Origin of the sequence: Bradyrhizobium sp. 132 (genome assembly GCF_023074185.1) — a bacterium.
Classification (GTDB): Bacteria; Pseudomonadota; Alphaproteobacteria; order Rhizobiales; family Xanthobacteraceae; genus Bradyrhizobium.
This window is the reverse complement of record NZ_JADPKY010000051.1, coordinates 1-54,714: the sequence shown is the minus strand read 5'-3', so window position 1 is coordinate 54,714 and position 54,714 is coordinate 1. Positions and strand designations below refer to the sequence as shown.

45 protein-coding genes, 1 other RNA gene and 2 pseudogenes are annotated in these 54,714 nt (G+C 63.7%); 23 read left to right on the top strand and 25 right to left on the bottom strand.

The features are described from left to right. Positions 1–126: 126 nt before the first annotated feature. Positions 127–3,003: an EAL domain-containing protein gene (locus IVA74_RS09030; protein WP_247341849.1), complete on the bottom strand. Its 2,877-nt coding sequence runs from the start codon at positions 3,001–3,003 to the stop codon at positions 127–129. Positions 3,004–3,156: 153 nt separating this feature from the next. Continuing rightward, entirely contained in the window at positions 3,157–4,155 is a 999-nt protein-coding gene (locus tag IVA74_RS09025) for an NAD(P)H-quinone oxidoreductase (RefSeq protein WP_247341846.1), read from the bottom strand. Between the two features lie 111 nt (positions 4,156–4,266). Here IVA74_RS09025 and IVA74_RS09020 point away from each other — a divergent pair, with 111 nt between their 5' ends. Continuing rightward, a complete protein-coding gene (locus tag IVA74_RS09020) occupies positions 4,267–4,458 on the top strand; it encodes a DUF1192 domain-containing protein (protein ID WP_247341843.1) in 192 nt (63 codons plus the stop codon). 587 nt (positions 4,459–5,045) lie between these two features. Beyond that, positions 5,046–5,555, top strand: a complete 510-nt coding sequence (locus IVA74_RS09015) for a DUF1465 family protein (protein ID WP_247341840.1) — start codon at positions 5,046–5,048, stop codon at positions 5,553–5,555. A gap of 92 nt (positions 5,556–5,647) precedes the next feature. Here the strand turns inward: IVA74_RS09015 and rpmE are convergent, their stop codons facing one another. Continuing rightward, positions 5,648–5,875, bottom strand: coding sequence for a 50S ribosomal protein L31 (gene rpmE / locus IVA74_RS09010; protein ID WP_247341837.1), 228 nt, complete (start codon positions 5,873–5,875; stop codon positions 5,648–5,650). A gap of 237 nt (positions 5,876–6,112) precedes the next feature. Here rpmE and IVA74_RS09005 point away from each other — a divergent pair, with 237 nt between their 5' ends. Further along, the gene (locus IVA74_RS09005) at positions 6,113–7,939 is read left to right on the top strand and encodes an ABC transporter ATP-binding protein/permease (RefSeq protein WP_247341834.1); all 1,827 of its coding nucleotides are present in this window, start codon (positions 6,113–6,115) and stop codon (positions 7,937–7,939) included. Positions 7,940–8,192: 253 nt separating this feature from the next. On the opposite strand, the gene IVA74_RS09000 is transcribed toward IVA74_RS09005, so the two are convergent. The 5 genes from IVA74_RS09000 to IVA74_RS08980 form a co-directional block, all read right to left on the bottom strand. After that, positions 8,193–8,774, bottom strand: coding sequence for a hypothetical protein (locus IVA74_RS09000; RefSeq protein WP_247341831.1), 582 nt, complete (start codon positions 8,772–8,774; stop codon positions 8,193–8,195). A gap of 208 nt (positions 8,775–8,982) precedes the next feature. Then, the gene (locus IVA74_RS08995) at positions 8,983–9,210 is read right to left on the bottom strand and encodes a hypothetical protein (protein WP_247341827.1); all 228 of its coding nucleotides are present in this window, start codon (positions 9,208–9,210) and stop codon (positions 8,983–8,985) included. An 80-nt stretch (positions 9,211–9,290) separates the two neighbouring features. After that, positions 9,291–9,737, bottom strand: a complete 447-nt coding sequence (locus IVA74_RS08990) for a GNAT family N-acetyltransferase (RefSeq protein WP_247341824.1) — start codon at positions 9,735–9,737, stop codon at positions 9,291–9,293. Then, positions 9,737–10,765 (bottom strand): peptidoglycan -binding protein, encoded by a 1,029-nt coding sequence (locus IVA74_RS08985; RefSeq protein WP_007599914.1) that lies wholly within the window; start codon positions 10,763–10,765, stop codon positions 9,737–9,739. The genes IVA74_RS08990 and IVA74_RS08985 overlap by 1 nt, the downstream gene beginning before the upstream one ends. 4 nt (positions 10,766–10,769) lie before the next feature. Further along, a complete protein-coding gene (locus IVA74_RS08980; RefSeq protein WP_247341821.1) occupies positions 10,770–11,789 on the bottom strand; it encodes a flagellar motor protein MotA in 1,020 nt (339 codons plus the stop codon). 209 nt (positions 11,790–11,998) lie between these two features. Between IVA74_RS08980 and IVA74_RS08975 the strand changes: the two genes are divergently transcribed. From IVA74_RS08975 to IVA74_RS08960, 4 genes are all read left to right on the top strand, one after another. Next, positions 11,999–13,018 carry a cyclopropane-fatty-acyl-phospholipid synthase family protein gene (locus IVA74_RS08975; protein WP_247341818.1) on the top strand — a complete coding sequence of 340 codons (1,020 nt, stop codon included), beginning with the start codon at positions 11,999–12,001 and terminating at the stop codon, positions 13,016–13,018. 228 nt (positions 13,019–13,246) lie between these two features. Continuing rightward, positions 13,247–14,440 (top strand): efflux RND transporter periplasmic adaptor subunit, encoded by a 1,194-nt coding sequence (locus tag IVA74_RS08970; protein WP_247341815.1) that lies wholly within the window; start codon positions 13,247–13,249, stop codon positions 14,438–14,440. A 6-nt stretch (positions 14,441–14,446) separates the two neighbouring features. Further along, the gene (locus IVA74_RS08965) at positions 14,447–17,605 is read left to right on the top strand and encodes a multidrug efflux RND transporter permease subunit (RefSeq protein WP_247341812.1); all 3,159 of its coding nucleotides are present in this window, start codon (positions 14,447–14,449) and stop codon (positions 17,603–17,605) included. A 128-nt stretch (positions 17,606–17,733) separates the two neighbouring features. Then, positions 17,734–18,858: an AAA family ATPase gene (locus tag IVA74_RS08960; RefSeq protein WP_247341809.1), complete on the top strand. Its 1,125-nt coding sequence runs from the start codon at positions 17,734–17,736 to the stop codon at positions 18,856–18,858. A gap of 447 nt (positions 18,859–19,305) precedes the next feature. On the opposite strand, the gene IVA74_RS08955 is transcribed toward IVA74_RS08960, so the two are convergent. From IVA74_RS08955 to tkt, 8 genes are all read right to left on the bottom strand, one after another. Beyond that, complete coding sequence (locus tag IVA74_RS08955; RefSeq protein WP_247341807.1) at positions 19,306–20,091, bottom strand: inositol monophosphatase family protein; 786 nt, start codon at positions 20,089–20,091, stop codon at positions 19,306–19,308. Positions 20,092–20,188: 97 nt separating this feature from the next. Beyond that, a complete protein-coding gene (locus IVA74_RS08950; protein WP_247341804.1) occupies positions 20,189–21,253 on the bottom strand; it encodes a tetratricopeptide repeat protein in 1,065 nt (354 codons plus the stop codon). A gap of 8 nt (positions 21,254–21,261) precedes the next feature. Next, positions 21,262–21,966: a thiamine phosphate synthase gene (locus IVA74_RS08945; RefSeq protein WP_247341800.1), complete on the bottom strand. Its 705-nt coding sequence runs from the start codon at positions 21,964–21,966 to the stop codon at positions 21,262–21,264. 3 nt (positions 21,967–21,969) lie between these two features. Then, positions 21,970–22,995, bottom strand: coding sequence for a class I fructose-bisphosphate aldolase (locus IVA74_RS08940; RefSeq protein WP_247341797.1), 1,026 nt, complete (start codon positions 22,993–22,995; stop codon positions 21,970–21,972). 198 nt (positions 22,996–23,193) lie between these two features. Continuing rightward, positions 23,194–24,261, bottom strand: coding sequence for a class II fructose-bisphosphate aldolase (gene fba, locus IVA74_RS08935; protein ID WP_247341794.1), 1,068 nt, complete (start codon positions 24,259–24,261; stop codon positions 23,194–23,196). 67 nt (positions 24,262–24,328) lie between these two features. Continuing rightward, entirely contained in the window at positions 24,329–25,525 is a 1,197-nt protein-coding gene (locus IVA74_RS08930) for a phosphoglycerate kinase (protein WP_247341790.1), read from the bottom strand. Positions 25,526–25,664: 139 nt separating this feature from the next. Then, positions 25,665–26,672: a type I glyceraldehyde-3-phosphate dehydrogenase gene (gap, locus tag IVA74_RS08925; RefSeq protein ID WP_247341786.1), complete on the bottom strand. Its 1,008-nt coding sequence runs from the start codon at positions 26,670–26,672 to the stop codon at positions 25,665–25,667. A gap of 171 nt (positions 26,673–26,843) precedes the next feature. Beyond that, a complete protein-coding gene (gene tkt, locus IVA74_RS08920; protein WP_247341783.1) occupies positions 26,844–28,829 on the bottom strand; it encodes a transketolase in 1,986 nt (661 codons plus the stop codon). 310 nt (positions 28,830–29,139) lie between these two features. On the opposite strand from tkt, the gene IVA74_RS08915 reads away from it, so the two are divergent. From IVA74_RS08915 to IVA74_RS08895, 5 genes are all read left to right on the top strand, one after another. After that, positions 29,140–29,460, top strand: a complete 321-nt coding sequence (locus IVA74_RS08915; RefSeq protein ID WP_247341857.1) for a DUF4164 domain-containing protein — start codon at positions 29,140–29,142, stop codon at positions 29,458–29,460. Then, a complete protein-coding gene (locus tag IVA74_RS08910) occupies positions 29,457–29,840 on the top strand; it encodes a cell division protein ZapA (RefSeq protein WP_247341779.1) in 384 nt (127 codons plus the stop codon). Before IVA74_RS08915 ends, IVA74_RS08910 begins: the two co-directional genes overlap by 4 nt. Before the next feature lie 48 nt (positions 29,841–29,888). Then, positions 29,889–30,048: non-coding RNA, 6S RNA (gene ssrS, locus IVA74_RS08905), on the top strand. Positions 30,049–30,232: 184 nt separating this feature from the next. Next, positions 30,233–30,829, top strand: coding sequence for a 5-formyltetrahydrofolate cyclo-ligase (locus tag IVA74_RS08900; protein WP_247341776.1), 597 nt, complete (start codon positions 30,233–30,235; stop codon positions 30,827–30,829). Then, the gene (locus IVA74_RS08895; RefSeq protein ID WP_247341773.1) at positions 30,807–31,631 is read left to right on the top strand and encodes a TIGR00282 family metallophosphoesterase; all 825 of its coding nucleotides are present in this window, start codon (positions 30,807–30,809) and stop codon (positions 31,629–31,631) included. Before IVA74_RS08900 ends, IVA74_RS08895 begins: the two co-directional genes overlap by 23 nt. A 167-nt stretch (positions 31,632–31,798) precedes the next feature. Here the strand turns inward: IVA74_RS08895 and IVA74_RS08890 are convergent, their stop codons facing one another. From IVA74_RS08890 to IVA74_RS08880, 3 genes are read right to left on the bottom strand one after another with little or no spacing between them, the layout of a single operon-like run. After that, positions 31,799–33,142 (bottom strand): cytochrome c, encoded by a 1,344-nt coding sequence (locus IVA74_RS08890; protein ID WP_247341770.1) that lies wholly within the window; start codon positions 33,140–33,142, stop codon positions 31,799–31,801. Continuing rightward, positions 33,139–35,307 (bottom strand): xanthine dehydrogenase family protein molybdopterin-binding subunit, encoded by a 2,169-nt coding sequence (locus IVA74_RS08885; protein ID WP_247341767.1) that lies wholly within the window; start codon positions 35,305–35,307, stop codon positions 33,139–33,141. Before IVA74_RS08885 ends, IVA74_RS08890 begins: the two co-directional genes overlap by 4 nt. 8 nt (positions 35,308–35,315) lie before the next feature. Further along, positions 35,316–35,780 carry a (2Fe-2S)-binding protein gene (locus IVA74_RS08880; protein WP_247341764.1) on the bottom strand — a complete coding sequence of 155 codons (465 nt, stop codon included), beginning with the start codon at positions 35,778–35,780 and terminating at the stop codon, positions 35,316–35,318. Between the two features lie 294 nt (positions 35,781–36,074). Between IVA74_RS08880 and IVA74_RS08875 the strand changes: the two genes are divergently transcribed. Beyond that, positions 36,075–36,233, top strand: coding sequence for a hypothetical protein (locus IVA74_RS08875; RefSeq protein ID WP_247341761.1), 159 nt, complete (start codon positions 36,075–36,077; stop codon positions 36,231–36,233). A 127-nt stretch (positions 36,234–36,360) separates the two neighbouring features. Here the strand turns inward: IVA74_RS08875 and IVA74_RS08870 are convergent, their stop codons facing one another. Further along, a complete protein-coding gene (locus IVA74_RS08870; protein ID WP_247341759.1) occupies positions 36,361–37,785 on the bottom strand; it encodes a methyl-accepting chemotaxis protein in 1,425 nt (474 codons plus the stop codon). Positions 37,786–37,894: 109 nt separating this feature from the next. Further along, a complete protein-coding gene (locus tag IVA74_RS08865; protein WP_247341756.1) occupies positions 37,895–39,640 on the bottom strand; it encodes a methyl-accepting chemotaxis protein in 1,746 nt (581 codons plus the stop codon). A 205-nt stretch (positions 39,641–39,845) separates the two neighbouring features. On the opposite strand from IVA74_RS08865, the gene IVA74_RS08860 reads away from it, so the two are divergent. The 6 genes and pseudogenes from IVA74_RS08860 to IVA74_RS08835 all read left to right on the top strand — a co-directional run. Then, the gene (locus IVA74_RS08860) at positions 39,846–40,592 is read left to right on the top strand and encodes a YebC/PmpR family DNA-binding transcriptional regulator (RefSeq protein ID WP_247341753.1); all 747 of its coding nucleotides are present in this window, start codon (positions 39,846–39,848) and stop codon (positions 40,590–40,592) included. A gap of 70 nt (positions 40,593–40,662) precedes the next feature. Continuing rightward, positions 40,663–41,190 carry a crossover junction endodeoxyribonuclease RuvC gene (ruvC, locus tag IVA74_RS08855; protein ID WP_247341750.1) on the top strand — a complete coding sequence of 176 codons (528 nt, stop codon included), beginning with the start codon at positions 40,663–40,665 and terminating at the stop codon, positions 41,188–41,190. Next, positions 41,187–41,804 (top strand): Holliday junction branch migration protein RuvA, encoded by a 618-nt coding sequence (ruvA, locus tag IVA74_RS08850; RefSeq protein ID WP_247341748.1) that lies wholly within the window; start codon positions 41,187–41,189, stop codon positions 41,802–41,804. The genes ruvC and ruvA overlap by 4 nt, the downstream gene beginning before the upstream one ends. Continuing rightward, positions 41,801–42,859 (top strand): Holliday junction branch migration DNA helicase RuvB, encoded by a 1,059-nt coding sequence (gene ruvB, locus IVA74_RS08845; RefSeq protein ID WP_247341745.1) that lies wholly within the window; start codon positions 41,801–41,803, stop codon positions 42,857–42,859. The genes ruvA and ruvB overlap by 4 nt, the downstream gene beginning before the upstream one ends. A 129-nt stretch (positions 42,860–42,988) precedes the next feature. Continuing rightward, positions 42,989–43,909, top strand: coding sequence for a metallophosphoesterase (locus IVA74_RS08840; RefSeq protein WP_247341740.1), 921 nt, complete (start codon positions 42,989–42,991; stop codon positions 43,907–43,909). Between the two features lie 66 nt (positions 43,910–43,975). Then, positions 43,976–44,056, top strand: a pseudogene (locus IVA74_RS08835) (acyl-CoA thioester hydrolase); the annotation flags it as partial. On the opposite strand, the gene IVA74_RS08830 reads toward IVA74_RS08835, so the two are convergent. Both IVA74_RS08830 and queD read right to left on the bottom strand, forming a co-directional pair. Continuing rightward, positions 44,038–45,741 (bottom strand): recombinase family protein, encoded by a 1,704-nt coding sequence (locus IVA74_RS08830; RefSeq protein ID WP_018454587.1) that lies wholly within the window; start codon positions 45,739–45,741, stop codon positions 44,038–44,040. The pseudogene IVA74_RS08835 and the gene IVA74_RS08830 overlap by 19 nt on opposite strands. A gap of 1,802 nt (positions 45,742–47,543) precedes the next feature. Next, on the bottom strand, positions 47,544–47,906 hold the full coding sequence (queD, locus tag IVA74_RS08825) for a 6-carboxytetrahydropterin synthase QueD (protein WP_018454585.1): 363 nt from the start codon (positions 47,904–47,906) through the stop codon (positions 47,544–47,546). Between the two features lie 785 nt (positions 47,907–48,691). On the opposite strand from queD, the gene IVA74_RS08820 reads away from it, so the two are divergent. Both IVA74_RS08820 and IVA74_RS08815 read left to right on the top strand, forming a co-directional pair. Beyond that, positions 48,692–50,119 (top strand): MATE family efflux transporter, encoded by a 1,428-nt coding sequence (locus IVA74_RS08820; RefSeq protein WP_247341737.1) that lies wholly within the window; start codon positions 48,692–48,694, stop codon positions 50,117–50,119. 626 nt (positions 50,120–50,745) lie between these two features. After that, positions 50,746–50,997, top strand: a complete 252-nt coding sequence (locus IVA74_RS08815) for a hypothetical protein (RefSeq protein ID WP_247341855.1) — start codon at positions 50,746–50,748, stop codon at positions 50,995–50,997. Between the two features lie 860 nt (positions 50,998–51,857). Here IVA74_RS08815 and IVA74_RS41115 read toward each other — a convergent pair. Then, a pseudogene (locus IVA74_RS41115) lies at positions 51,858–51,935 on the bottom strand (IS3 family transposase); the annotation flags it as partial. 426 nt (positions 51,936–52,361) lie between these two features. Here IVA74_RS41115 and IVA74_RS08810 point away from each other — a divergent pair. Then, positions 52,362–52,532, top strand: coding sequence for a hypothetical protein (locus IVA74_RS08810; protein WP_247293539.1), 171 nt, complete (start codon positions 52,362–52,364; stop codon positions 52,530–52,532). After that, complete coding sequence (locus IVA74_RS08805) at positions 52,522–54,591, top strand: recombinase family protein (RefSeq protein WP_247341735.1); 2,070 nt, start codon at positions 52,522–52,524, stop codon at positions 54,589–54,591. Before IVA74_RS08810 ends, IVA74_RS08805 begins: the two co-directional genes overlap by 11 nt. Here the strand turns inward: IVA74_RS08805 and IVA74_RS08800 are convergent. Then, a partial coding sequence (locus tag IVA74_RS08800) for an IS3 family transposase (RefSeq protein ID WP_247341852.1) occupies positions 54,561–54,714 on the bottom strand: 154 nt, incomplete at its 5' end. The two genes, IVA74_RS08805 and IVA74_RS08800, sit on opposite strands and share 31 nt — an antisense overlap.

Genomic DNA, 54,714 nt, shown 5'->3' with positions numbered 1-54,714 from the left:
GGCAAGCCGGGACCAAAAACCATGCGCTTGGGGCTCGAAGCCCTCCAGCGCATCAAATTTGGCGCCTCACTGCGAATGGCCGATGTGTGAATCCGATAGCACAACAAGGGGAGAGGGAAAGAAGAGCTAGCTCGCCGCTTCCAGCCGCACTTCCGTGAGCAGCCGCATCGCGGCGTCGGCGTCCATGGGCTCGCCGAAGGCGAAGCCCTGCGCGTATTCGCAGCCCATCTGGTAGAGCTCGACCGCGTCGGAATCGGTCTCGGCGCCTTCGGCGACCACGTCCATGCCGAGGTCGTGCGCGAGCGCGATGATCGACTTCAGGATCACCGGCCGGGTGCCGCGATTGGTGGTGCGCACGAACGACTGGTCGATCTTGATGGTGTCGAACGGGAAGCGCTGAAGATAGGCCAGCGACGAATGGCCGGTGCCGAAATCGTCGAGTGACAGCCCGGTGCCGAGCTCGCGGATCCGCGTCAGCATCTGCGCCGCGTGCTCCGGATTCTCCATCACCATCGATTCCGTCAATTCCAGCTTGAGCGTGCCGCGGGCGACCGACGAGCGCGACAGCACGGTGCGGATGTCGTGGATGAGGTCGTGGCGCAGCAATTGCCGCGAGGAGACGTTGACGCTGGCGAAGATCGGCTCGCGCGAGCGCATCGCACGCTGCCAGATCGAGAGCTGCTTGGCGGTCTGGTCGAGCACGAACATGCCGAGGTCGATGATGAGACCGGTCTCTTCCGCGATGGCGATGAATTCCGACGGCGCCATGCGCCCGAGCTTCGGATGATCCCAGCGCACCAGCGCCTCGAAACCGGCGATCGAACGATCTTCCAGCCGCACGATCGGCTGGTACAGGATCGTGAGCTCCTGCCGCTCGATGGCGCGGCGCAGCTCGCTCTCCAGCGTCAGCCGGTCGGTTTTTCGCGCGCGCATCGCGGGCTTGTAGACGTCGATGCGGTCGCCGCCGATGCGCTTGGAATGATACATCGCAAGCTCGGCGTCCTTGATGATCTCGTCCGTGAGCTGCACTTGCGGATCGGACAAGGCGAGACCGATCGAGGCGGTGAGAAAAATCTCACGTTCGTTGAAGGCGATCGGCGCGCGGATGGTCTTGCGGATGGTCTCGGCGAAAGCGGTGATGCGCGCAGGGTCTTGCTCCGATAGCAGGATCAGGCCGAACTGATCGCCGGCAAGCCGCGCCAGCGTGTCCTGCGGTTTCAGGATGCGGGTGAGGCGGCGGGCGAGCGTCAGCAGGATCGAGTCGCCGACCGCGATGCCGACGGAATCGTTGACTTGCTTGAAGCGGTCGAGATCGATCACCATCAGCGTCGGCCGCAGCGTCGGCATGGTCTTGGCGAAATGCGCGACCGCGCCGAGCCGGTCCATGAACAGTTTGCGGTTGGGCAGGCCGGTGAGGTTGTCATGCACGGAATCGTGCAGCAGGCGCTCTTCGGCATTGCGCAGTTCGGTGACGTCGGTGAGGGTGCCGACGACGCGCGAGACCTCGCCGTCGGAGCCGACCACCGGGCGCGCCTTCAGCGCAAACCACATGAAGTGACCGTCCGGCGTGCGCAGACGGAAATCCTGCACCAGGCGGCCGCGGCGCTGATCCAGCACGCTGTCGAGCGCGGCGCGGAAGCGGTCCTGGTCGAGCGGGTGCAGCACTTCCAGCCAGGACGCGGCCGGGCCTTCCAGCGTGCCGCGTTTGAGACCGAGCAGGGCTTCGGTCTCCGGGCTGGTGAACACCTTGTCGGCGGAAACGTCCCAGTCCCAGATCAGATCGCCGGAGCCGGCCAGTGCCAGCGCGCGCCGCTCGATGTCGGAGACCACCCCGGTGGTGGCGCCGCCGCCCGCGAACGCGTGCTGCATCACCGTGAAGCCGATCAGCATCACGATCAGCACGAGACCGCCGAGCAGCGCCGGGCCGACGATGTCGTTGGTGACGGAGCCCGCGACCGCCATGCCGGCCGCGATCACCCAGATCACCAGCAGGAACCAGGTCGGGATCAACAGCACCGCGCGGTCGAAGCCGTGGGTGGAGAGATAGACGATCAGCGCGAAGCCGGCGAAGGCGATCAGCACCAGCGAGATGCGCGCGATGCCGGAGGCGACCGCAGGGTCGAACAGAGCGAGCGCAACCAGCGAGCCCAGGAACGCGAGCCAGCCGACCGTAATGTGCGAATAGCGCACGTGCCATCGACTGAGGTTGAGATAGGCGAACAGGAACACCAGCAGCGTTGCCGCCAAAATCGCCTCACCCGCCGCGCGCCAGATGCGTTCGGCGTTGTTCGACATGTCGAGCACCTTGCCCCAGAAGCCGAAATCGACGCCGATATAGACCAGCACCGCCCAGGCCAGCGCCGCGGCGGCCGGGAACATGATGCTGCCCTTGACCACGAACAGGATGGTCAGCACCAGCGCGAGCAAGCCGGAGATGCCGATCACGATGCCCTGGTACAGCGTGAAGGAGTTGACCTTGTCCTTGTAGGCTTCCGGCTCCCACAGATAGAGCTGCGGCAGCTTGTCGGTGCGCAGCTCCGCGACGAAGGTGACGACGGCGCCGGGGTCGAGGGTGACGCGGAAGACGTCGGCGGTCGGGCTCTCCTGCCGCTCCGGCCGGTCGCCGGTCGAGGGGGTGATGGTTGCGATGCGCGACAGCCCGAGGTCGGGCCACAACAGCCCCGAGGAGACGATGCGGTAATGCGGGGCGACGATCAGGCGGTCGAGCTGGTCGTCGGTGTTGTTGGCGAGCGCGAACACCACCCAGTTCTGGCCGCCTTCGCGGGCGCGCACCTCGATGCGGCGGACGATGCCGTCGGTTCCGGGCGCGGTAGAGACCTGAATGCGGTCGGCGTCGCTGCGCTGATGCTCGAGCACGCCGGTGAGGTCGATCGCGGGCGCGTCACCGCGGACGCTGACAGCGTCCAGCGCGCGCGCCGGGAACGCGCAGACGAGAATCATGAGGCCCAGCGCTATGGGCGCGAGGCGCCTGATCAGACGCAAGGTCAGTTCTCCGCGTTCGACGCAAACTCTTCAGTGCAGGCTCTTCGGTGCACGGCGTTTTCCGAACGGAACAAGATAGTTCGGTGCGTCGCGATAGATGCCACGAAAGCGAGGAAAATCAAAGGGTTTCCGGCCCGCCTGTGGGTCGCTGGCCTAGACCTCCAACACAATTTTGCCAATATGTGCCGAGGTTTCCATCCGCCGGTGTGCATCGGATGCCTTTTCCAGCGGGAAAGTGCTGTCCATCAGCGGCTTGACCCGGCCTTCGCGCAAAAGCGGCATCACTTTCGCCTCGATCGCGGCCACCATCGCCGCCTTGTCCGCATTACTACGGGGGCGCAGCGTCGAGCCGGTATGGGTGAGGCGCTTGACCATCACCTTGGCGATGTTGACGGTGACCTTGGGCCCGTTGAGGGTCGCGATCTGCACGATGCGTCCGTCGACCGCGGCGGCATCATAATTGCGGTCGACATAGTCGCCGGCGACCATGTCGAGGATCAGATTGGCGCCGGTATTGTTCGTCTCCGCCTTGACCACGGCGACGAAGTCTTCGTCCTTGTAGTTGATGGCCCGATCCGCGCCGAGCTTGAGGCAGGCGTCGATCTTGTCCTGCGATCCCACGGTGACGATCACCTTCGCGCCGAACGCTTTCGCGAGTTGGATCGCCATGGTGCCGATGCCGGACGAGCCGCCATGGATCAGCAGCGTCTCCCCGGTCTTGAGGCCGCCGCGCTCGAACACATTGTGCCAGACCGTCATCAGGGTTTCCGGCAGCGCGCCGGCTTCCTTCATCGACAGCGACGGCGGCACGCTCATCGCCTGGGCGTCCTGGGCGATGCAGTACTGCGCATAACCGCCACCGGCGACCAGCGACATCACCTTGTCGCCGATCTTGTGCCGCTTGGCATTGCTGCCGACGGCGACCACTTCGCCCGCGATCTCGAGGCCGGGCAGGTCGCTCGCGCCGGGCGGCGGCGGATAGGCGCCGGAGCGCTGCGCGACGTCGGGCCGGTTGACGCCCGCGGCCTGCACCTTGACCAGGATCTCGTCGGGGCCAGGCTGCGGCAGCGCTCGCTGTTCCGGCACCAGCACTTCCGGTCCGCCGGGTTTGGAGATGGCGACCACCGTCATTTGCGCGGGCAGCTTGTCCATGATGTGTCCTTGAGCAAAGGTGCGGGATGGAAACGAGGCCATTGCTTAGCCAGCGCGGTCCACGCTGGCAACCTCGGCTTGGCTCGCCGTGTGAACGCAGGAGGAACAAGGATGGCGATGGAAGACGACGACCGTCCGCGCAAGAAGATCAGCCACGAGATCGGACAGGATCTCTCACTGTTGTCGGTCGAGGAACTGACCGAGCGCATCGCGCTGCTCAAGGGCGAGATCACAAGGCTTGAGGAAGCCGCCACCAAGAAGCGCGCCTCGCGCGATGCGGCGAATAGCGTTTTCAAGTCGTAGAGCCCGACGCTGGAGCGGGGTGGCCCCACACGATAGTCCTCATCCTGAGGAGACCGCGCAGCGGTCGTCTCGAAGGATGGCCGCGGGCGAGAGCGGGGCCTTCATGGTTCGAGACGCGCGCGATGCGCGCTCCTCACCATGAGGGAATAGTCTTTGTCCCTGCCGCTGAGCCTGGATTGTTCCGCAGCGCCCTCGGCCACTGACCGACATGGCTAATGAACTCTCAAAATAATCGCTCGTTTACTCCACATTAAGCTTTCGAGTTTATGACTGGAACTGTCCTTGTTTGGACACCGAGTGGCTCCTGTCCACTCTGTTTGACGCCTCCCTGTTATCAACTTTCAAGCCGCCGGTTTTCCGGCGGCTCTTTTTTTGCTTTGAAAGCGTTTTCGAACGAAGTGGGTACCGGTTCGCGTGAAGAAAACGCGTCAAAAAAGAGACTGGTTTCGGTTGAATTCCGAGGAAAGACCCGCGGAAACCATATCCGCGCTTGCCGCTGGACTCGGCGTCCCGCCCGCGCAATGATTTATTCATCATAAGCCGGCGCCAAGCCGGGCAGTCAGACAGTTGCGTAAGGGGCGTTAACCATGGAACGTTTGCAAGCCGACGGCGCTCTCGTTCAACTCAGCGAGCGGTTCACCAATTCTGCGGCGTTCGGCGTCCTGTTCCGCGAGGGTATGGATCTGGTCGAGGAGACCGCCGCCTATCTCGACGGCGCCGGCCGCACCGAGGCCAAGGCGCTCGATCGCGCCGTCAGCCTCACCTACGCGACCGAGAGCATGCGCCTCACCACCCGCCTGATGCAGCTCGCCTCGTGGCTGCTGCTGCACCGCGCGGTCAAGGAAGGCGAGATGACGCTCGGCCAGGCCAGCCGCGAGAAGACGAAGGTCAAGCTCTCGGCCGCCGATCCCGGCCCCACCGATACCGTCGAGAAGCTGCCCTCGCAGCTCCAGGACCTGATCCATCGCTCGATGAGCCTCCAGACCCGCGTGCGCCGCCTGGACACCACCATCCACACCCCGCCGGTCGATCATCCCTCGATCGGCAACCCGCTGGTGCCGCATCTCAACGCGCTGAAAGCGGCGTTCGAGCGGTAAGATCCGGCTGGCAGCTACGCGACAGACCCCCACAAACAAAAACGCCCCCGGCTCTCCGGGGGCGTTTTTCATCTCCAGCCTCGAGGGCCGGATCAATCCTTCTTGAGGAAGCCCGAAAACTTCTTCTGGAAGCGCGAGACGCGGCCGCCGCGATCCATCAGCTGGGCGTTGCCGCCGGTCCAGGCCGGATGCGACTTGGGGTCGATGTCGAGGTTCAGCGTGTCGCCTTCCTTGCCCCAGGTCGAGCGGGTCTGATACTCGGTTCCGTCGGTCATCACGACCTTAATCGTATGATAATCCGGATGAATTTCGGCTTTCATGGCAATTCCTAGGGCGCCCCGGCGCCTCGCTTGAGTGGCTATCGAATGACGGATTTGGCCGGGTCTATACCCCACGAGCCCCTGTAAAACAAGCCGCCGGACGGCCTTGGGACCGTTTTGGGAGCGCCTTCGCGGTGCCTGAAGGACCGGGCGGTCCTCCCAAGGGACATCCCGGATTTGCCACTCCCGCTCGCCAGGCCTATTTGGAGCGTACTCCTCTCTTTTTGGTCAGATCTCATGAGCGCAGTAGAACGGCTTGAAACCGGGCCCGCAGAAGCCCCGTCGATCGAAGCCGAATTGATGGAGGCGCCGGCGAAGAGCCGCGCGAAGCTGCGGCCGCTGCTGGCGCTCGCGCCCTATGTGGCCCGCTACCGCGGCCGGGCGGCGCTCGCTTTCGTCGCGCTGACGGTTGCGGCGTTGACCACGCTGCTGGTGCCGGTGGCCGTGCGCCGGATGATCGATTTCGGCCTGACGCCCGAGGGCATCGCGCTGATCAACAGCTACTTCTCGGTGATGATCGCGGTGGTCGCCGTGCTCGCGCTCGCAAGCGCCGCGCGCTACTACCTCGTGATGACGATCGGCGAGCGCATCGTCACCGATCTCAGGCGCGACGTCTTCGCCCATCTCTTGTCGCTCTCGCCGGCCTTCTTCGATTCCGCGCGCAGTGGCGAGCTGGTGTCGCGTCTCACGGCGGATACCACCCAGATCAAATCCGCCGTCGGTGCTTCCGTCTCGATCGCGCTGCGCAATCTGATGATGTTCTTCGGCGCCGCCGCGATGATGGTGTTCACCAGCCCGCGCTTGTCCGGCTTCGTGCTGCTTGCCATTCCCCTGATCGTGCTGCCGCTGGTCGCCTTCGGGCGCTGGGTACGGCGTCTGTCGCGCAATGCGCAGGACACGCTGGCCGAGGCATCTGCCTATGCGGGCGAGCTGATCGGTGCGATCCGTACCGTGCAGGCCTATACCAGCGAAGGGTTGGCTGCGAAGCGCTTCGGCGGCGAGGTCGAGCAGGCCTATGAAGCCGCGCGCACCTCGACCCAGGCCCGCGCCGTGCTGACCGCCATCATCATCTTCATCGTGTTCGCAAGCGTGGTCGCGATCCTCTGGATCGGCTCGCACGACGTGCTGACCGGCGCCATCTCGCCGGGCCGGCTCGGCCAGTTCGTGCTCTATGCGGCGTTCGCAGCGGCGGGCCTCGGCCAGCTCAGCGAGGTCTGGGGCGAGGTTTCGGCAGCGTCCGGCGCTGCCGAGCGGCTGTTCGAGATCCTGCATGTGCAGCCTGACATCAAGGCGCCCGCGGCGCCGCGCGCGCTGCCGGTGCCGGCACGCGGCGAAGTCGGTTTCGACCAGGTCAGCTTCGCCTATCCGGCGCGGCGCGACGTCAATGTGCTCGATGCCGTGTCGTTCACCGTGCGCCCCGGCGAGAAGGTCGCGATCGTCGGTCCCTCCGGTGCCGGCAAGAGCACGATCTTTCATCTGCTGCTGCGCTTCTACGATCCGCGGAGCGGCGCGATCTCGCTCGACGGCGTGCCGGTCAAATCCGCCGATCCGCGCGATTTCCGCTCCCGTATCGCGCTGGTGCCGCAGGAATCGAACGTGTTCGCGACAAGCGCCCGCGACAACATCCGCTTCGGCCGGCCCGATGCGACCGACGCCGAGGTCGAGCGCGCCGCCGAGCTCGCGCACGCCGCCGAGTTCATCCGCCGCCTGCCCGAAGGTTTCGAGACGCCGCTCGGCGAGCGCGGCGTGACGCTATCAGGCGGCCAGCGTCAGCGCATCGCGATCGCCCGCGCGATCCTGCGCGATGCGCCGCTCCTGCTGCTCGACGAAGCCACCTCCGCGCTCGACGCCGAAAGCGAGACGCTGGTGCAGACCGCGCTGGAAGAGCTGATGCGCCACCGCACCACGCTCGTCATCGCGCATCGCCTCGCCACCGTGCTGTCCTGCGACCGCATCCTGGTGATGGACCAGGGCAAGATCGTCGAGCAGGGCACGCATGCCGAGCTCGTCGCTGCGAACGGGCTCTATGCGAGGCTGGCGAGATTGCAGTTCGAGGGGGCGTGAGGCGGAGTAGGTCGGGCTGCCGCTTCATTCACGGTGTCATCGCCCGCGCACCGCTGAAGTCCGTAAGGGCTTATCGGAGATCAGCGCCGGACCGCAAGATCACCGCATGTGGAGCCAAAGCTGACCTGGGCGCATGAACTTGCTTCTCCAAACCGAGCGCTCGTCCAAGCTTTCCTTCCAAGTCATCTGAGAACTTCAGCCTCGGATCGCACCAGAGCTTTGGCTGAAGGCGGCATGACCGTTACGGCTGAATTTATTTGGATTCGGTTTTTGTTTGGACGTTCTGAGCGGCTCCGTCCACCGGATTCCACTGCACCCGACCATCCAAAGCGGAGAGGTTTAGACCACCGCCCGTCCCGAAGAGAACCATGTGACCCGAGCTGGCGGCATCGACGGCGAGCGTCGCACGGGGAAGTTTTGCAGCATTGAACATCGTCAAGGACGCATCCTGATGATCGTTCAGAGACAGCACTGCCCGCTGACCTTGCTCCGTGTCGAGGAGCGACACCGAAGGTGCGCCATCCTGGCGAAGCCCGATGCTGAGACGCACCTTCTGGCGGCTATCGAACAGCGAAATATGCGGCGTTCCGTCGGAAGTGGATGAGATCAAGGCTACGATTTTGCCGGTGTCATTGCGCAAGGCTATTGTTTCAACAGACAGGGTCTTGGCCTTGACTGTACCGGCATTAACGGTCGCGTGCCATTGGGATGCGATGATCGCCGCAGCCGCCATGATTGTAGCCCCTAGAACGCTCCATCTCATAGCCTTCAGCGATCGCTCCTGCCGCTGGATATGCGATGCCAGATTTTCAAGCGTGGGTTCGACCTTGAGCATAACGGCTCCTTTGCATCCGAGTAGGCTTCAAATCCGAACGTGCGCTGGGTGCGAATTTTGCGCACCCAGCAGTGGATGCCGGCAACACACCGTCGAGACAGTCACCTCAGCGGCCGCCCGGAAGGTAGTTGCGCTTACACCGGAGTATCGGCGGCTGGATCTGGCAGGCTGCGCTATTTCTCGACCACACCCTTGCTGGCCGTCCCGATCATTTGCACTTCGGCGAGAGCGCCGGCACGTTCGGCCAGAACCAGTTCTTCCAGCTGCCGTCCTCTTCGACGCAGGCCGATGGCGCGGGGCCGTTCGTCGGAGCAGGAAGACTTGTCGTCTTGACCGGCGTGGCGAAGCGCTGATCGACATAATTCGTCGAGACATATCCGGCGACGATGACGCCGAGCAGGACCGAACACCCCTTGGCCAGATCGCTCAGTTTCATCGGTCATCTCCATCCGCTTGCCAGCGCAACTTCCGGGCACAACGAATAGGTGACGTCCCGGGATCCCGAGGTGGCGGGCGTCACGCCCGCCATGACATCTTCAGCACCGGCCGGCCCGAGGTCGGGTTCACCTCGTCGCCGGCATGGGCAAAGCCGTTGCGTTCGTAGAAGCGGATGGCGCGGGTGTTGTCCTTGTTGACGAGGAGCGTCACGCCCGCCGGCGACAGGCGCTTGGCCTCATCCACCAGCAGCCTTGCGGCGTCCGAGCCCCAGTGACCGGGATCGACCACGAGCTGGTCGAGGTAGCCGTCGCCGTCGATGGTGACGAAGCCGGTCAGCGCGCCATCCTGCTCCGCCACCACGATCGAGGCTTTCGGCACCAGATCCTTGCGCCAGCGCTCGCGCCACCATTCCAGGCGGGCGGCGAAGTTGATCTGCGGATAGGCCTGCTGCCAGGTGCGATGCCAGAGCTCGATCGAGGCTGCCTCGTCCTCGGGACGGTAAGGGCGGAGGTGGACGGCGCTCACTACCGCTCCGTCAGCTTCAGCTCGATGCGGCGGTTGCGCTTATAGGCTTCTTCCGTGTTGGCGGTGTCGAGCGGCTGGAATTCGCCGAAGCCGGCGGCGACCAGGCGCTGGGCGGGCACGCCGAGCGAGATCAGATACTGCACCACGGAGATGGAGCGGGCGGCCGAGAGGTCCCAGTTCGACTTGAAGTTCGGCCCGTTGACCGGACGCACGTCGGTATGGCCGTCGACGCGCAGCACCCAGGGGATCTCGTTCGGGATCTTCTTGTCGAGGTCGATCAGCGCGGTCGCCAGGGTGTCGAGCTCGGCGCGGCCTTCAGGCAACAGCACCGCCTGTCCGGTGTCGAAGAACACTTCGGACTGGAACACGAAGCGGTCGCCGACGATGCGGATGTCGGGGCGGTTGCCGAGGATGGCGCGCAGGCGGCCGAAGAATTCCGAGCGGTAGCGCGACAATTCCTGCACGCGCTGCGCCAGGGCAACATTCAGGCGAGACCCCAGATCGGCAATTCGATTTTGCGATTCCTTGTCGCGCTTCTCGGAGACGTCGAGCGCTTCTTCCAGCGCGGCCAATTGCCGCCGCAGCGCGCTGATCTGCTGGTTCAGCACCTCGATCTGCGCCAGCGCCCGCGCCGAAACCGCCTTCTCCGAGTCCAGCGCCTTGCCGAGTTCGGAGGACTTGCCTTGCGCGTCGTTGCCGGCGGCGGCTAAGCCCTCATAGAGGCCCTTGATGCGGTCGCGCTCGGACTCGGCCGAAGCAAGGCCGGCTTTCAGTGACGAGACCTGGTCGTCGAGCGTGAGCTTGCCGAGCTTTTCCAGCGACAGCAGCTCGTTGAGCTGCGCGATCTTGGCGTTGAGCAGCTCCAGCGCCTTGTCCTTGCCGGTGACCTCCTGCGACAGGAAGAATTGCACGACCAGGAATACCGACAGCAGGAACACAATCGACAGCACCAGCGTCGACAGCGCGTCGACGAAGCCGGGCCAATAGTTGAAAGAGGTGTCGCCGCGACGGCCGCGCGCCAGAGCCATGTTGCTAGCCCTTCTCGGGTTGACGTGCGATGCGCTCCAGCAGGCGCCGGATCTCGCGGTTCTGCTCGCCCTGGCCGTCGGCCCATTCGCGGATCATCTGCTGCTCGGTCCGCATATGCGAGACCAGCGCCTGGATGGCTTCGGCAAGGCCTGCCATTGACGCGGTGGTGCTGCGGCTGGCCGTGCCCTCCTCGAGCACGATGCGCAGCCGCTCGACCGCGGCCTGAAGTTCGCCGCTGGCAACACCGCCGCCACCGGAGGCCGCCGCGACCTCACCGCTTCCGTACTCGCGCACGGTGGTGGCGAGCCAGTCTTCGAGGTCGGTGTAGAAGCGGTTCTGCGCCTGGCTCGATTGCAGGTCGAGAAAGCCGAGGATCAGCGAGCCGGCGAGGCCGAACAGCGAGCTCGAGAACGAGATGCCCATGCCGCCGAGCGGCGCGGCGAGACCCTCCTTCAGCGTGTCGAACAGGGCGCCGGAATCGCCACCGACCTTGAGCCCGTCGATCACCTTGCCGACCGAGCCGACCGTCTCGATCAGGCCCCAGAAGGTGCCGAGCAGGCCGAGGAACACGAGAAGGCCGGTCATGTAGCGGGAGATGTCGCGGGCCTCGTCGAGGCGGGTCGCGATCGAATCGAGCAGGTGCCGCATGGTGGTCTGGGTGATCGACATCCGCCCGGAGCGCTCGCCGCCGAGGATCATCGCCATCGGCGCCAGCAGCTTGGGGTGGCGGGCGGGCGCCAGGCCGGGATCGGCGATGCGGAAATTATTGACCCAGGAGACTTCAGGATAGAGCCGGATCACCTGGCGGAAGGCCAGGATGATGCCGATGAACATCACGCCGCCGATCAGCGCATTGAGCCCGGGATTGGCGAAGAAGGCCTGGATGATCTGCTTGTAGAGCACCACGCCGACCAGGGTGCAGAGCACCAGGAAGACCAGCATCCGCACCAGGAAAACGCTGGGCGAGGAGAGCTTGGTGTATTCGATGTCGATGGGAGAGCGAGGCGAGGCGCCTGACGGCATGGTCGGTGTCATCCGTTACGAAACTTGCTTGCGGGCGCACTATGGCACAGCGCCAGCCCAAAAAAAGCGCCGGATGCGGCGATTTCGGGGAGGGTTGTGGAACCCAATGCCGAAACGGGGCTTTGATACCCGCGTATCTTGCAGAACTTCGGTATTCCACAGGCTTAGCTCGGATTTTGGCCCCTGCCGCCCAGAGACGGAGTGATCGCATGAGCGTCGTTTCCGCGATCATCGGGACTGCCGAACGGGTGCCGCTGCCCGATGTCGTGATCCGCGCGGCGATCCAGCGCCTGTGTTCGCGCACGGCGACGCGCCTGTCCTCGCTGGGCGCGGCCGACGATGCCGCTTTCGCAGGAAGGATGATGCTGCGGCCGATCGCCGAGGACGCGGATGCTGGGCATGACGAGATGCCCGCTTCGTTCTTTGCGAAGGTGCTCGGTCCCAACCGCAAATACTCGTCCTGCTTCTACAAGACCGGCGCGACCACCTTGCGGGAGGCCGAGGAGGAGGCGCTGCGCCAGACCGTCGAGCATGCCGCTCTCGCCGACGGTCAGACCATCCTCGAACTCGGCTGCGGCGGGGGTTCGCTGTCGTTGTGGATGGCGCGTCAGTTTCCGCACGCGAAGGTGACGGCGGTGTCGAGCTCGCAGGCGCAGCGCGCCTATGTCGAGGAAGAGGCGCGGCTGCGCGGTCTCCTCAACCTGTGCGTGGTCACTGCGGACATGAATGTGTTCGCGCCCGACGGGCAATTCGACCGCATCGTCTCGGTCGAGACGTTCGAGCACGTGATGAACTGGCGCAAGCTGATGACGCGCCTGCGCGCGTGGCTCGCGCCGGAGGGGCGGTTCTTCATGCACATCGTCGCCCATCGCTCCGGCTCTCACCTGTTCGACCGGGCCAATCGCGAAGACTGGATCGCGCAGCATGTCTTCACGGGCGGGCTGATGCCGAGCCATCACCTCGTCAGGCAATTCGGCGACATCTTCACGATCGAGAAGGAATGGTGCTGGAGCGGCACGCATTATCAGCGCACCGCCAGCGACTGGCTCGCCAATTTCGACGCGCATCGCGGTTCCATCGAGACGGCCTTGCGCAACATCCATGGCGAGGAGACCGGCCTGTGGCTGCGACGCTGGCGCTGGCTCTTCCTTGCGACGTCGGGCCTGTTCGGCTACGCCGATGGAACCGAGTGGGGTGTCAGCCACTACCGGATGAAGGCCGCCGGGTAATTGCGATCTTCTGTCGCAGCACGCCGCGATGGAACCCGATTCACAATCGGGTGAGGCGTGAAAAACGCCCTGACCTCAGCATGATAGGCCGTGTGACATTGAGCCGCCGCAACGTGCGTTGCGTCGCAGCAAGTCCCCTCTATGTTGACGACATCGGCCGCGCGGAATCACCCAGAACAGGCCCCGCGGAGCGTGATCGGTTTCAACAATATCGGGGCACCCCACTTCATGTCAGGACTTCGCGCGCGATCGGCATGCGTTGCAATGATGCTCGCGGCCTTTACGCCGCTGTTGGCAGGCTGCGACGAATCCAGTTCTGCCATATCAGCCGCCCAGCCCAACGACCCCGACGTCAGCATTGTCATCGTCAAGCCGCAGCCGCGCGCCGTGGTGCGCGAACTGCCGGGCCGCATTGCGCCGACGCGCGTGTCCGACGTGCGGCCGCGCGTCTCCGGCATCGTGGTCGAGCGCCTGTTTCGACAGGGCAGCGAGGTGAAGGCGGGCGATGCACTGTACCGCATCGATCCGCGTCCGTTCGAGGTCGAAGTGATGGCCAACGACGCCGCGCTCGCCAAGGCCGAGGCTGCGTTGATGCAGACCCAGCAGCAGGCGCGCCGCATCGCCACGCTCACCGCCCAGCGCGCCGCGCCCGAAGCCGAGAACGAGAAGGCGATCGCGGCCGAGCGCCAGGCCCATGCCGAGGTCGAGGGTCGCAAGGCCGACCTCGCGCGCGCAAAGCTCAATCTCGACTATGCCACCGTGCGCGCGCCGATCGACGGCGTCGTCGGTGCTGCCCTGGTCAGCGAGGGCGCGCTCGCGGTCCAGAACGAGACCAACCTTGCCACGATCCAGCAGCTCGATCCGATCTATGCCGACTTCACCCAGTCGGTGAACGAGCTCAACCAGCTCCGCCGCGCCTTCGAGAGCGGCGACCTCGAGCGCATCGCGCCTGATGCGGCCAAGGTGCATCTCGTGCTCGACGACAACACCCTCTACTCGCTCGACGGCAAGTTGCTGTTCTCGGACGCCAAGGTCGATGCCAACACCGGTCAGGTGACCTTGCGCGGTGAGTTCCGCAATCCCAAGCGCGAGCTGTTGCCGGGCATGTATGTCCGGGTCCGCATCGACCAGGGCCTCGATAGCGACGCGATCGCGGTGCCGCAACAGGCGATCCAGCGCAACGGCGGCGGCGGCAGCGAGGTGTTCGTCGTCAAGGACGACAACCACATCGCGGTGCAGCCGGTGCGTACCGGCTCGGCACAGGACGGAATCTGGTTCGTTACCGACGGCCTGAAGGCCGGCGACAAGGTCGTGGTCGAAGGTTTCCAGAAATTCGCCGCCGGCGACAGGGTCAAGCCGCAATCCTGGTCGGAAGCGGATGCAACCGCGGACAATCGGCACGCCCAGAAGCTCACGCGGTAATAGGCCATGGCGAGTTTCTTCATCGACAGGCCGATCTTCGCCTGGGTGGTCGCGCTGTTCATCTGTCTGGTCGGCGCAATTTCGATTCCGCTGTTGCCGATCGCGCAGTATCCGATCATCGCCCCGCCCTCGATCTCGATCTCGACCAGCTATCCCGGCGCCTCGCCCGAAAACCTCTACAACAGCGTCACGCGGCTGATCGAGGAGGAGCTCAACGGCGCTTCCGGCATCCTCAATTTCGAATCCACCAGCGACTCGCTCGGCCAGGTCGAGATCATCGCCAATTTCCAGCCGGGCACCGACACCAGCGCCGCCTCGGTCGAGGTGCAGAACCGCATCAAGCGCGTCGAGGCGCGGCTGCCGCGTGCGGTGATGCAGCAAGGCATCCTGATCGAGGAAGCATCCAGCGCGGTGCTCCAGATCATCACGCTGAACTCGACCGACGGCAGCCTCGACGAGGTGGGCCTGGGCGACTTCATGATCCGCAACGTGCTCGGCGAGATCCGCCGCATCCCCGGCGTCGGCCGCGCCACGCTTTACTCGACCGAGCGTTCTTTGCGCGTCTGGGTCGATCCGGCAAAGCTGGTCGGCTATGGGCTGACCGCGGACGACGTCAACAAGGCGATCACCGCGCAGAACGCGCAGGTGGCATCGGGCAGCATCGGCGCCGAGCCGTCGACGTCGAGCCAGCGCACCTCCGCGCTGGTGCTGGTCAAGGGCCAGCTCTCGTCACCGGACGAATTCGGTTCCATCATCCTGCGCGCCAATGCCGATGGCTCGACCGTGCGTCTGCGCGACGTCGCGCGCATCGAGGTCGGTGGTCTCAGCTATCAGTTCAACACGCGTCTCGACGGCAAGCCGACCGCCGGTCTCTCGGTGCTGATGTCGCCGACCGGCAATGCGCTGGCGACTGCGAGCGCCGTCGAAGAGAAGATGAAGGAGCTGTCGCGCTTCTTCCCGGCCAATATCTCCTACGAGATTCCCTACAACATCACGCCGGTGGTCGAGGCCTCGATCAAGAAGGTGCTGACAACGCTGGTCGAAGCCATCGTGCTGGTGTTCGTGGTGATGTTCGTGTTCCTGCAGAACATCCGCTACACCATCATTCCGACCATCGTGGTGCCGGTGGCGTTGCTGGGCGCCTGTACCACGCTGCTGCTCGCCGGCTACTCCATCAACATGCTCTCGATGTTCGGCATGGTGCTCGCGGTCGGCATCCTCGTCGACGACGCCATCGTCGTGGTCGAGAACGTCGAGCGCATCATGGCCGAGGAAGGGTTGCCGCCGAAGGAGGCGACGCGGAAAGCGATGTCGCAGATCACCGGCGCCATCATCGGCATCACGCTGGTGCTGATGGCGGTGTTCGTGCCGATGGCGTTTTTCCCGGGCTCGGTCGGCATCATCTACCGCCAGTTCTCCGTGACCATGGTCGCCGCGATCGGCTTCTCCGCCTTCCTGGCGCTGTCGCTGACGCCGGCGCTGTGCGCGACCTTGCTCAAGCCCGTCGCGGCCGGCCACGGTCATGCCAAGAAGGGCGTGTTCGGCTGGTTCAACCGCATGCTCGACGGCAGCAAGGAGGGCTATTCGCGCACTGTCGGCTTCTCGCTGAAGCGCACCGGCCGCTTGATGCTGGTTTACGTCGCGCTGCTCGCCGGCCTGTCATGGGCCTTCGTCAACCTGCCCGGCGGCTTCCTGCCCGTCGACGACCAGGGCTTCGTCACCACCGACGTGCAGACACCGTCGGATTCGTCCTATGCCCGCACCGAGGCGGTGATCGAGAAGGTCGAGAAATATCTGGCGGAGCGGCCGGGCGTCGACAACGTCACCTTCCTCACCGGCTTCAGCTTCTCCGGCCAGGGCATGAACACCGCGCAGGCCTTCATTACCCTGAAGGACTGGTCGGAGCGCGGGCCGAAGGATTCGGCAGCGGCGATCGTCGCGGACATCAACCGCGATCTGTCGTCGTCAATCCGCGACGCGAAGATCGCCGCGCTGCAGCCACCGCCGATCGACAATCTCGGCAACTCCTCGGGCTTCTCGTTCCGCCTTCAGGACCGTGGCCAGAAGGGCTATCCGGCCCTGATGCGTGCCGCCGACCAGTTGATCGCGGAGGCCAATGCCAGTTCCGTGCTGCAGAAGGTCTATGTCGAGGGCCTGCCCGAGGCCGGCGTGGTCAATCTCGTGGTCGACCGCGAAAAAGCCGGCGCCTTCGGCGTCACCTTCGAGGACATCAACAACACGATCTCGACCAATCTCGGCTCGAACTACATCAACGACTTCCCGAACCGCGGCCGCATGCAGCGCGTCGTGGTGCAGGCCGATGCCCGCGACCGCATGCGGACCGAGGACATCCTCAACTACAATGTCAAGAACAGCCGCGGCCAGCTCGTGCCGTTCTCGTCCTTTACCACCGTGGAATGGGCACGCGGACCAACCCAGATCGCCGGCTTCAATTATTATCCGGCGGTGCGCATCTCGGGCGAGGCCAAGCCCGGCTTCACCTCGGGCGACGCCATCGCCGAGATGGAGCGGCTTTCCGGCAAGCTGCCGCGCGGCTTCGGCTATGAATGGACCGGACAATCGCTGCAGGAAAAGCTGTCCGGCTCGCAGGCGCCGTTCCTGCTGGCGCTGTCGGTGTTCGTGGTGTTCCTGTGCCTGGCCGCGCTGTACGAGAGCTGGACCATTCCGCTCGCGGTGCTGCTCACCGTGCCGCTCGGTATCGTCGGCGCCGTGATCGCGGCGATGCTGCGCGGCCTGCCGAACGACGTCTATTTCACCGTCGGCCTGATCACCATCATCGGACTAGCGGCAAAGGACGCGATCCTGATCATCGAATTCGCCAAGGATCTGCGGAAGGAAGGCAAGCCGCTGGTGGACGCCACCATCGAGGCCTGCCGCCTGCGCTTCCGCCCGATCCTGATGACCGGCCTCGCTTTCATCTGCGGCGTGCTGCCGATGGCCATCGCCCACGGCGCCGGCGGCGCCAGCCAGCAATCGCTCGGCTCCATCGTGATGGGCGGCATGATTGCGGTGGTGATCTTGGCCCTGCTGATGGTGCCGGTGTTCTTCGTCTCCGTGCAGCGCGTGCTGGGCGGGGATCGGGAGAAGGTGGCGGAGGAGGCCGAGATGTATGGGCCGCCCGCGCCGGCAAGGGCCGGCCACTGAACGCCAGATCGGTTTGCCTTCGGCTTGCTTTCTTGGGAGCATCAATCCAGACTGCATCCCTGGATTGAAAAAACCGTCATTCGCGCTGCACCGCGAATGCACGGTAGCCTGCCGATTGAGAGCATGCGATGCGTCCGATTGAAATTGCGATCTCGAACTATCGCTCCATTCGGCGGCTCTCCATACCCATCCACCCCTTATCCGTGTTTGTGGGCGAGAATGGTGTCGGCAAATCCAATCTCTACAAGTCCTTGTCGCTGTTGCGCGACGCGGCGACCGGTCAAATCACCCGCACGATCGCCGATGAAGGCGGATTGAATTCGGTCTGCTGGTCCGGCATTCGCAAGCGAGGCGAAGACGGGCGGCTGCGCCTCTCGGCCACATTCGACAGCATGAGGTATTCCATCGAGCTGGGGTTTCCAAGCCCGGCTCAGGCCGCGTTTTCCGGCGAGCCGATGATCAAGGCCGAAGGTATCGAGGCGACGCACGGCAAACGAACGGTCAAGCTGATGGAGCGGATTAATTCGCTCATCAGCGTCCGCGGCGAGAGCGGCGCCTGGAACGCTCACAAGGATGCGGTGCTGCCGTCAGAGACCGCGCTTGCGGCTTTTTCCAATGGCAAGCAATGCCCGGAAATCGACCTGATCAGAAATGCGATGCTGGGCTGGCGATTCTATCATGACTTTCGCACTGATCCGGCGTCACCGATACGAAAGCCTTGTCTGGCGATCGCAACGCCCTCACTCAGCGCCGATGGAACCGATTTGGCTGCCGCCCTCGCGACTCTCTATGTCATTCGGGAAGACGCCAACGACCTGCAGGACGCAATCCAGGATGCATTCCCGGGCGCCGAACTCCGCGCGTGGGAGGAAAACGGCTTCTGTCAATTTGATCTGCAATTGGCGGATATGCCGCGGCCGTTCAGGGCTCATGAACTATCCGATGGCACGCTGAAATACATCTGCCTGCTCGCGGTGTTCATGGGTTACCGGCTGCCGCCGTTCATCGCGCTGAACGAACCCGAGACAAGCCTGCATCCGTCGCTGCTGGCACCGCTGGCCCGGCTGATCGCCAAGGCATCACGCCGCGCCGACATCTGGATTGTCACCCATTCGGAACAGCTGATGGAGGCGTTGCGAAGCGAGAGTTCGGTCCCACTTCGCCGGGTGATCAAGTCGAAAGGCGCCACGGCCATCGAGGGCCTGACCATCGGCGGTGAGTACCGCGACGAATCCGACGAGGATGACGCTTAGTTGGTTCAGATGAAGCCGCAGAGCTGCCACCCAGCGGCTTGGGGAAGGAGCAGGCGATCCATGAGAATGGTGGCCGCCATAGCAATCGCTTATATACTTACGGGCGCTCTTTACATTTGGCGCGATTTCCGAAGGCCGGTCGATGAGCAGCCCAGCTATGTCAAGTGGGGCGGCATAAGGACCAAGCTGTTTATCGTGCTCTATTGGCTCCCCGGAACGCTGTCTGCGGCCTGCCGGGGCGGTGTCTTGCGAGACTTAGCCGTTCCATGGGCAATCTTTGCTGCTCTCATCGTCGCCGGGCTTTACTTCTCAAGTCGATAGCTTGCCGCAGGCGGAGCATCCAGTACGCCGCGGCCGTTCCATATCCAACTGAACTCTCTGGAATACTGGATCGTCCGCCTTCGCGGACGATGACAGAGGTGTGTAAGGCGCGACCTCGGCCTACGCCTACTTCCTCAACACCTTCACCAATTCCCCGTGCACGAACTCATTCCCGCACACGACATTGCCCGTCACCAGGGCATCGCCGGGCGTGTCGATGTCGGTGACCGTTCCGCCGGCCTCGCGCACCATGATCATACCCGCCGCGATGTCCCAGGATTGCAAATTGCGCTCCCAGTAGCCGTCGAGACGACCGGCGGCGACGAAGGCGAGATCGAGGGAGGCGGCGCCGAAGCGGCGGAGGCCGGCGACGCGGTCCTGGATCGCGGTCATCTCGCGGCGGAATTCCTCGTGGTCGCCGCGGCCGATATGGGGCAAGCCGCAGGCCACCACGCATTCGTTGAGCTGGCGCCGGCCGGCAACGCGCAGGCGCTGGTCGTTGAGGAAGGCGCCCTTGCCGCGCTCGGCGATATAGAGCTCGTCATTGGCGGGGTTGTAGATCACGCCTGCGATGATCGTGCCCTCGCGCGAAAGCCCGATCGAGATCGCGAATTGCGGGATGCCGTGCAGGAAGTTGGTGGTGCCGTCGAGCGGATCGACGATCCAGGTGTGGCTCTTGTCGGAGCCCTCGCGCGTTCCCCCTTCCTCGCCGATGAAGCCGTAGCCGGGGCGGGCCTTGGCGAGGTCCTGGTAGACGATTTCCTCAGCGCGCTTGTCGGCGAGCGAGACGTAATTCGCCGGTCCCTTCAGCGAGACCTGGAGATGCTCGATCTCGCCGAGATCGCGCTTGAGGCTGCGGCCGGCGCGGCGCGCGGCCTTGACCATGACGTTGATAGTTGCGGAATACAGCATGAGCTCTGGTCTTGAACGGGGGAAATGGCGCGAAATCGCGCCTGTTTGAGAGATTGGGTGCCCTGCGAGGGGCCCAACGTCAAGTCATTGCGTCAAGTCATTTGGTCCCGAGCCATTTCCTGGCGGCGGCCTCGACCTTGGCGCGCTCCTCGGCCGGCAAATCGGACAATTGCTTGTCCAGCTCCGGATCGCCCTTGCCGCCGGTCTTGGCCACAAGATGCCATTTAAAGCCTTCGACCTTGTCCACGGATGTACCCATGCCGTTGATCAGGACCCAGGCCAGCCGGTTCTGAGCGATCGCGCTGCCCTGGCGGGAGGCCTTGCGCAGCAGGGCCACGGCGGCCGGCTGGTTCTTCGGCGTACCGGTGCCGTTGAACAGCGCGATGGCGTATTCGACCTCGGCATCGACATTGTCCGTCAGCGTGGCGGCCTGGAGCAGACGCACCGCCCTTTCGGGGTCCTTGGGCACGCCGGTGCCTTCCTTGTAGAAGGTCGCGAGCGCGTATTGCGCCTCGGGCAGGCCGGCATCGGCGGCCTGGCGCAGCAGCTCGGCGGAGCGCTTGACGTCCTGCGGCAGGGTCTGGCCGTCGAGATAGAGCAGCGCGAGGTTATAGGCCGCCTTGGGCTCGCCGAGCTTGGCGGCGGAGGCCATCAGCTTGACCGCCTCGCCTTTATCGACCGCGCCGCCGCGGCCGGAAATCCTGAGCATGGCGAGCGCGAACATCGCCTCACGGTCGCCGGCATCGGCGGCGCGCTTGTACCATTGCAGCGCCTTGGCGTAGTCGCGCCGGATGCCCATGGCGTTGGAATAGAGTTCACCCAGCATGGTCATCGCCTTGGCATCGCCGGTCGCGGCACGGGCGGTGGCGAGATCGAGGGCGGTTTTGTACTGGCCGCGCTGATAGGCGCCGAACACCAGATCGACGTTGGAATTGTCGGTCGGAGGCGCCGGGATCACGGTTGCTGCCGGGGCCGGCTTGGGGGACGCCGAAGGTTTGGGAGCCGGCGCGGCCTCCTTTTTCTTGGCGACCGGGGGCGGCTTGGGTTTCTGTTTCTCGGCGGGCGGGCTCGGCGTCGCCGCAGGCGGCGTGATCTGGAGCTGCGCGGCCGCAGGCACCGTGAGCAGCAACGTGGCCAGGATGGTGATGCGCGGGAGCTTCATGCCGGGCGCTAGCCGTGCTCTCGACCCGCAGGCTTCCGGCCCGCAGGATCTTGGCCGGCAAGCGCTGTCGCATAGGCCTTCCTGATCGCAGCGTCGATCTCGATCAGCGCGGCCTTGGGTCCGCGCGGATCGGCCCAGATGAACTCGCCGACCAGCACGAAATCGGCGCCGCTGGCGGCGAATTCGTGGGCCTCTTCCAGCGACATGGCAAAGCCGACGCAGGGCGGCTCGAACAACTCGGCCCACCAATCCAGCCGCTCGGCAATCGCCTGAGACGACGGCCGCTGGCCTTTCTCGTCGGGCTCGCCGAACAGCACGTAGTCGGCGCCCAGCTCGCCCGCGCTCATGGAATCGTGGCGCGTCTCAAGCCCGCCGACGCCGGCGATACGATCGGGCTTGAGCGAGGGTGCGGCCTCTTCCAGCGCAGCGAGGCTCGCAAGATGCGCGCCGTCGGCGCCACCGCGCGCGACCAGTTCGGCATGGCCTTCAATGAGCAGCGCGGCGCCCGCTTTCTGAACCGGCGGCGCCAGAGCCTTGATCCGCGAGATCATCGTGCGTTGGTCGGTCTCCTTCAGCCGCAGCAGCACGGCCGCGACGTCGGCGGAAGCAAGCAGGCCGGGCAGCTCGGCCAGAAGCGAAGCGTGATCATCGACGACAGGCGTCGCGAGATAAAGGCGCGGCGCAGGGCGCGGCGGAGGAGATTTGTTCGACAAGATCTAGGCTGCCTTCTGTTCCAGGCTGCTTTGCCATTCGCCTCTGGAGGCGAGCCCATTCATACGCGCGCGGTGACTGAATGCGTTTTGTCCGGCTGCGACGTTCTCGGCCTTGCCCGACCAGGCCTTCTGCGGCGCGGCCTGGAGCGCGCGGCCGTAGGAGAAGGTCAGGCCCCAGGGCAGCGGACCGAGCTTGTGCATGGCGTTGAGATGCGCGGTCGCCTCTTCATCCGACTGGCCGCCGGAGAGAAAGGCGATGCCGGGCACCGCCGCGGGCACGCAGGCCTTGAGCAGCCGTATCGTCTTCTCCGCGACCTCCTCGACGGAAGCCTGCTTCGCGGACTTCTTGCCGGAGACTGCCATGTTCGGCTTCAGCACCATGCCCTCGAGCGCGACCCGCTGCAGGCGCAATTCCTGGAAGGTCTTGTTGAGCACGCGGTTCGTCACCTCATAGCAGCGATCGATGTCGTGATCGCCGTCCATCAGCACTTCCGGCTCGACGATCGGTACGATCTGCGCAGCCTGGCACAGCGCCGCATAGCGCGCCAGCCCATGGGCGTTGACGCTGATCGCGGTCATCGAGGGAATACCGCTGCCGATGTCGATCACCGCGCGCCATTTGGCGAAGCGCGCGCCGCGCTCGTAATATTTCTTCAGCCGCTCGGCGAGCTTGTCGAGCCCGACGGTGACGAGCTCGCCCGGGCACATCGGCAGGGCTTGGGTGCCTTCGTCGACCTTGATGCCGGGAATAGCGCCGCTGCTCTCGATCAGCTTGAGCAGGGGCGTGCCGTCCTTCGCGTCCTGCCAGATCGTCTCGTCATAGAGGATGACGCCGGAGATGTACCGGCTCATGGCTTCCTTCGAGCGGAACAGCATCTCCCGATAGTCGCGGCGGTTCTCTTCGGTCGATTCCACGCCGATCGCGTCGAAACGCTTCTTGATGGTGCCGGAGGATTCGTCGGCGGCAAGGATGCCCTTGCCGGGCGCGACCATGGCGGTCGCGATCCTGTTGAGCTCAGTCAGATTCATCGAGAGGTCCTCCCAAAACGATTCTGCCCTTGCCTGTGAAAATAGACCGTTCTCGGGCAAATGCCGAGTTAACGTTCGTCGCAGGGCAAGGGGGGAGGGGCTTTGGTACCGGCAACAAGGTCGCCATCCCGGGCTCGCCGGTTTGCGGCGCCCGGAATGACGGAGAAAGTGGGGGGTGGTTACGCCACCGCGCGATCGCTACGCGACGCGGGGGGCGAGCTCGCCCTTGGCGTAGCGCTTGGCCATTTCGGCCGTCGTAAGCACCTTCTTGATCTTGGCGGCCTGGCCTGCGGTATTGAATTCCTGGAGCCGCTGCTTGCACAGCCTGGTCATGGCTTCCATCGCGGGCTTCAGGTACTTGCGCGGGTCGAATTCTTCCGGATTGTCCTTGAGCACTTTCCGGATCTGGCCGGTCATCGCCATGCGGTTGTCGGTGTCGATGTTGATCTTGCGAACGCCGTTCTTGATGCCGCGCTGGATTTCGGCGACCGGAACGCCCCAGGTCGGCTTCATCTTGCCGCCATAGGCGTTGATGATGTCCTGGAGGTCCTGCGGCACCGACGAGGAGCCGTGCATGACAAGATGGGTGTTCGGCAGCTTGCGGTGGATCTCCTCGATCACGTTCATGGCGAGGATGTCGCCGTCGGGCTTGCGGGTAAATTTGTAGGCGCCGTGAGAAGTCCCCATCGCGATCGCGAGCGCGTCGACCTGGGTCTCCTGGACGAACTTCACGGCTTCGTCCGGATTGGTCAGGAGCTGGTCGTGGCTTAGCTTGCCCTCGGCGCCGTGGCCGTCTTCCTTGTCGCCCATGCCGGTCTCGAGCGAGCCGAGCACGCCGAGCTCGCCCTCGACCGAGATGCCGCCGAGATGGGCCATGTCGGTCACGATCCTGGTGACGCCGACATTGTAGCCCCAGTCGCCGGGGGTCTTGCCGTCAGCCTTGAGCGAGCCGTCCATCATGACCGAGGTGAAGCCGGCCTGGATCGCGGTCATGCAGGTTGCGGCTTCATTGCCGTGGTCGAGATGCACGCAGACCGGGATGTGCGGATAGATCTCGGTCACCGCGTCCATCATGTGCTTGAGCATGATGTCGTTGGCGTAGGACCGCGCGCCGCGCGAGGCCTGGATGATGACGGGCGCGTCGACCTGATTGGCCGCGTCCATGATCGCCAGCGCCTGCTCCATATTGTTGATGTTGAAGGCCGGTACGCCGTAATCGTTCTCTGCCGCATGGTCGAGCAATTGACGCAACGTGATCCGAGCCATGTGTCTTCTTCTCCCGTTTGGGCCTGCAAAGGCCACTTCTTCAAGGCCGCTAATTATTCGCGACTGATTATTTGGTGCGCAGAACTTCGACGCCGGGCAGGGGTTTGCCTTCCATCCATTCAAGAAATGCGCCACCGGCGGTCGAGACATAGGTGAACTGACCGGCCACATGGGCCTGGTTGAGGGCCGCGACGGTGTCGCCACCGCCCGCGATCGAGATCAGCTTCTTGGCCTTGGTGCGCTCGGCGGCATGCTTGGCGGCTGCCATCGTGCCGCGATCGAAGGGTTGCATCTCGAAGGCACCGAGCGGTCCGTTCCAGACCAGCGTCGCCGCGTCGTCGATTGCGGCATGGACGCGTGCGATCGACTGCGGACCGACGTCGAGGATCATGCCGTCGGCCGGGATCGCGTCGAGGCCATAGGCATGCGACGGCGCGTTGGCGGCGAAATGATAGGCGACGACCGCGTCCACCGGCAGGATGATCGCGCAGTTGGCGGCTTCCGCCTTCTCCATGATGCGCAGCGCAGTCGCGGCGAGATCCTTCTCGGCCAGCGACTTGCCGATCCCGACGCCCTGGGCGTGCATGAAGGTGTTGGCCATCCCGCCGCCGATCACGAGCGCGTCGACCTTGGTCACGAGGTTTTCGAGCAGGTCGATCTTGGTCGAGACCTTGGCACCGCCGATGATCGCGATGACGGGCTTGGCCGGTGAGCCCAGCGCCTTCTCCAGCGCAATCAGTTCGGCCTGCATGGTGCGGCCGGCATAGCCCGGCAGCTTGTGGCCGAGGCCTTCGGTCGAGGCATGGGCGCGGTGCGCGGCCGAGAACGCGTCATTGACCCAGATGTCGCCGAGCTTGGCCAGCTCCGCGACGAAGGCGGGATCGTTCTGTTCCTCTTCCTTGTGGAAGCGGGTGTTTTCCAGGCAGAGGATGTCGCCGTCCTTCAAGCCGGCAACGGCCGAGGCCGCGGGCTCGCCGATGCAGTCGTCGGCGAAGGCGACGGGCTTCTTCACGACCTTGGCGAGCGCCTCGGCGACGGGCTTGAGCGAGTCATTGGCATCGCGCCCTTTGGGCCGGCCGAAATGCGCGAGCAGGATGACCTTGCCGCCCTTGTCGGAGATTTCGGTGATGGTCGGCGCGACACGCTCGAGCCGGGTCGCATCAGTGACGCGCCCGTTGTCCATGGGCACGTTGAGATCGACGCGCAGCAGCACGCGTTTGCCCTTCACGTCGACGTCGTCGAGGGTGCGGAATTTGTTGGTCATCTCTGGGCTCTCTTGTCCCGGGCGCACTGCGGCGCGAAGTGCCGCTGTGCAGAACCGGGACCTACGCGGGGAACATGGGTCCCGGCTCTGCGGAGCAGCGCGCGCGCTGCACCGCGTCCGGGACATGGGACCTACGTTCTTAGATCACCTTCGCCATCGCAACGGCGGTGTCCGCCATGCGGTTCGAGAAACCCCATTCGTTGTCGTACCAGGACATCACGCGTACCAGCGTGCCGTTCTGCACCTTGGTCTGGTCCTCGTGGAAGGTCGAGGAGTGCGGGTCGTGGTTGAAATCGATCGAGACGTTTGGCGCCGTGGTATAGCCGAGAATGCCCTTGAGCTGCTGCTCGGAGGCGCGCTTCATCGCCGCGTTGATTTCCTTCGGATCGGTGGCGCGCTTGGCGACGATCTTGAGGTCGATGACCGAGACGTTCGGGGTCGGCACGCGGATCGCGACGCCGTCGAGCTTGCCCTTCAACTCCGGCAGCACGAGACCGATCGCCTTGGCGGCGCCGGTCGAGGTCGGGATCATCGACATCGCAGCGGCGCGGCCGCGGTAGAGATCCTTGTGCATGGTGTCGAGCGTCGGCTGGTCGCCGGTATAGGCGTGGATGGTGGTCATGAAGCCGGTCTCGATGCCGACGAGGTCGTTCAGCACCTTGACGACCGGAGCGAGGCAGTTGGTCGTGCAGGAGCCGTTGGAGACGACCAGATGATCCCTGGTCAGCGTGTCGTGGTTGACGCCGTAGACGATGGTGGCATCGGCGCCGTCGGCGGGCGCGGAGACCAGCACGCGCTTGGCGCCGGCGGTCAGATGCGCAGAGGCCTTGTCCTTTGAGGCGAAGATGCCGGTGCACTCCATCGCGATGTCGATGCCGAGGTCCTTCCACGGCAGCTTCGAGGGATCGCGCTCCGCGGTCACCTTGATCTTGTTGCCACCGAGGCTGATCGTGTCGCCCTCGACGGTCACCGCGCCGGGGAAGCGGCCATGGACGCTGTCGAAGCGAAGCAGATGGGCGTTGGTCTCGACCGGGCCGAGGTCGTTGATGCCGACGACCTCGATGTCCTTGCGGCCGGACTCAGCGATGGCCCGCAGGATGTTGCGGCCGATGCGGCCAAAACCGTTAATTCCGACGCGGACCACCATGTTTCGTCTCCTTATGACCGTTCAATGACGGGTGTTCGATAACGCCGATCTTCCCGCACAACGCGCTTAGCGCGCCTGCGAGGGTTTTTTTAGGGCGGACGCCCGGTTCATCCGGGCGGTGCTTGATCATATGAGAAATTAGGTAATCCCTTTTTTTGGCAAGCTCAACTCTCACGAAACGCGCTTCAGCACGGCGTTCACCGCAGCCTCGGCGGTAATGCCGAAATGCTTGTAAAGCTCCTTCGCCGGACCGCTTTCGCCGAAGGAATGCATGCCGATGAATTCGCCATCATGGCCGATCACGGCATCCCAGCCCCAGCGTACCGCCGCCTCGATCGCGACCTTCACCGGCGCGTTGCCGATGATGGCGGCACGCTTGGCCTCTGGTTGCGCTAACAACAGCTCGAGCGAGGGAACCGAGACCACCCGCGACGGGATGCCGCGTTCGGCGAGCTGCTTCTGGGCCGCGACCGCGATCTCGACCTCGGAGCCGGAGGCGAACAGCGTTGCCTTGGCTTCGCCCTGGGCGGCCACCAGTTCGTAGGCACCCTGAGCGCAAGGGCTGTCGTTCGGCGCGGTGGTGCGGAGCTGCGGCAGGTTCTGCCGTGTCAGCGCCAGCACGGTCGGGCCGTCGAGGCGGTTCAGCGCGAGCTCCCAGCATTCGGCCACCTCGATGGAATCACAGGGGCGGAACACACGCATGTTCGGGATGGCGCGGAGCGCGGCGAGATGCTCGACCGGCTGATGGGTCGGGCCGTCTTCACCGAGGCCGATGGAGTCGTGCGTCATCACGTAGACGACGCCGGCGCCCATCAACGCGGCAAGGCGCATCGCAGGGCGCGCATAGTCGGTGAACACCAGGAAGGTCGCGCCGTTCGGCGCGAAACCGCCGTGCAGGAAGATGCCGTTCATGGCCGCGCACATGCCGTGCTCGCGGATGCCGTAATGGATGAAGCGGCCCTTCGGCGTCTTGGCCGAGAAGGCGGTTGCCGACTTCGCCTTGTTGTTGTTGGACCCCGTGAGGTCGGCCGAGCCTGCCAAAAATTCCATCGGCATGGCGCCGGCAATGACTTCGATCACCGCTTCCGAGGATTTGCGGGTCGCCGCTGTCATCGGCTTTTCCAGCAGCTCCTTCTTGTAGGCGCGCACTGCCTTCACGAGCGAGGCCGGACGTTCATGGCGCAGGCGGCGCTCGAACTCGGCGCGCTTGCGGCTGCCGAGTTCACCGAGACGGCCTTCCCATTCCTGGCGAACTGCCACGCCGCGGCTGCCGGCTGCGCGCCACGCCTTCAGCACGTCGTCCGGGACCGAGAACGGCTCGAGCGAGATGCCGAGATTTTCCTTGGCGGCCTTGAGCTCGTCGGCGCCGAGCGCTTCGCCATGGGCCTTCGCCGTACCGGCCTTATGCGGCGCGCCGAAGCCGATGGTGGTGCGGCAGGCGATCAGCGTCGGCTTGCTCGACTTCTGCGCCCGCGTGATCGCGGCCGATATCGCGGCCTGGTCGTGGCCGTCGATCTTCTCGGCGGCCCAGCCCGCCGACTTGAAACGCTTCACCTGGTCCACGGAATCGGAAATCGAGGTCGGGCCGTCGATCGAGATGCCGTTGTCGTCGTAGAGAACGATCATCTTGTTGAGCTTCCAGTGCCCGGCCATCGCGATCGCCTCCTGCGACACGCCTTCCATCAGGTCGCCGTCCGAGGCGAGCACGTAGGTGTAGTGATCGACGATCTTCTTGCCGAACTCGGCGGCGAGCATTTTTTCGGCGAGCGCCATACCGACGGCGGTGGAGATGCCCTGGCCCAGCGGGCCTGTGGTGGTCTCGATACCCTTGGTGCGGAAATTTTCGGGATGTCCGGGAGTCAGCGAGTCGACCTGGCGGAATTGCTTGATCTGGTCCAGCGTCATGTCGGAATTGCCGGTCAGGTACAGCAGCGAATACAGCAGCATCGAGCCGTGGCCGGCCGAGAGCACGAAGCGGTCGCGATCCGGCCAGCTAGGTGCGGCGGCGTCGAATTTCAGGAACTGCGTGAACAGCACCGTGGCCATGTCGGCCGCGCCCATCGGCAAACCGGGATGGCCGGATTTCGCCTTCTCGACGGCGTCCATTGCGAGGCCGCGGATCGCGTTGGCCATACGGGTGTGGTCGACTTGCGTCATGTCTGAAATCCGTCTGAAATGAGGCGCTTGGCGGCGGGTGCGGGCCGTATGGGGGGAGCCTGGCGGCACTGAAGGTCGGGGGCTGAAATAGCACCTCGGTTCCGGGAGTCCAAGGCAATCAAACGTCGGTTTGGCCGTAAAAGTTGCTTAGCGGTGCATAGTTTCGCGGCGGCGTTGCGCTTCCCTGGCTTGCCACGTAAATTTCTGCTTCTAACCGCTTGCCGAACCGAGTCTTTTGCCGGGCGGCAAGCCCCAGAAAAAGCCCAAGGAAAAGCCCATGGGCAAGGCCACAGGTTCCGCCGCTGACTGCATGAACGATCGCGTTTCCAACAGCTCTGCCATGACCGAGTCCTCTGCCGTCGAGATCGAGATCGCGACCCGCAGGCTCATGGCGGCGCTCGACTCGCTCGAAAACGCGGTGGAGCGGCGGCGCGATGCCGACCGCGACGAGAACGAGCTCGCGGCGCGGATCCAGGCGCTGGGCGCGGACCGCTCGCGGCTTGCAGACGAGCTCGACGGCGCGCTGGTGAAGGCGCGCAAGCTCGAGCGCTCCAGCCGCGAGATCTCCGACCGGCTGGATTCCGCGATCGTCACGATACGCTCGGTGCTCGATACCGGAGAGGACGGATGAGCCACATCAACGTCACCATCAACGGCCGGCAATACCGCATGGCCTGCGAGGAGGGCCAGGAGGTGCGGCTGCTCAAGCTCGCCGAAAGCCTGGAGACGCGGATCCAGTCGCTGCGCGGAAAGTTCGGCGAGATCGGGGACGCACGGCTCACGGTGATGGCGGCGCTGACCGTCTGCGACGAGCTGGTCGACGCTGGCAACCGCATCCGCACCATGGAGCAGGAGTTGACCGAGCTGCGGGATTTCCGCAACGCAGCCGTCGAGCGCGCCCGGTTGACCCAAACGGCGGTCGTGACCGCACTGAACTCTGCGGCCGAGCGCATCGAGAAATCGACCCAGGTCCTGAACCGGACCGTCGGCAACGGGATCGCCATCGGCTGACCCCTCACCGGGCTGGCGATTTGTCAGCATCGTTGTTACATTGCCCAAGCGAGGCTGCGACGCACGTCAGGAGCCATAATCCCCGGGGCCTTATCGATCCTTTAGGGAACTGTCCCTGGCCGGGCCCGTGGGCTCGGACATATGGTGCCCACCTACTTTCGTAGGGAACTCCGGGATCGAGTGCTTCAACGGCGTTCGCGGCTTCGCACTTTTGTTTGCTCGATTTGTGCTTGTTGAAACGACTGCGGCTGGTTCAAGTCATGCCCCGGCTTGACCGGGGCATCCAGTACGCCGCGGCCTTTGTGTGAATCACCACCGCCTCTGGAACGCTGGATCACCCGCTCCATTGCGCAAGGGCGCACAAGGCGGGTGATGACGTGGGGACCCTGCGCATGTCGAATTCGAAAGCCGAACTCCGTGCCAAGGCGCTCGCGGCGCGCGATGCGCTGAGCGAAAAGAAGCGCACCGCCGCCGCCGCCAAGCTCGCCGAGCGCGGGCTGCCGTTCCAGCTTCTGCCTGGCAGCATCGTGTCCGGTTATTCGCCGATCCGCAGCGAGATCGATCCGATGCCGCTGATGAAGAAGCTGGCCGAGGAGGGCGCCAGGCTCGCGCTGCCCTGTGTCACCGCGCGCGGCCAGTCGCTGATCTTCCGCATCTTCCATCCGAACGATCGCCTCATGCTCGGCCCGCTCGGCATTCCCGAACCGTCGCCCGGGGCCGCTGAAGTCATTCCGGACATCATGCTGACGCCGCTGGCTGCCTTCGACCGTCTCGGCCATCGCATCGGCTATGGCGCCGGGCACTACGACCACACCTTCGCGCATCTGCGAAAAGCCAACAACATCATCGCTGTCGGGCTCGCTTTTGCAGCGCAGGAGATCAAGGCGGTTCCGGCACTATCTCACGACGTCGCGCTGGATTATGTGCTAACGGAATCCGACGTATTCGATTTCCGGAGTTCTGAAGTTGCGCATTCTCTTCGTGGGTGATGTCGTCGGCCGTGCGGGGCGCAACGCCATCGCCGAATATCTGCCCGGCATGGTCAAGGACTGGTCGCTCGATTTCGTCGTCGTCAACGGCGAGAATTCCGCCGGCGGCTTCGGCATCACGGAAGCGATCTATCAGGAATTTCTCGACGCCGGCGCCGACGCCGTGACGCTCGGCAATCACTCCTGGGACCAGCGTGAAGCGCTGGTGTTCATCGAGCGCGCGGAGCGCCTGGTGCGGCCAACGAACTATCCGCGCGGCACGCCCGGCCGCGGCGCGGCGCTGGTCGAGACCAAGAACGGCAAGCACGCGCTGGTCGTCAACGCGCTCGGCCGCGTCTTCATGACCCCGTTCGACGATCCCTTTGCAGCGCTGGAGCGCGAGCTCGGCGCCTGTCCGCTCGGCGTTGCCGCTGACGCCATCGTCGTTGATTTCCATTGCGAGGCGAGTAGCGAGAAACAGGGCATCGGCTTCTTTTGCGACGGCCGCGCCAGCCTCGTCGTCGGCACGCACACCCATGTGCCGACCGCCGACCACCAGATCCTGTCGGGCGGCACTGCCTACATGACCGATGCCGGCATGACCGGCGACTACGACTCCATCATCGGCATGCAGAAGGAGGAGCCGCTGCGGAGGTTCACGTCGGGAATTCCGTCGGGGCGGTTCGAACCGGCAGCGGGCGCAGCGACGCTCAGCGGCGTTGCCGTGGAGACGGATGACGCGACGGGGCTTGCACTACGGATTGCACCGGTGCGCGCGGGCGGAAGGCTGGAGCCGACGACGCCGAGGTTTTGGTTGAGCTGAAGCGACAAATTCAGGGTCGTCCCGGCGAAGGCCGGGACCCATACCGCGTGATCTCGCGATTGCGGTCGGTCGCAGTACCAACGAAGAGTTTTCGCCAAACTACGGCCTGTGGTTATGGGTCCCGGCCTTCGCCGGGACGACCCTGGAGAGTGATGCGCTGACCGTACCTATTCCGCCGTCTGCTCCCGCAACTCCGCGACATCCTTCGCCGTCAGCTTCGAGCCCTTCGTGCCGAACCGTGCCGTAACGTAATTCGCCACCGCCGCGATCTCGTCGTCGCTATACGCGTTGCCGAACGCGGGCATCGACAGCGCGCCGTCCGGGGTGTGGCGCTTGGTGCCTGACAGCACGATCTGCGCGACGTTGGTGGCGGCGGGATCGTTGACGGCCCAGGTGCCGGTCAGCGTTGCCATCGGCGAGACCGGGCTTTCGCCGCTCCAGCCATGGCAACTGGCGCAGGCGCTGGCGAACATTTGCTTGCCGCGCGCGTCCGCCGTGACACCGTCCTTGTGCGAGGCGGGCGCGACGGGCGCCGTGGTTGCGGGCAGGTCGGGCGAGGGCACCGGCGGCACGCTGCGCAAGTAAGCAACAACGGCGCGGATGTCTTCGGGGGCGAACTGGCTAAAGCTGTGATCGACCGCTTCACCCATCGGCCCCGACGCCGAGCCGTGACCCGGCGCATGGCCGACGGAAAGATAGGAGATCAAATCCTCGTCGCGCCAGTTGCCGAGACCGGTGGCCTTGTCGGAGGTGATGTTGAAGGCGCGCCAGCCAGCCGTGATCGCGCCTGCAAATTTCTTGCGGTTGTCCAGCGCGAAGCCGAGATTGCGCGGGGTGTGGCACTCACCGCAATGCGCGAGCGCCTCCGCGAGATACGCACCCCTGTTCCACTCCGGGCTCTTGGAGGTGTCGGGCGCAAAGCGCGTGTCCGGATTGAACACGGCTGACCAGAAGATCATGGCCCAGCGCTGGTTGAACGGGAACGAAAGCGTATTCTCCGGCGGCTTCGCGCGCACCGCCGGCAGGCTGAACAGATACGCCTTCACCGCCAGCACGTCCTCGTCGGTCATGGTGGTGTAGGACGTGTACGGCATCGCCGGATAGAGCCGGGCGCCGTCATGGCGCTTGCCGCGCTGGACCGCGTTGAGAAAATCCTGGTCGCTGTAATTGCCGATGCCGGTGTCCTTGTCCGGCGTGATGTTGGTGGAATAGAGCGTGCCGAACGGCAGCTTGAAGCCGAGCCCGCCGGAATAGTCCTTCTCGCCGGGCTTGGAGTGGCAGACCATGCAGTCGGCCGCCTTCGCAAGATATTCGCCGCGCTCAACCAGGCTGGCCTTCTCGAGCTTCGCCGGCACGCCGGTCGGCTTGCCGGCACGGTAGTCCGCCAGCGCCACCTTGGGGCCGCCCGCGAAGTCGAGCGGGCCGGGCCCGCGGATGATCCAGACGCCAAGCGCCACCACGACAATGGCGATCACGACCAGGCTCGTGAGGATACGCATCTTGCCGCTCATGCCTTTTTCCCCGCAGCCAGCAGTTTCCGGTCGATCGGCAGGCGCCGCAGCGCGATGCCGGTTGCCGCGTAAATGGCGTTGCGCAGCGCGGGCGGTCCGGCGTTGACGCCGGCCTCACCGATGCCGCCGGGCGCCTCGCCGCTCTTGACCACGATGACCTCGATTTTCGGTGTCTCGTTGATGCGCATCATGCGGTAGTCGTGGAAGTTCGACTGCTGCACGCGGCCTTTCTCGATGGTGATCTCGCCGTAGAGCGCGGCTGTGAGGCCGAACACCAGGCCGCCCTCGATCTGCGCTTTCACCGTGTCGGGATTGACCGCGATGCCGGTGTCGACCACCGAAATGATGCGGCGTAGCCTGATCTCGCCGATATCGTCGATCTCCGCTTCCACCACGGTCGCAATGAAGCTTGCGAACGACGGCTGCACGCAAACGCCGCGGCCGACGCGCGGTGGCAGTGGTTGCCCCCAGCCCGATTTTTCAGCGACGTGGTTGAGTACCGCAAGCATGCGCGGGTTCTTGGTCAGCATGGACCTTCGGAATTCAATCGGATCCTTGCCGGCCTTGCGCGCGAGCTCATCCATCGCGCATTCGACCGCGAACACGTTGTTGTTCGGGCCGACGCCGCGCCAGAAACCAGTCGGCACCGACAGCGGTTCGGCGCGGACATATTCAACATGGAAGTTGGCGAAGTCGTACGGCGTATCGATCGCCGCGTCGACGGCGTCTATGTCGACCCCCTTCTGGAACGCCGGCGGAAACCAGCGTGCCATTACCGAGGAGCCCGCGACCTTGTACTTCCAGGCCGCGACCTTGCCGTCGACCAGCGACGCGGTGATCTGGTCGCGATAGACCGGGCGGTAGACGTCGTGCTGGATGTCCTCCTCGCGGGTCCACACCACCTTCACGGGGTAGTCGACCTGCTTGGCGATCTTGACCGCCGCGATCACCATGTCCGGCTCGAGCTTGCGGCCGAAGCCGCCGCCGAGCAGATGATTGTTGACGATCACCTTGTCGATAGGAAGGCCCGCGGCCTTCGCCGCTTCGGACTGCACGCGCGTCATGATCTGCGTGCCGGTCCATATCTCGCAAGAGTCTGGCTTGACGTGGACGGTGGCGTTGATCGGCTCCATCGAGGCGTGCGCCAGGAACGGCAACTCGTAGGCCGCCTCGAACTTGTCGCCGCTCGCGAGCGCTTTGACGATATCGCCGTCGGACTTCGCGACCGCACCGTCCTTCTCGCTGGCCTTGCGCAGATCCTCCCAGATGTCCTTGGTGGTGATTTTGGCGTTCGGGCCCTCGTTCCACTCGATCTGGAGCGCTTCGAGGCCCTTCTTCGCCGCCCACATATGATCGCCGATCACGGCGACCATGTCGTCGAGCACGACGACCTTGCGCACGCCGGGGAGTTTGACCGCGGCGCTGTCGTCGACCTTGCCGACCTTGCCGCCGAACACGGGGCAGGCAGCGACGGTTGCGAACTTCATGCCGGGCAGGATCGCGTCAATGCCGTAGACGGCCTTGCCGTTGACCTTGTCAGGCGTGTCGAGCCGCTTCAGGGGCTGGCCGATGATAACGAAGTCCTTGGGGTCCTTGACCGCGACATCCTTCGGCGGCGTCTGGCTCTGCGCGGCGAGCGCCACCGCGCCATAGCCGAGCTTGCGGCCGCTCGCGGCATGCGCGACCTCGCCCTTCGCGGCCGAGCAGCTTGCGGGCTCGACACCCCATTGGCTGGCTGCGGCCTGCACCAGCATCGCGCGCGCGGTGGCGCCGGCCTTGCGCAGCGGCGTCCACCAGGCACGGATCGAGTTGGAGTTGCCGGTCGCCTGCAGGCCGAAAGCCGGATTGCCGTAGAGCTTGTCGTTCGGCGGCGCGTGCTGGACCTCGACCTTGCTCCAGTCGGCGTCGAGCTCTTCGGCGAGCACTGCCGAGATCGAGGTGTAAGTGCCCTGGCCCATCTCGACCTGCGGCATGATCAGGATCGTGCGGCCGGTCTCGTCGATGCGAATGAAGGCGTTCGGTGCGAACTTGCCGTCGGTCGTGTCAACCGGCTGCACCGGCTCGTTGACGGCGGCGCGCAGCGGCAGATGGAAGGCGAGCAGGAAACCGGTGGCGAGACCGCCAGTTAGCAGCGAGCGGCGGGAGACGCTGTTGTCTGTGATCATGGCGGACCTCACGACTGCCGGCCGGAGGCGGCCTGCTTGATGGCCTCGCGGATGCGCACATAGGTGCCGCAGCGGCAGATGTTGCCGGCCATCGCAGCGTCGATGTCGGAATCGTCCGGATGGGACGTTGCCGCCAGCAGCGCGGCGGCCGCCATGATCTGGCCGGACTGGCAGTAGCCGCACTGGATCACTTCGAGATCGAGCCAGGCCTTCTGCACCTTCGCGCCCGACGGCGTGCTGCCGACATGCTCGATCGTGGTGATGGCGCGGTTCTCGACTGCGCTGACCGGCAATACGCAGGAGCGCACCGCCTTGCCGTCGACGTGCACGGTGCAGGCGCCGCACTGCGCGATGCCGCAGCCGAATTTGGTGCCGGTCATTCCGAGGACGTCGCGCAGCACCCACAGCAACGGCATTTCAGGTGGCGCGTCAAACGATTTCGTTTCGCCGTTGATGGTGAGAACAGTTGCCATATGCATCCCCTTGCTCGCTCGATCGCTTGCGGCGATCTAGTCAGCGAATTTGCGCGCGACAATAATCATATCGATGCGAAACGATGAAGCGTCGACATTTCCGGCAATGCATATTTGCGCAACGAGCGCGTCAGGCCATGACGTTCACGAATTTGTGCGGCGGTCGCTGCAGTGATTTTGGGCTAATTGATATGATAAGCGTCATTTTCTGACGCGTTTTCGTCGCGTGCGTCATCGATCGCCGCAGATGATCGTGCAAATGCGCAAAATCATGCGATGACGAAAGTCGTGCGATTGTGGAAGTCGACCGACGGCGAGCACGGTGCAGTTCTGACGCGATCGATCGCAACGGCCAGCCGCCGGATCAACGATGCGATAGCCAACATGCGCGATGATGCCATCGTGCGCCTGTTTTGCCCGACGGCGCAACGACTTCACCAGGCGGGCGCCTAACCCACGGTTTCGTCAGGCGCTTAAGCCATTGATTCCGCTCGCCCCGGCTACTGTGCATGGGGTTGTTTTCGAGGTTTTGATTGAGGGACGCCATAGCGCCGTCGCGGCAGGCGCGTCGCGACGACCGTCAGCCCTGCCGAAAGCCCATCCGGAAGGCGCCCCAGTGCTTGCCGCGGATCATGATCGGTGAGGACAGATCCTTCATCAGCACGAACTGCCCGCCGCCCATGTCGCGGCGATAGGTCTGGAGCAGGAACGGCTTGGTGTTGGCCGCGACCTTCTGCACCGCGCGATCGGTGAACAGGCGGCGGTTGCGGCAATTGGCGTTATTCCAGACCGGGTCCTTGCCCTGCGGCAGGCGATAGTTCGGGTTGTGCGTCGGCAGATAGCCGCCCTTGGCCCAGGCGACGCAGAACACGATCCGGGAATCGGATTTCTGGATCGGATCCTGGATCGCGGGCAGCAGGCGGTCGGTGAACTCGACATAATTGGTGTTGTACTGCTTGGGATCGGTGCCGGAGATTTCCCGGTAGTTCTCGTCCATGAACCGATCGAGCGTCATCTCGCCGCGGTCGATTGCGGCTTCGAATTCATCCGAGATCCGCTTTGCGGTCTCGACGACGACGCGGATCAGCGGCGCATCCGATGTCTCGACGCCGCTGTCGGCGATCAGTGCGATCAGGCCTTCGGACGTGTCGAGCAGTTTGGTCACGCGCTGATCGGCGTTCTTGAGATCGCGCGAGGACAGGTCAACGCCCTTGGCAAGCTCGTTGAGCTCGCTGATGACGGTGTCGCAGTGTCCGAGATTGGAGGTCGCCGCGCGCGTGACGCTGCCGATTTCCGCTTCCACGGAGGCGAAGCCCTGCTGGACCCGCGAGATGATGCCGGAGATCTGCTGGGCGCCTTCGCCGGCGGTCTTTGCGCGCTGCGAGGCGTCGCTGCTCTCCCCGATCAGGCCTTCGATCTGGCCGTCGAGATCACGCACGGTCTCGGAGATCTGGTGCGTGGCCTGGCGGGTAGCTTCCGCGAGGTTCTTCACCTCGCTTGCGACCACCGCGAAGCCGCGGCCGGCATTGCCGGCGCGTGCCGCCTCGATGGTGGCGTTGAGCGCGAGCAAATTGGTCTGCTTCGCGATCGCCTCGATCGAGCCGGACACCTTTGCGACTTGTGCCAGCGCGGAGCCGACCGCGCTGAGCCGCGCCTCGATGCGTTCGACGGCTGCGACGAGCTCGGAAATGTGGTTGACCGCAGTGTCGACGGCATTGCGCGACTGCGCGATCTCGCCGACCGCCGCTGACGTGGTCGTTTGCACCGCCTGTGACGCATTGGCGATGTCGTGGTTGGCCGACACCATCGTCTCGGCGGTTTCCTGGAGGTGATGGAACCGATCCGACTGGTTCGCGACGCGGTGTGCGACTTCCTGGACGTTGCCGGCAATGTCGGCGAGTTCCACGCCGAGGCCGCCGATGCGGTCCGCGAGCTGATCGATCAGCCGTTCGGCAAGCGTTCGGTTGGAGCCGGTGTCCAGTACTGCAAATTGTACGACGGACATGTCTTGAGAGTCCTCCAGTCAGAGCCGTTCGCCGGCTCTCCGCGGCATTCCCATTCCAATTTCGATCTTAAGAGGTGATTCGCGCTTTGATGTCTTGCCTGGGCGCGCACTAGAGCTTGTAGGCCGTCCTGAATCCGCCCCAGTGCCGGCCCTGCACGCGGATCGGGACGTCGATCTCGCGCATCATCACCGTATTTCCGTTGCCCATGTCGCGCGCATAGCTCTGGACCAGATACGAGCGCAGGTTGTGCGCGGCGGCCAACCCCGCCGGATCGTTGAAGATCCGCCGGTTGCGGCTGTTGACGGTGTTCCAGGCGGCATCGCCCGGCCGCTGCGGATGCGAATAGATCCTGTTGTGCACCGGCAGGAAGCCGTTGCGATCGACCATGGCGCAGAACGCCATGCGCTGGTCCTTCGCCAGAAAGGCTTCCTGGAACGGCGGCAACGCGCGGTCGGCCCAGTCCAGATATCTGGTGCGGTATTGCTGCGGATCGGTTCCGGCAATTTCGGCATAATCGGTATCGAAGAGGTCGTGGATCCCGACATCGCCGCGTGCAACCGCCTGCTCGAAGATTGCGGTCAGCGCGTTACCCGCCTCCATGGCGCGGGTGACGAACTCCGTGTTTTCTTCGTGGATCGACCAGAGCCGGTCCTCGATCTTCTCGTTGAGCGCGGCGTTGGGAGCAACGAATTGCGCGCGGGCGCCGGCCTTGGATTGCTCGACCACGCGCAGGCGGCAGGCCCCGACGTCCTCGAGAGTACCTTCAATCATTGCTTGCGGTGCAAGGCGGCCCGCGTCCGCGCCGCCGATCAGCACGCCGTCCATCGATAGCTCGTAGACCGGCAGCACCCCGCGGGCGGTTTCGATCTTGAGATGGCAGGGCAGCCGCTCGGTCTTGCGGCGGTCGTCATGCTCGCTCTGGCGGAGCAGCACGGCGCAACGCGATTTCAGTTTCTGTGCGAAGGCGGTCACGGCCTTGCCGGCGCTGGCGACGTTCTCGCCGTGGGTCTCGGCCGCCTTGGTCGCAGCGTCGATCTCGGCCGCGCTTTCGCCGACCGAGACGATGAACTCCGACGCACTTGTCGCGTTGCCCGAGACTTCGCTGGTGGTGGCGTTCTGTTCGGCGACCGCGCCGTTGACGGTCTCGAATACCGGGCGGATCGCCTCGATCGCCTGCGAGATGCGGTGCACCGCATCCGCGGAGCCGGCGGCGTCGCGTTGGAGCGCGTCGATCTTCCTGGTGATCTCCTCCGTGGCACCCTGGGTCTGCACCGCGAGTGCCTTGACCTCGGTGGCGACGACCGCAAAGCCTTTTCCCGCATCACCCGCACGCGCAGCCTCGATGGTCGAGTTGAGAGCGAGCAGCGTCGTCTGCCGCGCGATCTGTGCGATCAGATTGACCACGTTGCCGATGGCGGCCGAGGACTCGAGCAAGCGATCGACATTGGCGCGGGCTTCCTGCGCCGCGGCGCTGGCCTCGTCGGCGAGCTTGCCGGCTTCGCGAACCTGCGCGCCGATTCCGTGTGCGGACTGGGTGAATTTGTCGGCGGCATGGGCGAAGGTCGAGGCGTTCGATTGCGCGGCGTTGGTCCGGCCTGTCAGGGCGTCGGTGCGGTCGCGGATGGCGGCAAGCGTCGTGGCGGTCGCCTCGGCGCCGCCGGCCACCGAATTGGCGGCGCGCTCGAGCTGGCGAATCATCGCTCCCAGCTCGAGTTCCAGCAGTTCCAGGATTTCCTTGGCGGAATCGCCCTCAACGGCCGGAGCGGGCTCGGAATTGACCGGCTGCGCAGCCTGCGGGGTTGCCGCAGGCGGAGCCATGTCCGGCAGACGCTTCCGAAATAGTCCGAACACCATCAGGTCTCTCTTATCGGGGAACGGTCGGACGCTATTTTCGCAGGCTGGAATGAAATCAGGGTTAACGATGCCTGACATCTAGGCAGGGGCCACTACGCTATTACCTTAAAGTCGTAGAGCCTCTTTCATTCCAGTGGGGTGGCGGCCTATAAGGCCGCGCTTCCCACGCTTATCTTGGCGCACGACTCCCTAGAGAAGATCACGCATGGCCGGACATTCCCAATTCAAGAACATCATGCACCGCAAGGGGCGGCAGGATGCCCAGAAGTCGAAACTATTCGGCAAGCTGGCGCGGGAAATCACCGTCGCGGCCAAGCTGGGGACGCCAGACCCCAACATGAACCCGCGCCTGCGTGCGGCCATCATCGCGGCGCGCCAGGAGAACATGCCGAAGGACAATATCGAGCGCGCCGTCAAGAAGGCGCTCGGCAATGACGGCGAGCATTATGACGAGATCCGCTATGAGGGTTACGGCCCCGGCGGCGTCGCCGTCGTCGTGGAGGCGCTGACCGACAACCGCAACCGTGCCGCTTCCGACATCCGCTCCTTCTTCACCAAGTCCGGCGGCAATCTCGGCGAGACCGGCTCGGTGTCCTTCATGTTCGACCGCACTGGCATCATCGAATACGACCGCAGCGTCGCCTCCGACGATGCGGTGCTGGATGCCGCCATCGAAGCCGGCGCCGACGACGTGATATCGAGCGAAGGCGGTCACGAGATTTACGCCTCGACCGAAGGCTATCGCGACGTCGCCAAGGCGCTCGAAGCCAAGTTCGGCGAGCCGCGCAAGGCGGCGCTGATCTGGAAGCCGCAGAACACGATCGCGGTGGACGACGAGACCGGCGAGAAGCTGATCAAGCTGATGGATTTGCTCAACGAGCATGACGACGTCCAGCACGTCTACGCCAATTTCGAGGTGTCGGACGCGCTGCTGGCGAAGATGGGCGGGTAGGGCCCACTTCCCCTGTTACTTCCGTTCTGTTTCTGTTTCCCCCGCGGCAGCCAGCCGCTATCACTGGCCCATGACTGCGCTCCCGATTCGCGTCCCCGTTCGCATCATCGGCATCGACCCCGGCCTGCGCCGCACCGGCTGGGGCGTGATCGAGGCCGAGGGCAACCGCCTGATTTACGTCGCCTGCGGCTCGGTGGAACCGCCGGACGATTTGCCGCTCGCAAGCCGGTTGCTCGCGATCCATGAAGGGCTCGCCGCGATCTTGTCCGTTCACAAGCCGATGGAAGCGGCGGTCGAACAGACTTTCATCAACAAGGACGGCGCTGCGACACTGAAGCTTGGTCAGGCCCGCGGCGTTGCCATGCTGGCGCCCGCAATATTCGGCATCAGCGTTGCCGAATACGCGCCGAACCAGGTGAAAAAGACGGTGGTCGGCGCCGGCCATGCCGACAAGCACCAGATCGCGATGATGCTCAAGATCTTGCTGCCCAAGTCCGATCCGCCGTCCGCGGACGCCGCCGACGCGCTCGCCATCGCCATCACCCACGCCCATCATCGCACGAGCACGGCGCTCAGGCTGAAGGTGGTGGGGTTATGATCGGCAAGCTCAAGGGCCTGATCGATTCCTACGGCGAGGATTTCGTCATTCTCGATGTCGGCGGTGTCGGTTATCAGGTGCATTGCTCGTCGCGCACGCTGCAGCATCTGCCGTCGCAGGGCGAGGCCGCCGTGCTGTCGATCGAAACCTATGTCCGCGAGGACCTGATCAAACTGTTCGGCTTCCGCAGCGACCACGAGCGCGAATGGTTTCGCCTGCTCCAGACCGTGCAGGGCGTCGGCGCCAAGGTCGCGCTTGCCGTGCTCGGCACGCTGCAGCCTTCCGACCTCGCCAACGCGATCGCGTTGCGCGATAAGACCGCGGTGGCGCGCACGCCCGGCGTCGGCCCCAAGGTCGCCGAGCGCATCGTCACCGAACTGAAAGACAAGGCGCCGGCCTTCGCAACTATTGACCCAGCCGTGGTGCATCTTGCCGGTGCCGTCGACGACCGGCGCGCGCCGCGCCCCGTCGCAGACGCGATCTCCGCGCTGGTCAATCTCGGCTACGGCCAGCCGCAGGCGGCGGCGGCGATTGCATCGGCATCGCGCAGCGCCGGCGAGAGCGCCGAGACCGCGCAGCTCATCCGGCTAGGCCTGAAGGAGCTGTCGAAGTGAGCGACCCGAAGGCCAACCGCATGGTCACGCCCGAGCGCCGCAGCGATGATGTCGGCGATACCGCGCTGCGCCCGCAATCGCTGTCTGACTTCGTCGGCCAGCAGCAGGCGCGCAAGAACCTCTCGATCTTCATCGAGGCGGCACGCAAGCGCGGCGAGGCGCTGGATCATGTGCTGTTCGTCGGCCCGCCCGGCCTCGGCAAGACCACGCTGGCACAGATCGTGGCCAAGGAGCTCGGCGTCGGCTTTCGCGCGACGTCGGGCCCGGTGATCGCCAAGGCCGGCGATCTCGCAGCACTCCTCACCAATCTCGAAGAGCGCGATGTGCTCTTCATCGACGAGATCCACCGCCTGAGCCCGGCGGTGGAAGAGGTGCTCTATCCCGCGATGGAGGACTTTCAGCTCGACCTGATCATCGGCGAAGGCCCGGCGGCGCGCTCGGTGAAGATCGAACTGTCGAAATTCACCCTTGTCGGCGCCACCACGCGCGCCGGCCTTCTAACCAATCCCTTGCGCGACCGCTTCGGCATTCCGATCCGGTTGAATTTCTACACGATCGAAGAGCTCGAGAGCATCGTCACCCGTGGTGCGCGCGTGCTCAAGGTCGGCATGAGCGCGGATGGCGCCAACGAGATCGCGCGCCGCGCCCGCGGCACGCCGCGCATCGCCGGCCGGCTGTTGCGCCGCGTACGCGATTTCGCCTCGGCGGCCGATGCCGACAGGATCGATCGCAAGATTGCCGACCACGCGCTGAGCGCGCTCGAGGTCGACGCCGCGGGCCTCGACGCCATGGACCGCCGCTACCTCACGACCATCGCGCAGAACTATGGCGGCGGCCCGGTCGGCGTGGAGACGATGGCAGCCGCTCTGTCCGAGCCGCGCGATGCGATCGAAGACATCATCGAGCCCTATCTGATCCAGTGCGGCTATCTGCAGCGCACCCCGCGCGGCCGCCTGCTCACTTCGCACGCCTTCCGCCATCTCGGCATCAGCGAGCCCTCGCGCGATGCGGCGGCACAGTTCGGCCTGTTCGGCACCGACGAAAGCGACGACTGACCTGCGCAAGTGCTGAGTGCTCGGGCCATCATGAATTTCCGGTAATCTCGTGCAGAGGGTCTGCACAAACGCACCCCATTTTCGCTCCAATCGGATCGCATCAAGAAGCTGCATCACGATCGGGCTTCCATGATCACGCGTCGTCACCTCATCCGTTCCATCGGTGGTCTGTCCGCCCTCGGCCTCTCGACCGCTGCCTATGGCTTTGCCGTCGAACCGGTGGTGCGACTTAGCGTCACCCGCTATCATCCAACCCCGCGGCAATGGCCTGCGGATTTTCCGCTGAAGATCGCCGTGATCGCCGACATCCATGCCTGCGATCCCTGGATGTCGCTGGAGCGGATCGAGGCCATCGTCGATCGCACCAACGCCCTGAACGCGGATATTATCGTGCTGCTCGGCGACTATGTCGCCGGTCTGCACCAGGTCACGCGCATCATTCCGGCGAGCGAATGGGCCAAGGTACTGGCCGGCCTCAGGGCGCCGCTCGGCGTCCATGCCGTCATGGGCAATCATGACTATTGGGCCGACAGGACCGTGCAGCAGGCCGGGCAGGGGCCGACGGTCGCGCATCGCGCGTTGGAGGCGGCCGGCATTCCCGTCTACGAGAACGACGCCGTGCGGATCACCAAGGACGGCCGCGCGTTCTGGCTCGCGGGGCTGGGCGATCAACTCGCTTTTCTGCCGGCGCGACGCTTCCGGAGCACGGGACACTTCGGCGCCGACGATCTCGCCGCGACGCTTGCCAAGGTCACCGACGACGCGCCGATCATCCTGCTCGCGCATGAGCCTAACGTCGCGCTGCGCGTGCCCGCCCGCGTCGCGTTGCAACTGTCCGGCCACACCCATGGCGGCCAGGTCCGTCTGCTCGGCTGGTCGCCGGCCGTTCCGCCGCAGCATGGCCTCCGGCTCGCCTATGGTCATGTCCGGCTGAAATGCGACGTCATCATCTCCGGCGGCCTCGGTTGCAGCATCCTGCCGCTCCGCGTCGGCGTGCCGCCTGAGATCGTCGAGGTGACGCTGGGCCGGACGGGCGCGGTTGTGTCCTAGCCGCGCTTGCGTGTCCGGCCGTTTTTGCGCAAAACGGGCCTCTATCTGAAACAAGAGGCTCGCGACGTGACAGCTCATCTCGACGGCGAGATCCGCGACGGCCGCCATCATATGCAGGTCCGGGTCTATTACGAGGACACGGATTTCCCTGACTTGCCATTGTCGTAGTAGGCAAACGTGCTGATTTCTCGCGCCTTGCTGCGGTTTTCTGGGAAAAGGTTCTTGCCGTAAAGCGCGGAGCTGTTCAGGTAGGGCGTATATTCGTAGGGCATCCGCTTGCGAACCGGATGCACTACTATGCATTCGATCAAGTTGCGGAAGGCTACGCGAGTTTCGATCGCCTTCGGATTGGCCTTGAGCGCGGTGACCAGTCTTCTAACCTCCGAACGGTATCGGTCACCGAATTTCGGGTGATCGAAGCCAATGACATTTTCGCCGCCAGCGCCCAGCAGCCGCAAGCGCTCTTCAACGCTTTCCCGCTCCAGGTCGCACTCATCGATGCGCTTGAGCAACTCGTCCGGCTTCCGGCGGCTATTTGCGATGGCATATGACAGGCGTTCCATCTCGGTAGTCAACACGCGGCGTCGCCGCTCTAGCTTAGAGTGTTCGCTGCCCTTGTTCCGATCGTTTTTGCGCTCCTCCTTCCAGGCACACATCGCCTCTTCAATGGCTTTCGGCGAAAGCAATTTCAGTTGGATTTTGTCGGAGGCATCCTCGAGCAGAACGTCCATGTCGAAGCTACGGGTGTGCTCGCACGTGCCCCGCTGATGCGCGCTCGCGCATGCCGCGCGCGGTGCACCGTTACGCGAGGATTGAGCGATTCGCATGTGGCCATTGCAGACGCCGCACCGGAGCACACCGGCAAGCGGGTGCTCGTTGTTGCGCGGGATCACGGCGCGACGCCGCGGCTTGCCAGTCGGTCCGAACATAGATACGGCGCGCGCGCTACGAACCTCATGCGCTCGATTCCAGAGCGCTTGCGGCACGATCCGTAGCTCCGGCTTCTTAACTATGATGTGGCGCTCTTCTGGATTGCGGCGCTTCTGTTTCTTCTGGGTCTCCGGGTTGAGAATTGTCGAGCGAACGTTCCAATGTATCTCGCCTATATATAGATCGTTGCCGATAATACCGCGACCATGCCGGCCGCCTGTAATGCACTGGTGATTCCAGGTGGTACGATCAGCCTTGTTCTTGTGACGAGTTGCCCCTGGTGAGGGCACGCCTTCGCGGGTGAGATCAGCGGCGATAGTTCGGGTCGAGCGGCCCGCTGCATATTCGCTGAAGATGCGGAGCACAATCTTTGCTTCGTTGTCATCGATCACGCGTTCGCCCGGCGCGCCCGGCCTCGGTCGATAACCATAGGCGCATGAGCCAGGAATTCTTCCGTTGGCAACAGCGTTGTCATGGCCGCGCCGAACCTTTTCGGCGAGCTGCGGCTTGTAAATCGTGTTGTAGAGACTTGCGATGCTGATGTCAGTGGCGGTCGCATAGACCCCCTTCTGATCCATCAGCTCAACGCCGTTGAACTCGAAAACCTGCTTGAGACGCTGGATGGTTGCGGGATCGCGCGACAAGCGGTCGAAATGCTCAACCACGACTACGTCAAAGTCCCGGTTTCTCACACCGTTGAGTAAACGCTGATAGCCGTCCCGCGCACCTTCGGTAAGACCAGATTTTGCGGCATCGACAAACTCGCCGATGACATCGAGGTCGTTGCGCAATGCGACCTTCCGGCAGAGCAATAGCTGACCATCAATCGAGGTCGCCTTTTGCATGTCGCTGGAATAACGGGCGTATAGTACGGCCGTTTTCTTCGATGACGCTGTCGTCATGTCGGTCCTTTATCGGCTGCCCCGAGCCGTGATTTTCATCCCGTGCGACCTGACGTCCGATAGCGCGCGCCAACTCAAACCAGATTTCCTCATTGTCCGGATTATCCCAGCTCTGAGGATGTGAGGGGGCGAGCGGTCGAATGATCGCTCGTTGTCTTCGGAGAGATCGGGTGCGGGTACGCATTTGCAAACTCGCGAGCAGAAGCTAGCCTAAATTTCTGCGCTGCGCTACAGCCAAGCCGCAGCGATTACTCGCAACGCTTCTCGCATGCTGACTTCGGCAGCGTCGAATGAAAATGAAATTGTTGAAGTGCCGCGGCGCGCGTGAGGGCATTCCTAGCGATGAGGCGCGTAGTCGAGAGCAGATACGCTAAGCAAAGCGGAGTAAAAATACTTGCGGGTGACGGCGACGAAGTCCGTGGCTGCGTGAGCTGTGCCTAGCGGACCCGTTCTCGGTTCATGAGGCTTCTCGTACAGTCGTACAGATGTGTAGTGGCCGGCGCGGAGCGCCGGCTCGTCCATCAACCGCTGGCGGACGGATTGTCGCGCACAGCCCAGACGCCGTGGTTCGACCCAAGGAACCGTCGCTGGTTGGGGCTTTCTTATTCCGTTGGTTCGATGACCCTTGCGTCGAGCCTCCAAGAGCAAGCACTCGCGTGTGGGTGAGCTCCGCAAGCGCGCGTCGAAAAAGCACTGTCAGAAAAACGCTTACTTCTGACAGAGTCCTCCCGTTCCGGCATCCAAGCAGTTCAAAACTGAACTCGCTTCAGCTCCCGTCCGGCGTCTGGATCCCCGCGGATTTCCTCCCTGTCGGCTGGCGAGACACCGTCGATGATGCTCCGTGGCGCCTCACCAGCGCTGGCGATATACGCGACCCGCTGGCCTGTGGTGGGAAGAGCACGCCGAGTCTGCCGTCTCGGCCAAGATCGGGTTGGACAGGATACCTTCGCCGTTTTCCACGAGGAATCAGCCAGCCCGCAACGGGAATCGCGGCTCCGTCGAGGCATTAGGATGGCCGCCTCGGTGCGTCGGAGTGGTGTAATTATGTTTTGTCCTATTTTATTGAACGTCTTCGCGTTTATGCGTCCATGTTTTGTGGGAACGGAGACCACGATGCCAAAGCATCAGACCTCGCTTGAAAAGATCGAGCGCAAGAAGGATGACGCTGTCTTCCTAGTGTGTGAGTTCACCAAGCTCGGCGGTGAAGATCAGGCCTTGCGCGCGCTTCGCACCCCTCTGGGCAAGGGCCGTCTTGTACGGCTCGGCCACGCCCCATGGCCGTGCCAGTCCCTCGAGGCTGACGCCGGATGGCTTCACCGGCGCGGCGCGTCAAGCGCTCGACGAGCGTGGCGTGGAAGGGGAACCTACCGAAGCCGAAAGTGCCCTATGATGAGGGCCTTCTCGACTCAGATTCCCGTCAAACCCGGTCGTCCCTCAAGGCCGCCTCTCGCGTAAAGGTCCTGATCATCATCCATGCAGGCACATACACCAGGTCGTCGCGGGAGGCATAAATCGGCTCAACCCGGGCAATTGGTCCGGCGGGCTTCGGAGGCCTACGGCTGCCGCATTTGCTGATGAAGGCGGCGGCTCATGGCGCTGTCGATGGCTGCCTCGCGCTCCTTGAGATCCTAGCCTTGCAGGGCGCCGTCGTCTGACCTCCCGCGAGATCCAAAGGGCCTCCCGTGAGCGAGGGAATCTGCCCGCGGATCGGGCCGATGAGGAGCCGAAGCGCAGATCGTCGGTTTCGGAGCCGAAGAAGGACAGGCGCGCCGCATCAATACAGCCCAAAATGAGCGCGGAATTCAGCGATCGGGCCCCTCATATTCGGCCCAACAATCTGTCGTCTCGTACACCCTCACGCTCGAGAGTTGCGCAAGGCGCGGTTTCGCGTGCTGCCAGATCCAGATGGCGATATTTTCCGCCGTCGGATTTTCGAGTCCCGGGACTTCGTTCAGGCAATGGTGATCGAGCTTCTTTAGAAGAAGACCGAACGCTTCTTCCATGCTGAAGAAATCCATTACGAACCCGGTGTGCGGATCGACGGGCCCGTTCAGCACGACCTCGACGCGATAGGAATGACCGTGCGTCCGATGACAGCGATGTGTCTGCGGGACGGTTGGAAGTCGGTGCGCTGCCTCGAACTTAAATACCTGGGATATCTTCATCTGATGCCGGGATGTTTGTGACATTGCACGCTGATTCGCCATTTCCGATGAGTCAGGCGTTGCGCGGCGGCCTGCCGCATGTGGTCGACGGCGCCAGGGCCGTCTGTGGGCCGAAGCAGAAATCGTCCGAGCCCTCTCATCGAACCGCCGGCACACGGCTGCGGCTACACGAATTTTGAGTTCGTGTCCGCGAGCGATGGCCAGTGCGGCGCGATTTGCTGCCGCAAACCCAGTTACCACGCCGGCCGGGACCAGCAGCCTGCCGTTCGTCTCGATCGCGACAAGGAACCCGAGATCATGGAGCGCTTGCACGACATCGTCGCCGAACCTAACACTGGTTCTGGGCACGTTCATTGCGTGTGCCATGCAGACGATGGAGCGTCTACTACAAGATCCGGTAGATGCCAAAGCCAAGTTGAGGCTCTAGGGTCCGGCCGCGTTCCCCCGCCGATCATCATCGAGGAAAAACGCAACGGATGAGAAGTCAACAAAGGGCAGAACGGCACAATATGACTGGCAGAACCTAGGTGGCTACGCACGGACACCTCAATCAGGATCCTCGTTGTTCTACTTAAGAGCCGCAGAAGCCTGCGATTGGCGGGAGGCGTATGCCTAGGGAAAATCGACCAAGGCAAAAATCAGCTTGTGAAACGTCAAACGGGTCCACCCGATCACGACGATCGATCGGCGCAGATAAACTTATGTACCGCTGTGCAAGAGCGGATCGGAAAAGCTTGCGCTGAGTGCGCGATCAGCGAATTTGGAAAGTAGCGACACGTTCATGCATGAATGAGCCGGATACGGAATTCGCGCTCGAGAGCGAGCCAAGTTTGATGCCACAGAAGAAACAGCACATCGATCTATCGGACCCGAATCTCTCGAGCCTTATCCTGCGGCTCGCCATTCCATCTGTTGTTGGGTTATCGATCCATGCTTTACAGCAGGTCGTCAATGCGATCTTTGTTGGCGCACTTGGCGCGCAGGCGACCGCAGCTGTGAGCATGACCTTGCCGATCATGGTCCTGCTCGCGGCAGCCGCACAGGGAATCGGTGTTGGAACGGCGTCCTTCATATCTCGTCATCTGGGCGCTCGTGAGTACCTAGAGGCGAGTCGAGGCGCAAGTACAGCTCTCGCGCTCACCGCTCCGATTGGCATCATAGTTACCGTCGCTCTGCTTCCTAGTCTGCCAGCGATATTCGCAATCCTCGGAGCGACTCCAACCATCATGCCCGTGGCGCTCGACTACGCGGGAACGCTTTTGTTCGGGAACACCCTGATGCTTCTAAACATCGTTAGCGGGTTCATTGTCAGAGCCGAAGGCGATACGCGATTCAGCATGTGGGCGATGCTTACCGCGTTTCTACTGAACGCTGTGCTTGACCCTGTCTTCATATTCTTGTTTGACCTTGGCGTGCGTGGCGCAGCCCTCGCAACGCTGGTATCGCAGATCGCCGCTATTGGACTTTATATTGCGTATTTTGCGAAGCTTGGCGGGACAGTTCTCGTCAGGATATCTCACATATCATTGCGAGCAGATCGCATCAGACAGCTCGCGTTGGTGGGCGCGCCAGCGACAATGACGAGTATCTTATCGGCTCTTGCGGTTATGCTCTTGTACGGAGCTGCCGCACCGTTCGGCGATGATTCCATCGCTGCAGTTGGAATAGCTGTGCGAATCTTGATGGTCGGCGCACTGCCTATCACCGGGTTCTGCATAGGCGCTCAAGCTATCCTGGGTTTCGGTTGGGGCGCACGCGACTATGTTCGTATTCTGAAGGCTGCGAAGTTCATGCTCTTCGTGACGGTCGCATTCTCCATCGCGTATTCTGCGGCCGTTGTTGTTTTTGCAAGGCCTTTGGTGAGTCTATTTAGCGATAACGAGAATGTCACGGAAATAGCCGTCTCGTCCTGCATCGTGTTCCATCTCTTCTTTGGGCTGTTTGGGGTTCAGAGTTTCGTGACGGCAATGCTTCAGGCGTTTGGGAGAGCACGCCTCAGTGCAATTGTGGCCCTGGCGAGGCAGGGCTATCTCTTCATACCGGCCGTACTGTTATTCCCGGTGGTTGCGGGTTTCGATGGGCTGTTAGCCAGTCAAGCAATCGCTGAGCTGGGCGCCGGAATGATCGCTCTGTTCGTCATGTTCCATCAGTTCGGTGAGCTCAGACGAGCGCTCCGGCACCGTGGCTCAAGAGCGATCGGGATAGCGGGTTGACCTTAGAATGGATGTCATCGAACCCAGAGCATTGGGCGCAAGCCTCCCGAGAAGCTCGCGGCAAGACCGGCTGCCAGTGGGCACGGATTTTGCGGGCTCGCGGGCGTGCGATCCGCGCGGTCCTTCCTCCAGCCGTGCTCCTCGCACTCGCGGATCGCACCGGCTCGCCTAGCGGACGGATCGGGCAGTTCGGCGAGCGATAGCCGATGTGCTCCCGCTCGCCAGGCGGGGTGGCAAGGGCTCTACGCGCGGTCGAAAGGCTCGGCTTTAGCAGAGTGGGTGGTTTCTGCGCTTATGCAGGTTTGTCTCTTAACCCGCGTCTTTGGAGCTGACTTGAATGCCGCCGCTTTGGGTCGACACTTCGCAGGACGCTCTTGAATTTTCGCCTGCCACGATTTGCTGTTGGGCCGTCGTGGCCGCCTCGGTCAATCTCGCTTTCATCGCATTGGTGATATTTCTGGCGTGACCGCGAGACGCAATCTTGCTGATTGGACTAGTTGTCTCACCCGCGTCTGAAACGCGCAACACGCCCCAGGGAGCTCGGTGCTCTGAAGCACAAGCATTCCGACGTTTCATATCCAGGCTCAGGAGCTATCGTGACTGTCTGCACTGGGCAAGTGTTTGAGATGGCCGTAAAGCAATTCGAACTGATCGCGAATTATCCCGAGGATACCAGACGACCTAAGAACCCGCCTGCTGATGCCGAAGGAATCTGTCACGGTATTGTTCAAGGCTTTGGAGATGTCGGTTCGATCACCCCACTCGAGCTACACAATATGCGAGCGAAAGTGATCGGAGTCAGAGATCACACGGGCGCGCTTTATCGACCTCGGCGCTCGATATACCACAGCTGGTCGGACATGCTGCCTCCTAGGTAGCCTGGATGGCCACTCCAGCGAGCTTGCTCTAGACCCAGGCGAGCTGCTGACGATCCCGTGTGACGTGCTTGTTCCGGCTGCCCGGAACGGGGCATCGACCGCGAAATAGCCAGTAGCAAGGCCATCAGGAGCAGATCTTTCTCATCCCCATATTCTCCGCAACTCGGGCGGTGTCGTGGTCAGCTACTTTGAATGGGGTGCAGGGCTTCCAACGACTATTCTGGGAGGAGGAGGAAGTCACGAGTAGGGAGTATCAACTTTGGATCGTGCTTTCGAGCGCGTCTTGGCGCGAAGCAAACGTGAAAACAATCGCACGGCAGCCATCGCGATAGGTGTCGAGCGCGTTCGTGGAGCAAAAGAAACACGCGGACGGTTTCCCCATTAGTGTGATCTCGCTGAATGTCTTTGTTATCCAGTTCGATATGCCGGGCCGATGACGGACCGGAGTTTCTGCACCGTAGGCCTAGGTGGGTCACCGCCGAAGTTCACGGCGGCGGCCCCTTCTTTACTAGTGAATGAGTGCGTGCGTCTTACGAACCGCCCGTCGATCAGAATTGAACCTTGTTTTCACCCGTCACACTTCGCGAATCGTCCTACAAAGGCAAATGCGGAGCTTGTTGAAGTTACCGATTTCAGCCTGGCGCCGCTTCCACGTTTCCATCAGCTGCTCGACAGTATCTCACTATTATTTGGCGGCGGAATCCAACGTAAATCCGGGCGGGCCACGCCGGTAATGACTTCCAGCTTCGAAAACGCCTAGGACGGTTCAAGGTACTTCTGCCAGGGAAACGCGTACGGCTTCAGGATGCTCGTCCAGCAGGGCTGGTGTCTGAGCTGCACCCGGTTCTGTTGACACCGGCTTAAGCTAATCCGACCTTCCGTTCGAACTCCATAGGGCTCAGATATCCGATCGTCGAATGCCTTCGCTTCGGATTGTACAACGACGTTTGAGAACGCCCACAGGACCGTTCTTCGCGAGGTTCTTTATCGGCATCATCCTTGGTTTGGGCGCCGAGTTTGCGTTCATGGGGCCATCGACAAGGCCGACGATGTCGTTTTTCGCTGCACCCTGGACGGATCGCAAGCAGACCGTTGGCTGGAAGTTCCCGCATGGATGTTCGACCGGACGGCATGCCATGACGCCGGGTTTCTGACAGCTCAGCCGCTTGTTAGGATCGATGCACTTGCGGCGCTTTCTGCGCTTCTCGATGTAGCGTTGAAGGATCGAACGCCATCAGCTGCCCCGCTTTCTGGCGCATCCAGAGGCTCTCACGGCCAGAATCGGGGAGCGACTCATGTCAAGCCAGACGGCAATGCCAGGGAGCGGATACCGACACAATCAACGACCGCGGCCGCAGCCGCAGATGGATCTGTTCGGGAGCGGCCTGTCGAACGGCGCCATCGGCGCGCCGGCATGGTCGGAGCTGCCGGCGGAAGCGCAGGCGGCCCTTATGAGTCTGATGACGCAGTTGATCCTCGACCATGCTGCGACGACGGCGACGCCGCGCGCGAAGGAGGTCGGTCATGATTTCTGACAAGGTCAGGCCTCATCATCTCGAGCGCAAGGCGCTTCTTTACGTGCGTCAATCCTCAGCGCATCAGGTGTTGCACAATCGCGAGAGCAGTGCGTTGCAGTACGCCATGCGGGACCGGCTGACGGCGCTCGGGTGGTCAGAGATTGAAGTGATCGATGATGATCTCGGTCGTTCAGCCGCCGGCGGGGTACAACGCGCCGGTTTCGAGCGGATGGTAGCGGAGGTTTGCCTCGGTAAGGTTGGCGCGGTTTGCGCCCGCGAGGTCTCGCGCTTCGCTCGCAACAGCCGGGATTGGCAGCAACTCATCGAGATGTGTCGTGTGGACGATACCGTCCTGGTCGATCAGGAGACGATCTATGCACCGAGGCACGGTAACGACCGCCTGCTGCTCGGGCTCAAGGGCAGCCTCAACGAGTACGAGCTGGATCTGTTGCGTCAGCGCTCGCTCTCGGCCCGCTACGAGAAGGCGCGCCGGGGCGAGTTGGTTGTGGTGGCGCCCGTCGGCTTCGTGAAGGCCGGGGACCGTTATGAGAAGGATCCGGATCGGCGTGTCCAGGAAGCGATCAAGCTGGTGTTCGACAAGGTCGAGGAACTGGGCAGCGCGCGACAGGCGCTCTGCTGGCTTCACGAGTACAATCTCGATCTGCCGGTGAAGGAGACCAACGGCGATACGGCCTGGCGGCGACCGAGCTACTCCGCCATCCACCGGATCATTGAGAACCCGGTCTACGGCGGCGCCTATGCCTATGGTAAGACGGCTGTGGCGGCGGGATACAGCGCCGCAGGCGTGAGCGTGAAGATCCGCCGCAAGGCGCGGAACGAATGGCTGGCGCTGAAGCCCAACACCCACGAAGGGTATGTGAGCTGGGAGAGGTTCGAGGCGATCCGCACGATGGTCAGCAGCAACATTCCCACCGGTCGGCATCACGGCGCGCCCAAGCATGGTGACGGGCTGCTGGCCGGCCTGATCCGGTGCAAGCGCTGCGGCCGCAAGCTCACGCTCCGGTACTCCGGCATGAAGCACCATATCCCGCGCTACAGCTGCAGCCGCGCCTGGATGGACAATGGTGGCCCTCACTGCATCGGCTTCGGCGGACTGCGCGTCGATGATGCAGTCGAGGAAGCGCTGCTTGGCGTCGTCGGTCCGGGCGCTATCGCCGCTGCAACCGCGGCCGCCAAGGAAGCCAGGGAACGGCGGGATCAGGTGCGCGATGCTCTCAGTCGCGACCTCGAAGCGGCGCGCTATGCCGCCGACCGGGCCTTCCGGCAGTACGATGCCGCTGACCCCGCGAACCGGCTGGTGGCGGGCGAGCTTGAAGCGCGCTGGAACAGGGCGCTCGCTCACGCGGCGGAGGTCGAGGGCAAGATCGCAATGCATGAGGCGGCGACGCCCGCCCCCATTGCCGATCCAGCTTCGCTCGGCGTTCTAGCCTCGAACCTCAAAGCGGTCTGGGATGCGCCGACGACGGATGCTCGCCTCAAGAAGCGCGTTGTGCGCACCCTCATCCATGAGGTCGTGGCCGATATCGACGATGCGGCCTCCGAGATCGTCCTCATCGTTCACTGGGTCGGCGGCGTTCACAGCGAGATACGCCTGCCCAAACGCCGGCGCGGGCAGCGTAACAGCACCTCCGCCAACATCATCGAGGCTGTGCGCCGACTGGTGCTGATCGCCAGCGACGATCTGATCGCCGGCCTCCTCAACCGCAACGGCCTCGAGACCGGTAACGGCAATCGCTGGACCCGCGAGCGTGTTACCTCGCTGCGCTCGAACTATCGCATCCCGGTGTTCAAGCCCGCCGAGGACGGCATCGAGCACTGGCTAAACCTCAGCAACGCCGCCAAGCTCCTGAAGATCGCGCCCAAGACGCTCCGGCTGGCCGCTGAAGCCGGTGAAATCGAAGCCATCCATCCCTTATCTGATGGCCCTTGGATCTTCGCCCGCGCCGCACTCACAACATCCGCTGCACAAGCCATTGCCGAACGGGCGCGGCTGAACCCAAAATACCCCACGGGATCGAATCCCAATCAGCAAAGTCTTTTCTCTTCAACAACATAGACAGATGGGTGTTCTGATGCGCGGTTGTAGAAGCGCTCGATGTAGTCGAACACGTCGGCCTTGGCCTCGTTGCGTGACCGGTACACTTTGCGCGCTGTTCGCTCGGTCTTCAAGGACGAGAAG

Bases quoted from the DNA above. Each gene is read 5' to 3' on its own strand.
- IVA74_RS09025 (WP_247341846.1), bottom strand. From the start codon at position 4,155: ATGGACAAGCTGCCCGCGCAAATGACGGTGGTCGCCATCTCCAAACCC.
- IVA74_RS09020 (WP_247341843.1), top strand. From the start codon at position 4,267: ATGGCGATGGAAGACGACGACCGTCCGCGCAAGAAGATCAGCCACGAG.
- IVA74_RS09015 (WP_247341840.1), top strand. From the start codon at position 5,046: ATGGAACGTTTGCAAGCCGACGGCGCTCTCGTTCAACTCAGCGAGCGG.
- rpmE (WP_247341837.1), bottom strand. From the start codon at position 5,875: ATGAAAGCCGAAATTCATCCGGATTATCATACGATTAAGGTCGTGATG.
- IVA74_RS09005 (WP_247341834.1), top strand. From the start codon at position 6,113: ATGAGCGCAGTAGAACGGCTTGAAACCGGGCCCGCAGAAGCCCCGTCG.
- IVA74_RS09000 (WP_247341831.1), bottom strand. From the start codon at position 8,774: ATGCTCAAGGTCGAACCCACGCTTGAAAATCTGGCATCGCATATCCAG.
- IVA74_RS08995 (WP_247341827.1), bottom strand. From the start codon at position 9,210: ATGAAACTGAGCGATCTGGCCAAGGGGTGTTCGGTCCTGCTCGGCGTC.
- IVA74_RS08985 (WP_007599914.1), bottom strand. From the start codon at position 10,765: ATGGCTCTGGCGCGCGGCCGTCGCGGCGACACCTCTTTCAACTATTGG.
- IVA74_RS08980 (WP_247341821.1), bottom strand. From the start codon at position 11,789: ATGCCGTCAGGCGCCTCGCCTCGCTCTCCCATCGACATCGAATACACC.
- IVA74_RS08975 (WP_247341818.1), top strand. From the start codon at position 11,999: ATGAGCGTCGTTTCCGCGATCATCGGGACTGCCGAACGGGTGCCGCTG.
- IVA74_RS08970 (WP_247341815.1), top strand. From the start codon at position 13,247: ATGTCAGGACTTCGCGCGCGATCGGCATGCGTTGCAATGATGCTCGCG.
- IVA74_RS08965 (WP_247341812.1), top strand. From the start codon at position 14,447: ATGGCGAGTTTCTTCATCGACAGGCCGATCTTCGCCTGGGTGGTCGCG.
- IVA74_RS08960 (WP_247341809.1), top strand. From the start codon at position 17,734: ATGCGTCCGATTGAAATTGCGATCTCGAACTATCGCTCCATTCGGCGG.
- IVA74_RS08955 (WP_247341807.1), bottom strand. From the start codon at position 20,091: ATGCTGTATTCCGCAACTATCAACGTCATGGTCAAGGCCGCGCGCCGC.
- IVA74_RS08950 (WP_247341804.1), bottom strand. From the start codon at position 21,253: ATGAAGCTCCCGCGCATCACCATCCTGGCCACGTTGCTGCTCACGGTG.
- IVA74_RS08940 (WP_247341797.1), bottom strand. From the start codon at position 22,995: ATGAATCTGACTGAGCTCAACAGGATCGCGACCGCCATGGTCGCGCCC.
- fba (WP_247341794.1), bottom strand. From the start codon at position 24,261: ATGGCTCGGATCACGTTGCGTCAATTGCTCGACCATGCGGCAGAGAAC.
- IVA74_RS08930 (WP_247341790.1), bottom strand. From the start codon at position 25,525: ATGACCAACAAATTCCGCACCCTCGACGACGTCGACGTGAAGGGCAAA.
- gap (WP_247341786.1), bottom strand. From the start codon at position 26,672: ATGGTGGTCCGCGTCGGAATTAACGGTTTTGGCCGCATCGGCCGCAAC.
- tkt (WP_247341783.1), bottom strand. From the start codon at position 28,829: ATGACGCAAGTCGACCACACCCGTATGGCCAACGCGATCCGCGGCCTC.
- IVA74_RS08915 (WP_247341857.1), top strand. From the start codon at position 29,140: ATGAACGATCGCGTTTCCAACAGCTCTGCCATGACCGAGTCCTCTGCC.
- IVA74_RS08910 (WP_247341779.1), top strand. From the start codon at position 29,457: ATGAGCCACATCAACGTCACCATCAACGGCCGGCAATACCGCATGGCC.
- IVA74_RS08900 (WP_247341776.1), top strand. From the start codon at position 30,233: ATGTCGAATTCGAAAGCCGAACTCCGTGCCAAGGCGCTCGCGGCGCGC.
- IVA74_RS08890 (WP_247341770.1), bottom strand. From the start codon at position 33,142: ATGAGCGGCAAGATGCGTATCCTCACGAGCCTGGTCGTGATCGCCATT.
- IVA74_RS08885 (WP_247341767.1), bottom strand. From the start codon at position 35,307: ATGATCACAGACAACAGCGTCTCCCGCCGCTCGCTGCTAACTGGCGGT.
- IVA74_RS08880 (WP_247341764.1), bottom strand. From the start codon at position 35,780: ATGGCAACTGTTCTCACCATCAACGGCGAAACGAAATCGTTTGACGCG.
- IVA74_RS08870 (WP_247341759.1), bottom strand. From the start codon at position 37,785: ATGTCCGTCGTACAATTTGCAGTACTGGACACCGGCTCCAACCGAACG.
- IVA74_RS08865 (WP_247341756.1), bottom strand. From the start codon at position 39,640: ATGGTGTTCGGACTATTTCGGAAGCGTCTGCCGGACATGGCTCCGCCT.
- IVA74_RS08860 (WP_247341753.1), top strand. From the start codon at position 39,846: ATGGCCGGACATTCCCAATTCAAGAACATCATGCACCGCAAGGGGCGG.
- ruvC (WP_247341750.1), top strand. From the start codon at position 40,663: ATGACTGCGCTCCCGATTCGCGTCCCCGTTCGCATCATCGGCATCGAC.
- ruvA (WP_247341748.1), top strand. From the start codon at position 41,187: ATGATCGGCAAGCTCAAGGGCCTGATCGATTCCTACGGCGAGGATTTC.
- IVA74_RS08840 (WP_247341740.1), top strand. From the start codon at position 42,989: ATGATCACGCGTCGTCACCTCATCCGTTCCATCGGTGGTCTGTCCGCC.
- IVA74_RS08830 (WP_018454587.1), bottom strand. From the start codon at position 45,741: ATGACGACAGCGTCATCGAAGAAAACGGCCGTACTATACGCCCGTTAT.
- queD (WP_018454585.1), bottom strand. From the start codon at position 47,906: ATGAAGATATCCCAGGTATTTAAGTTCGAGGCAGCGCACCGACTTCCA.
- IVA74_RS08820 (WP_247341737.1), top strand. From the start codon at position 48,692: ATGAATGAGCCGGATACGGAATTCGCGCTCGAGAGCGAGCCAAGTTTG.
- IVA74_RS08815 (WP_247341855.1), top strand. From the start codon at position 50,746: ATGGCCGTAAAGCAATTCGAACTGATCGCGAATTATCCCGAGGATACC.
- IVA74_RS08810 (WP_247293539.1), top strand. From the start codon at position 52,362: ATGGATCTGTTCGGGAGCGGCCTGTCGAACGGCGCCATCGGCGCGCCG.
- IVA74_RS08805 (WP_247341735.1), top strand. From the start codon at position 52,522: ATGATTTCTGACAAGGTCAGGCCTCATCATCTCGAGCGCAAGGCGCTT.